Consider the following 48,339-nt stretch of genomic DNA (forward strand, 5'->3'; position numbering starts at 1 on the left):
AAACATGTTCTATAATAATCAACCGCCTTACCCACAACAACCTTTTTCCCCTCAACATAAGGAACAAAGATATGCTGAACAGTACGGGGAGCAAGAGACACAACATCAAGAGCCTCAATACGAACAAAATCCATACGCAACACCGCAAACTCAAGAAACTGAATATCAACAAAATCCATATGACACACGTCCAAATTATGAATATCCTCAAAATCCATACGTAGCACCACCAACTCAAGAACAACAATATCAGCAAAATCCATACACAACTCAGTACACTCAAGAACAACAAAATCCATATGTACCGCAGCGCACCCAAGAACAACAATATCAACAAAATCCATACACAACTCAGCCACAACAACAACCGCAATACCAACAACAAATGTATCAGCCAAACTATGACCCGCGAGTTTCACCACCAGCACCGCCAACTATCGATCCTACGCAACCGCAAATTTTACCGCCTGAGCCAACACTCGATATTACGCAGCCACAAATTTTACCACCAGGACCTATTACAGAACCAACGCAACAACAAATCCAACAAGTTGTCGGTACACAGTTTTTACCTTTAAAGAAACCTGTACTTGATTTCGTAAAACCTTGGGTAGATTACGGTTTAAATGAAGCGAAACATACATCACACAAACATGCTTTAACAGAAGTTGCTGCGATTATGTTCTTAGTTGGTAAAGGATTCAACCCAACGATTGCTCATTATATTGTAGAATCTTGGGAGAAGAATGAGCAGTTTTAAACTTATTCATTTTGTTTAATATAAAAATACAAAAGTGCCATAAATGCCCGTTAAATAAGCATTTATAGCACTTTTTATTTATTTTTATTTATTTCACTATATTTTACTATAAAAATTCATTTCATATTTTTTCACGTGTTTTTATATTATTTGTGAGCAAAATGTGAGCATTTTATTACACAGTTTTAAATAGTTAGTGGTCAATTTTCGAACCACTATCTTATATATATATCATTAATTTTTTGTGATTAATCTTCTTAAATATCATATACAACATGCTTTGGTAACACCCTGTTGTAGAGAAAAAACTAAAAATTATATATTACTCTATTAAGCTTTGAATTATTGGTAAGAAATGCTAAAGTTAAATCGTTAAAAAATATACAAAGTGAGGCGATATTTTTGAAAAAGTTTAGTTTATTACTAACAGCTTTTGTAATGATTATTACATTATTTATTCCTAATCTTGCAAGTGCTAAATCTTTCCCTGATGTTCCAACTAATCATTGGGCAATTAAAGAGATTAACTATTTATCAGAAAAAGGCATTATTAATGGTACTCCTGAAGGATATTTTAATCCTAGTGACAATGTAACTCGTGGACAAATGGCATTAATGCTAGATTTATCGTTAAAATTAGAAAAACCATCTAGCTATGATCATATTTTTTCTGATGTAACCAAAGGTATCTATTACTATGATTCTGTACATAAGTTAGCACATAATAACATTGTACAACGTGAGAAAAACTACTTCCCTGACCGCTCATTATCTCGTGCAGAAATGGCAGTAGTTCTTGTTAAAACTTTTGATTTGAAGCCTACAGGTGCGGACGTTAATTTCCCTGATGTTCCATCTACTCATTGGGGTTACCAATATATCCAAACTCTAGCTCAAAATAATATCACCGCTGGATTTCCTGATGGTACATTTGGTCCAGACGTAAAAGTAACTCGTGAGCAATTCGCTGCATTCTTGGCTCGTGTATTAGAACCAAGCTTCCGTCCGGCTCTTCCTAAGCCTAAGGGTAACTTAGAGGTTCATTATATTGATGTGGGACAAGGTGACGCTACATTTATTAAATCTCCAAGTGGAGAAACAATCCTCATTGATGGAGGAAACAATGGTAAAGGTAAAGTAGTGGCGAATTATCTAAAAGGACTGGGATTCCAAACGATTGATTATATGATTGCTACGCACCCTGATGCCGATCATGTCGGTGGCTTAGATGAAGTTCTTAATTCTATGAATGTAAAAAATGTTTATGCACCTAAAGTAAGTCATACTACCCAAACATTTAAGGACTTTTTAACTGCGGTAGCCAACAAAGGATTAACAATTAAAGAAGCAAAATCCGGCTTAAATTTACCAATCAGTGGTTTAAACTCACAATTCTTAGCTCCTGTTAAAGAATATGGTGACGACTTAAACGAATGGAGTGCTGTATTAAAAGTAACGCACGGCAGCAAATCATTCTTATTTACTGGCGATGCTGAAACAAAAAGCGAAAAAGATATGGTTGCAGCGCATGGTTCAAACTTAAAATCTGATGTATTAAAACCTGGTCACCATGGAAGTAAGACTTCTTCTTCTCAGCCATTTTTAGATGCAGTCAAACCAAACATCGCTGTTATCAGTGCAGGTGCAGGTAACAGATATGGACATCCTACACAAGAAACCTTAGCAAAGTTATCTTCAATGTCTGTTAAGGTCTATAGAACAGATTTAAATGGAACTGTAGTTATTAATAGTGATGGTTCAAATATTTCTGTAAGAACGGAGAGATAATTATGCAAAGAGGTATTATTGACCGTTTTGAAGGAGAATTAGCAGTTATTGAAATTAATAACCTAACAATTGATGTGCCAAGATCCAAACTCCCTTCTACTGCAAAAGAAGGTGATGTTCTTATTATTGAGGATGATAAGTATACAATCGATAAGAATGAAACAGACAAAAGAAGATGTGAAATTCAAAATTTAATGGATAAACTGTTTGAATAGTAAATTTTAAAATTAAACATATCTATGTGAAAAAGCCAGCTCATATAAGCTGGCTTTTTCCATTACTTCACATACACATAGGCTTCATTTGCTGTTACATAATATGTTTTGCCCTTGCTATTGTGTACTTTATATTGTGGCAATCCATTGACACTTACTTTAGCGTCAATCGTAAATCCTAAACCTGCACCTACAGAACCGGCTCCATCTTTATCCTGCCATGATGGAGCATCATAGAAACGTAGGTTATTAACTTTAGAAACAACACGCTTCCCTACAATAGAGGAATCCACTGTGCTTTTCTTATTGAACTTCACATAAGATGGGTCGTTTTTAATCCATTGTTCACCGCCAAGATTTAACCAACCATCCTTTTCGCCCCACACAATATATGATTCTGGTTTATGTAACTGACGAATCTTAGAATAGCTTGTACCTGGTCCTTTACGTAAATTAACGTTGTATCCTTCAATATAAGCGATACCGTCTGTTACAGCTGTTGGTACTTCTTCTGGTTTAGATGGCTTTTCAGGAACTGAAACTTCTACATTAGAATTATTGTATGCACGTTGCACATCAGCACGGAACTGAGCTTCCGAAACACCGTGGCTACGTAAGTAATCAAGTGGATCTTCATGATCTGTACCTCCAAGATGTTTCGTCACATCATAGTGAGTCCACAATCCTTTTTCTACAGATAATCCACGATCACGTAGGATTTTAGCAAGTAATTTTACATATTTATCATAGCTGCGTTTGAATTTCTCGTAATCTCTTGTTTCGCACAATTCAACATGTACAAATCGTTTATTCGCTCCTGGGCCAGCTCCATAAGCAATGTACTTTGTATCAGCGATTTGGATTGTTTCATTCCAATCTACTGCGTAATGTACGAAAGCTGAACGCCATGTACGAGATTCATACTTTTGGATATTGATCGCCGGAGCTTCTGGAGTTGCCGTTGAATGAGCTACAACGCCTTCATAAACACCTATACCATAACGATATGGCTGTTTTGGTAAATCAGGAATAATAAGGGTTCTATCAGCAAAAGCCCTTGTTGTGAAACTTAACAGGAGCACTAGTGTCATAAATACAGAGGAAGCTAGTTTCATTTTCTTTTTCATTTAGCATCAACATCCTTTTTCATAATTTTTGTGTGGTCAAATAATCCACTTGCTGATAGTCCAATGATGATTCCTTGAAATACATTTGTTTTGATATCTCCGCCCAAAAATAAAACGCCTAGCACAATGCCAAGCGTTAAATTTAATAACGGAACGTATTTTGTTTGTAATCCAATTGTTTTTGCAATCTGAGAAAGACCAATTCCAATTCCAATCATTACAGTAATTTCAAACATTACATACCACCTCCTTTCATTAAGAAAGTGAGTGCTGCGCCTATAATCCCACCTACAATAAGCCGTAAGATCCAGGTGGTATTGGCGCTAATTTTATCTAACTGTTTGTTTATATTGATAATATCTTTTTCGTTACCCGTTGTTCGCATCTCTAAACTTTTAATTTCTAAACGAATGTCTTTAATATCTTGCTTTATTTCATGAACATCGTTCCTTACATCTTGTAATCCTTCCACTTTGACCACCCCATTCCAAAATAAAAAGAGAGACATTTATTTGTCCCTCTTTTGCTATAAAAGCCGTATTTTGTTCAAAATAAAAAACAGCTTATAGCTGTTCGGGTAGTATTGTTTCAGTTGTTAGAATTTCTTGCGGTGGATTTTTACCTGTCAGTTTGAAATAATCATCTGCACAAATATTTTTTTTCGCAAATCCCATATCTAACTCATAAAGTCTTGCACCACGTCCACACAATTCACATCTTGTTGCAATTCTGAAACAGATTGTTCCGTCAGACATTTCTCTCCACACTTCGACCTTACTAGCGCCATTAGGAATGCCCGCATTATTTAACATATCAGCAGGTATTTGGACAGAAATTCCTGTATCAGTTCTTTTTGCATCTACCAGCCTCCCCATAAAAGGAAAGCTTTCATCTGCTTGAAGTGGCATTATTTGAATATCATACTTATTCATTCTATATCTCTCCTTTTTTATCCAAGGGCATTAAATTTCCAACCATTCGCAGTGTTCACATAAAATCCTGGGCCGAGATTACCATCTGTAAAACGTATATGTCCCCAACCTTGAAATGCATTCCCACCAAGATTAACCCCTTGTACTGCTCGGATATTGTTATAGAATTTAGCATCTAACTTACCGCCAAAATCAAATGTTTGTCTATCTTGAGCAACCGATATAAAACCATGTTCGTTACCGAATTCCAAACTATCGATTGGCATCATACCGGAGTATATTTCCGCACTTTGTGCTTGCCATTCATACATAGAAGGATATTTACCAGTAACCAGTTGAACACCAGAAGCACAAACGGCAGTTCCTTTTGAGATGTCACCATCCGCTGACTCTACTTTTATAACAATCGCGTGCTCTCCAGGTTTATAATTAGTGGGCACTGTGAATGTAAACGCCCTTCGTTGAATGTCACCATAAAACGTGCTAGGCGAGTCAAATGATAATTTGGATTCTTGCCAGATATCGTAATGAACGTTATCTCGATACGTAACGTAGCAGACATGTAACTGTGGTCTAGCGGTCACCCTTTTACCATTAATCGTAGCGCATCGGAAATGTGTCGATAGGGTATAAACATTACCTGGATGTATACCATTCTTCACAGTTATCTCGGGATAATTAAACATGTCAACACGCGTCGCATTAACCATTCGTTCATAGTCAAAGTTGTACGTATTATTCTCTATAACAACATTGCCATTAGGTCTCCAAAATTTACCCGTCTCAAATTGGCTATACGAAGTGTTACCAACCATTACTTTCTTTGGAGTACTAGAGAAATCGTGATCAATAACTAAGTTCCTTTTAGATAAAACCGTAGTTCTTAGCCCTCTTTCATCTTGATATAAGAAGTCGGCCATACTTACGTCTACGCCATCTTTATTAATTGTAATTTTACTATTTTTAATGGTAATCAAATCAGCGTTGATACCTTTGGCTGTAAGCCACGTGACAATTGTATCGGCGTTAATTTCTAGTTTCTTAGCATCAATTGTAATTTTCCCAGGAGACATATTGATGGCAGTAACAATACCATCCTTTAAAATCTGTGCGATAATTCCTTCATCTAACACTTGTAACTTAGATTCCGTTTTCTTTACATAGGCATTATAGGTCTCATTGATAAAACTTTCCTGTTTTCCGGAAAGGATAGTAACGCCTTCTCCATTTGCTGTGATGCTTCTTTCTAACTCTGTAACTTTCTTATCGTATTTTTCAGTCGCTACTTTATCAGCCAAATCTTCCATGATTTTATCTTTATCAACAATATCATTTGGATTTTCCAAGTAACTAGATGGAGTTGTCCCCTTTTGTAGCATCGGTTGAGCCATCCAAATACGACCATTCTTTTCAAGTTGATACCTCAAAGTAATGCTACGTGTGTTTTCTGGGGCTACTGAGGAAACTAAAACCCTCGTCCATTGCCCCTTTAGTAATTTAACTTCAGTTCCAATTATTTTTATTCTGTTTCTAGTTGAATCAAAGAATTCTATTGCTATATGAACCTTACCATCGATTGAATTTGGATCATCTGTTAAAAGATACGCAGATGCAACAAAAGTCTCTCCTGGGACCGCATCTGTATAATTTGACTTCGCACCATACCAAGATCCTCCAGTAGAACCGGTAACAATTGTTCGAATTGAATTACATCCATTGTATTTAACATTTGTGTCTATTGCAGTAAATGCAGAACCTCCCATGAGTTCCCAATACTTTAAATAAGTCTTGAATAAAGAGTTACGAACTACGTTTATGTTACCAATTCCACCAACATAATCCTCTACTTGCTTTATTTCAACTTTTCCTTCTAAAGCTTTTGCAGTTGTTTCCCATCCTGCCTTAGCCTCTTGCAACTGCTTCCCTTGATTGGTTTGTATTTCTTGTAAACTAGTAACATTTTGTTTAATACCGTCTGCTGTTTTCTCTACAGTAGTAACACGTTTATCAAATCCCGTTTGATTTTGTTCAACCTTTGTTATATTTTCTTTAACACCATCCACACTTTTTTCAATCTCAGTTGTTTTCTTGGTGAATTCATCAGTTGATACTTGGTCTTCTGGTGCTGGCTGATGCGATGAAGGAATAGTCCCAATCTCAATTTGAAGATTTCTAAATTTAACAGTACCTGATGCGCTCCTAAATAAAGCTGTGACTGTTAATTCAGCAATTTCTTTATCCTCAATCATTGGTGATACTTTATGATACCTACGGTATGGATTGGTTCCACCAGGTACTATTTGTTTATAACACGCCTCAAACCAGTTTGTTTTTCCATCTTTGTATACAACCCTAAGCTCTATACCAACACTATTATTACTCGCTGTCCCATGGACTAAACCATTCGTTTCCGCATCAAAACTTAAAACAATTGGTTTCCCTCTAAAATCTGTTTTAGCTAAATCAGAAACAGCGTATGTTTTGCCTTTCGTTTGGGTAACATCGGTATTTACTAATTCAGATTCAACAGCACTTAGTAGAATGTAATTTCGAGTACCAACACTAAGGTTGTTAGTTTTCTTTTCTACACTCTCTAACTTTTCACTAATCTTCCCAGCTTGCTCTTTAATTTCAGTCGTTGTTTTTGTTAACTCTGTAGTTGTTTCTTGTACTTTAGCAATCGTCTTTTTTGTACCTTCGGCAGTTTCTTCAACTGTATTTAATTTTTCAGTAATTTCACCGTCTTTTTTTGTTAATAATTCTATAGATTTTGTAAAACCTTCGTTGGTTTGTTTCATTTCAGAGACAGTTTTATTAATTTCACCTTGAGAGTTTTGTACATTTTTAATCGTTAGAGAAACCTCTTGAAGATTTTCTTTTACTTCCTTGAATTGTCCAGAAGTTTCTTTTTGAGCTTCTTCCACTTTTTTATTTAATTCTTGTTTTGTGGCAGAAATATCTTTATTCACTTGTTCAAGGGTTTCCTTTTTAACGGATTCTACATCAGGGATAAGTAATTCCCATCCTTTTCCGTTCCATACTTTTAAAACACCTGGCTTACCATTACTAATATCTCGCCACAGAGTTTTGCTAATTGTAAGGTTATCAGTTGGTGGATTAGCAGCTTCGATGATGTTAACTGTATTATTTTTTAGGTTTTCTTGAACTTTCTCGGCTAATTCTTTAGCCGCTTGAGATTCTTTTACAGCTTGGCCAGATTCTTTCTTTGCTTCTTCAGCTAACTTTTCTAGTTGTTCTAATAGTTCCTTGTTAGCTTTATTCCCCAGAGAGGCAAGAACTTTGTTATATAACTTTCTTAATTCCTCATTTGGATCAACGATTTCACGATAGTCGCCAAACACATATTTATCTTGTGTAGGATCTGTAAATGATTCATCACCAGCAATAACACGAGCTTCTAGATATAATTTCGGTGTGAACCCTGTATCTTTAATGTAGATTGTGTCACCTTCATTAATCATTTCATGAGCTAGTCCGAAAACTCGACCAATGCTTTGCGCTTGAACATCATACGAATAAGATGTGTTTACACGTTTTTTTAACTCTGTTTTCATAAGAGTCATAAGACGTTGTGGAGTCATATTTTGGTCTTCTGTCTCTGGGGTATAGAAACCGAATTTATGTTGACCACGCTCATTCCAACGTTGAAAAGCATCATTATCTGTTATATATGGAAGCCCGTTATTAATCTTCTCTATCGTAATAATGTTGTCGCCTTCACCCTTCACAAAACCTACTAATGCTGTACAAATATTTTGAGAGTTTTCAATACGTCTAATCCCAACTAGGTCTTTACCAAGTGTTATCTCTTTCCCTGTTTCTCTGCCACGCTTTTTAATCATGTCAACGTATCGGCCAACAACTTGTGATCCAACAACTTCAGCACGATAAACAATTTCCAAATCAAAAAGAGAGGCAATATCTTTTAGAAATTTAAGTGGGTCGATAAATTCATCGATAGTCATTGTATGAAACCCAGAGTATTCTGTACGACCTCGTTTCCACTTTGTCCCTATTAAAGCCATGTCGATAAACTCATTTACCGTTTTCCCTTCAATTCGTTGAGGAGTGATAATACCTGCTTTTGCTAATAAAATCCACTCTCCAGATGCATAAGCAGTAACTGATCTATCATCTGAGTTTTTTTCTATTTCTGTGATGACATAAGGAACGATACGTCCGTCACGAACTTCCTTTAAAACTAAATTTTGTTGCATAAGTGTAGCCGCATTGTCGGTGTTATCAAATACCTTGAATTCCAATGTATCAACATTATTTTTGATTTCCCAATGTCGTTTATCGTCCCAATAATCTTTAGATTGAATGGTTGAAACAATTTGTTCTGTCTTAAAATCAACGACATGGAGGATTCCGCTTGGTGTTCTCATCTGTATCTCTCCCTATATGTAACCTTTGCTTTCCCAATGTTTGCAGGCATAATTTCCAGCGTATTTGAACCTCTGTTTATAGTCGGAAAATCACTGAAAATATCTTTTAGATTAATAGCATTTTTACCGTTTATCGTTACGAGACTTCGTTCTGTATCGATTTGAATTCTATCGCCAACATCAAAAATATAAGGAGGATTACTTTGTGTGTTCATGTTTACTTTCCAAATCTTCAAGTCATCAATGGACATGTTTTGGCAGAACATGTTATTAGAAAATTGGCAGATGCTAATTTGAACTTGTGCCACTCTGTTCATATTCACGTTGTTTTCATCTATCCATACTACAAATCGTTCAGAATCATCAATTTCCGTACCATCTCTAAATCTTGAAATATAAGCTTCCCATCTGTTTCCAGTTCGTGCTAACCATAATCGACCTCTGTATTGATTCCATGTGTTAGGATGATCACCTGTCTCATTGATAAATACTTGACCGCCGGGCTTTTTTCTATTTCCAACAGAGGCAAATCCACTATTCTGCTCCGCTTCCCATTGAACATCACTCATAGATATACGAGCGACATAATCGCTATTTTCATCAAGAAGCCCAATTTCTACGCGCCCCATTTGGTCCCAGTGCAAACTTCTTACTCCAACATAAGCTTGCATAATGAAATCCTGCAATGGACCTTGCGGAATATTCTTTTTGGCTATACAACCGTGCCATCCTTTTACAGTAGGTTCACCGAGATATTCAGGCATAAGTCTAGAACCACCATGTACTTTAAATTTCCCTCCACCTGTCATATCCTCGGTTTGCGCCACATTTGTCCATCCTACAGTTGTGGACATGTCATCCCACATTACACGTTGATTCCTTTCAACAGGAACTTGATCTGCTTTAAGGGGATATCCAATCCGAAAGTAATTCATACCATTCCATACATCTGAAAATGTAGAAGGCTTTTCTACTTCAATCTCGAAAATGGGATTAGATGCTACACTACCTTTGTTTTGAACATTAGCTATAAAACCACGGCTATCTAACTTAAAATCAACTGTTTGGGTAGGCCCTAATTTATAAGGCATAGGGCAAACGAATGTTAATGTACCTTTCCCTCTATTCACTAATTCATCAAGATCAGTTGCACCATCTACAACAGCTAGATAGGTTCGATCAAGTTCATCATCAAAAATGAGTTCAGCTGGTTCTTCGGTAAATAACCAGTCTGCTAAATCCTCTTTAAGCTTTTGCAAATCAGCCATATCTTTTTTTGCTTTAATAACAAAAGGAACGTCAATACGACGCTCCTCTGTTTCTGTATTAAGTAACAATGCCCCTGGACGATGAGGAATTCTTACAAGGTTTCGTTTAACTGGAGCCCATGAGGGGCGTTTTCTTCCTACAAGCATTTGAATGTAATCTTTTCGAATATTATTAAATGTGAAGCTTAATTTCCCCATAATGTATCACCGCCCTTAGAATTGTTTTCGTCTTTCTCTTTCACGCTCTTGAAGCTCTGTAGTATACGTATAAGTTGCACCTGCTAACTCTCTTCCATCTATTGAGTTCGTCATATTTACAGTAAGATTTATTTCTTTCTCTGCGGAATACTTATTCGGGAATACTCTGTTATTAGACGGATTAGCATATTGTTGTGGAATATTTGGTTGCATACCATGAGTAAAGGTATCCAATACATCGCCAGGTATATATGGACTAGATGATTGGAATCCAAAGTCAAATACAGACGGCATATTCCCCATTTGTTTCTTAACAGTTCCAACTACATTTTTTGCTGCATCCACAACAAAACGTTTCCCTTTATCCATCCCCACTCCAACACCTTCTGGAACCGCACTACCGATAGGTATCATTACTTTTGATGGACTGTTTACTTCAAGCGCTCCAGAAATAGTCTTTTTAATATCGTTTGCAATTCCAGCAGCTTTACTAAATAAACCTCCTGAGGCATCATCTATTCCTTTGCCAAGACCTTCTATAATCGATTTTCCAATTGAACGTAAATTTATGGTACTGAAGAATTTTTCAACTGTGTTCCACTTCTCTTCGATATCACTTTTTATCTCGTTCATTTTATCTGTAACGGCTTTTTTCTGTTCCTCAAATTTTCTTGAAACAGTATTTTTTATTTCTTCTACCTTGTTGCTTGCTGATGTTTTCATATCCTCATATTTTTGAGTAACATCTGACCACATTTCTTTCATTTTTTGGACAACATCATCTTTCATTACTTCATACTTAGATTTTACTTGTCCAGTTTCCCAATCCACCTGATTAACATGTTCTCCAGCTTGCGCCTTTGCTTCACTTACAATTTCAGTGTGCTTATCTCTTGCTGTGGAAACGGTGCTGTCATACTGTCGTTTGGCTTCTGCAATAATTGCATTTGCCTCTTCAGCATTAATCGTTTTATTTTCATCTCGTTGTCGAATAGCCTCTGCAATTTTATCGTCACGAGTTTTCTTTGCATCTGCTATAACCTTATCCCTAGTTTCAGCACTATGTTGAACAACCTCAGCTGCTTGTCTTGCTGAAATTTCACTAGCTTGTACACGCATGTTTTCAAGAATAACCTTTTGTTCCATTTGATTTTTAGACATATGTTCTACAGCGACTCTGTCCATCTCATCTTGTAATGCTTGTAAAGAGATGCGTTCAGACGTTGTTAGTTCTCTGTTTTCTCTAGCGGCTGTTTGTAGAATTTCTTTAATTTTGTTTTCTTTCTCTTGTGTTTTTAGTTTTTCTTGTTCGTAATGTTGATTAAGTTGTTCAATCCGCTTATTTTCTTCTTCAGCTGTTAATACATATGAATCACCAAAGAACTTTTTAAGTCCTTCAATTTCTTTCTGCTGTCTTGCATTGGTTTTTTCAATGATTGTGTTAGCTAGTTTGTCATATTGGCCAATTAACTTTTGCGACTGTTCTTCTGTTATTACTTCATGATTTAATCTGATTTCAGTTAACTTTTGCCTAATACCATCAGATAGTTTGAAATACTCACTAAGAACTTTCTTTGTGGAGGAACTAACTTTTCCTTCTGTATTCGTAGCAAAGCGATCTACTGAAGCAATGCTGTCCTCGGTTGCTTTTTGATATGCCTTATATGCGACAACTCCAGTTCCAATAAGAGCGGCTGCTACTAGACCAATTGGCCCTGTTAAAACGGCAAGCGCACTTCCTAAGAACCCAACTGCTCCAGCCGCGATTCCAGCAATCCCACCAACTGATGCTAATGCAAGAGATAGAGAACCAATTCCTGAAGCGATCATTCCAAACGCTGCTAAAACAACCCCTATCGCTGTAGCCACAGCTGTTAACGCAAGAACAATACCACCTGTAATTGCAATAGCCTTTTGTACAGGACCAGGCAAAGCATTAAACCCATCGACAAGCTTTTGTAGTCCAGCAACAAAAGCGCTAACCACAGGGGCAAGTGCATCACCAATTGTCTTTTTCATTGTGGAAAATGCTGAATCTAGTAATGTAAGGCGCCCTTTTAAAGTATCCAGTTTAGTTGCAGCAACTTCAGCCGCTGTAACGTTTGACATGGCATCCCACATACTATTTACACCAGTAGCACCTTCTTTGAAAAGAATAGTCGCACCACGAACAGCATCGGAACCAAACAATGTTTCTAGAGCCATACTACGTTGCTGATCTGTTAAACCTTTCATAGATTCATGAAGGGTTCCTGAAATATTTTCTAGACTTTGAATATGCCCCTGTTGATCGTAGAATTTTGAAGATAAGAAAGCTGAACTTGTGGCTAATTCACGGAATGTTGTATCGCACTTATCATTCCATTTCTTTACACCTTCCGTTTTCATTACATATTTTTCTAGTGCAACTTCAATATCTCCCACACTTCTAGATGCCGGTGTGATGCCGTTTTTAACCAAGAAATCAAATCCAGCCTGCGCATTATAAGTAATAAGTCCCAAATCTGCCATCTTGTTATACGCTTCTTTAGTTGAAGGGTTTAACCTCATAAGCATTGTTTTTAAAGATGTACCTGCATCAGAACCTTTTAACCCGTTCTGTGCAAATACTGCTAAAGCTGTTGCTGTATCTTTAAAAGTCATACCAGCACCTGCTGCAACAGCTGCGGATGCTGACAAACCATATTTCAATTCATGTACATCTGTTGCTGAAGCATTGGCTGCACCACTCAAAATATTTGCTGCATCTGCCACTGAAAGGTGATCAGCTTTAAATGCGTTTAGAGCCGTAGATGCGATTTCCGCCGCTTCTCCTAGTTCTAATTCTCCTGCTGTCGCTAAGTTAAGAGCGCCTTCTAAACCACCGTTAATAATGTCTGTTAAACTAACACCAGCTTTTATTAATTCTTCAACGCCTTTACCTGCTTCCACAGATGAGAATTTTGTTTTTTCACCCATTTCCACCGATAGTTCACTTAACTTCTTCATTTCTTCTCCAGTAGAACCGGAAACCGCTTTTACGTTCGCCATTTGTTGTTCGAAATTCACTGATTCTTCCACAGCTGATTTTAAACCTCGACCTATTGCGTAAGTCATTCCACCAAATACCATACCGATTTGCATTCCAGCATTTTGTAAATGGTTTCCCATTGCCTCCATACGATTACCGAAGTTCAATAGACGATTCCCTTGCTGATCCAATTCATGATTTGCCTGTTGTAATTGTGATTCGAATCGATTTAGTTCAGCTGTTGCTCGATGAATTTGTTCAGCATATCTTTGCGCTGACTGACTTGCTTCCCCTTCTTCCGTCTTAGCTCGGTTATAGGCTGATTGAAGTTCCCTAATCTTTTCTTTTTGTTTATCTACCGTACGAGATAAAACATCAACTTTAGCTCGTGTTTGTTCAGTTGCATTAGAAAAACCGCCCATTCCTGTTGTAATAGACTGAAATTCAGCCTGTAGGGCTTTTAAAGAATTATTTAACTTATCCATCCCTTTTTGTTCAGCTTGCTTATTTACTTGCTTTAATTCATTTTCAAATCTATTTAAATCAGCAACAGCTTTATTAACTTGTGAAGCATACCGCTGAGTTGCTGCATCATTTTCACCTAATTTAGCCTTATTTTGATCATACGCTTGCCGTAACGCTTTAACTTTCTCTTTTTGCGCGTCAATGAGCCTACTTAAAGCATCCATTTTCGCTTGTGTTTGTTGGCTAGCACTAGCGAAACCGCCCATGCCTGTACTTACAGATTTCAATTCATTCTGCAAGGTCCTCACTGCACGTCCTGAATTTGCTATCCCTTGACGAAAATTCACATTATCAAGGGAAAGTCTAACTACTAAATTATTCACTTCATTTGCCAATGTCTCACCTCCTCGTTAGATAATGTTTTCAGCCGGAACTTCTATTTCATTTGAATTCTGATTTTCATTATTTGAATTACCTTGTTCGCGGTGCTTCCGATTTAACCTTAAATAATGCCAAATATCCATTTCATTATCGATATGATGATGTTTGTATCCCTGACGTAATAAAGAGAGGTAAAGCTCGTCCATAAACTCACTGAACGTCAGCCCTCCTCCCTCTACGCGTTTGGGTTTGCTTCTTCTCCAGTTCCAGGTGTACCACTAGCCGCTTCCACAGTTTCATTGATAACGGTGTTAATCACCTCTGAAGTTGTTGATAAAAACTTACGAGCATCCATACCATCCCAATACTGATCTAAAGTAAATTGTTCATCGAAAACATTCACTACAAATTGAACCATTTTATCCATATCCTCTGGACCAGGATTATTTGGAATATCAGCAAGCTCAGGTGCTTGACGGATTAAACGAGCTGGAATGAACCCCGGTAAATTAAAAGTTTTCTTTTCCTTATTAATTCGTAATGTTAGTTTCATAGTTTATTCCTCCTTAGTTAATAAAAAAGAGAGAGCTTTTGCTCCCTCTTACTTGCCTGTTGGTGGTGTTACGTTTTTTTCATATACCTTACTAAACCAATTATCTCCTACAGCTTTTGTAAACGTAGGTTCATCAGCATCAGCTGTGAATTTTGGTCTATCATCAAAATCACGTTCAATAAATGACCCCTTGAGTTTAGTTGTTTGGAAGTTAGGTTTGTCTTTTTTCGTTTCAGCTTCTTCTTCCTCTTGTGAAAGTTTCCCTTTGAGTAACCAAACATAACGATACTTACCATTTGCCTTTAAAAAACGGTATCCAATTGCTAAATATGGTTTTTCTCCCTCGCGTTTCTCGTCTAATACACCATCTTTAACTTCTGGATATCCTTCGATATCTGCTTTCGTGGATAGTGAAAGTCCTCGAACTTCAATTTCAACTTCGACTTCACCGTCAGACTCAGCAATTTCTGATTTCTTGTTATCGCTCCACATAATCTCAGTAGCTACCTTTTTAGATGTTTTAACCTTTACAGCACCTTCCATTTTCTTTACCGTTGCATATTCCACACCTGTCGCATTATCTTTTAATAGTTTTGCATAAACAAGATTATCTACACCGACAGTCGAACTAATTGTAATAATTTCTCCAGCCATCTATAACTCCACTCCTTTTGCGAATCTCATCGCGTAATGATAAATTTGTGTATCATCTTCATATAGATCAGCAATCGCATAACGTGAGAAACCAATACTTTTCATGATTGCATTCACTTTTTTATGAATTGCTGTTGTACTACCCTTTGACCAAACATCGATTTGAAATAAGATTTCACTTTCAATTTCCTCATTATCTGCAAATCCATCTGGCCTATTGTCTAATTCGAAAAATGTAATCCGTGGAAACTCTTCAGCATTCTTGGCTTTACGATAATAAATCCGCTTTCCACCTAACAAAGAAACAAGCTCCTGATTATTTTCAAGAGCTTGCACAATTTCAGGGCGTAAATTTATCACAGATTTATCCTCATTTCATTTTTTAAAATATCTGTCATAGCACGAATTGCGGCTTCCTTTGAAGAATTAAAACCTGGTTCTATAAATGGTTCAGCTGGCATTTTTGACGTTCCCCATTCATGAAACTTTAAATAGAACCACGGGGAACGATCTGCTTTATCGATTCCGATTTTAACTGTTTTAATACCACCTTCAAGTTTAGCTTTCGTAACTTTTATATGATCAGCACCATGTTGGCCAGTACGCCACGGTTCACTTTTAGACGGTTTCTTAGGACTATCACTTCTTGGTGCTCGCTCGGCAATCGCTTTTCGAATAGGTTCGCCGCCTGCTGCAAGGGCTTTATCTTCAATCTTTTCTCCACGTAGGCCCATTTGCTCTAATTCAGAAACTAAACGGTCAAATCCTAAGAAATCAACACCATTAGCCATTCATAACACCGCGCTTCCACATGATTAATAATGTGTGTTTTTCAGTTGGAAGAACTGAAACGATATCATAAAGTGCACTTTTATACTTAATTTTCATATCAGCGGTAACATCTTCTCGATAGCGAATTTCTGTTTTCCCTTGAATTTCACTATTTATCGCTGCCGCCTGAAAATATTCCCTTCCTTTTAGGAAATTAAAAGAACCCCATACAGTGAATTCATCTTTAAATTTATCGATAGGTTCACCGTCAGGTCCTTTTGCATCTTCATCTTTTATTTGAAATGCGAGGCGCTTATTTAACTTTCCTGGATTCATAAAATCACCTCAATTGTAAAATCAAGCTTTGTAAACTATACGAAGCCTTATCAGATACCCTTGAAACACCTCGGTTTTCATACCATTCTGTTACAAGAATCATAACCGCTATCTTATAACGTTCTGCTTTTGTATTTGTGACTCCAGCATCAGCAAGATACTCTTCTGCTGCCATAACAAAAGAAGTGAGGATACCATCTTCCTCACTTCCATCAATTCTTAAATATTGTTTTGCTTCATCAAGACTTATTATCATAGTCCATATCACCTACGATCCTGATGTTGCTGTTTTTACTGTTAATCCATTACTCAAAGTAGAACTTAGTCCGTTATTCCCTACAGATATCACTTGGTATGAATACGTTGTATCACCTGTTAACCCTGTATCCTTGTAGGATGCTGTTGGAGAAGTTCCAACTTGCTTACTATTACGGAACACTTGATACTCTTTAATTCCCCCATCGTACACAGCAGGTGACCAACTAATGTTGGCCGTGGTTACTGTCGTAGAATCTACTTTCAATCCTGTTGGTACTTGGGGTGGATTAGGGTTTAGTAACTTTCGCAATACGGAATGCTGATTTCAATTTGATTTGGTGATCCAACCAAGCCGTCACAACGAATTGTTCAATACCTGTTTTCACATCTTTATCACGATCATAAAGTGCATTTAAGTCATAGTTGAAGTGAGAGTACGTATAATCTCCAACTACTGGGTCAACAGCTGAATCACAAAATTCTACTGGTTTACCTAAAACTTGCTCCGGCTGAGCTGCATATAGAGTCGCGTTTCCATTTGCAAGGACTTCAATAATATCTGAGTAATCAATGTAACGCATATAGATTACCGCATTCTCACGATAGTCTTCATGCAAATCAGCGATAGCTGCTTTAATAGCCTTATATTTATTTTCTGCTGTTACCTCTTTTACTCCAGCCTTATAGAAGGACATATGATCTTCACCAGCTTTTGGAGTAATGGTAAATGCGACTTTCTTTTCTTTGGCTGCTACGCCTGATTGCAATGCATTTTCAACATATGATACAAGGTTTGCTTCCGAACCATTTAAAACCGTTTCTGAAATCCCTGCGAGAACTTTAAATTTATGACGGCCAAATGAAACTACATCTCCTGTAGTTTTCAATTCTTTTGCTGTTTCTGTATCAGCAATAAAATCATCGTCATCTAATGTGAAGTTCAATTTTGGAATTTCTAAATTTGTAATTTGTGTAATTGTTGATCGATTTCTTAGCGGATTTTTAACGGTAGGTTCCACTAAAATATCTGTTGACACAGTTTTAGGTAAAAATTTGTTACCACCAGTTGTATCATTGTCACCTAATGCTTGACATACATCGGTTGGTACAGATTGCTTACGCATCGTTGCACGAATTAATTCTGCTTTCGCTTGAACAATTCGTTGTTTTGGGTCCTGAATAGAGTTAACACCTTGATTCGTTGCAAACTTAGCCCTTTGCTCCGCTTCCATAGAATCATGTTGATCTTTAATTACATCAAAACGCATTTGCAAATCCTTTTTCGATTGCTGTAACGTCTGAAGATCATCTGTCGTTGCTGATGGATCAATCGCTTTTTGAGAGAGTTCTCTTTCTACCTTTTGAAGTTGTTGACCAATCGTAGATAAATTTTGCTTCAGTTCAAACAAAGTATTATCTGAAAAATATTGAAAGTTACCAATTGATAATCGGAATGGATTTGCGTTAGCCTTTACAATTTTCATGAATAAATTCCTCCTAGAATTGTCTGAATATAGTCCGCGTTAGCTTTCGCCTCTTCGGCAATTTGTTGACGTTTTTTCATTTCGTCAGCTGATAATTTTGTTTCTTTGTGTTTTTGTAATTGTTTCGGTACATTTTTGTACTTTGAAAGGACTTCTTTATTAAGTGATGCGGCCATTTGATTTGCCTCTTCTATAACATCGCATAGACCGTATTCAAAGGCTTCGTCTGCTGAAAGCCAAGTTTCCGCATCTAACATTTCTTGAAGCTTTTCGTCTGTAAGTTTATCGCCAGCTTTTTGTAAATAAGTTTGTTTGCTTGAATTACCAATGCGATCAAGATCATCAGCTGCTTTTCGTAATTCTGCGGCGTTTCCTTCCGTCCATGTCCACGGATTATGAATCATCAACATGCTATTTTTAGGCATATAAATAGTGTCACCAGCCATTGCGATGACACTTGCTATTGATGCCGCTAAAGCATCTATATATACATTTACCTTTACCTTATGTCGTTTTAACATGTTGTAAATGGCTATCCCTTCAAATACAGAACCACCTGGAGAATTAACATGTAAATTAAGTGTTGAAACTTCACCTAAAGCATCAAGGTCATCTTTAAAAGTATTTGATGAAACATCTTCAGGAAAATAATCTTCCCATACCCACCTAACAATGTCTCCATAAATAAAAATATCTGCTGAATTCGAACTATCCGCAGACATTTTCATTTCCCAAAACTTATTCTGTTGTTTGTTTACCACTTGTACTCACCCCCTTTCGTTCTGCTGGGTCCATGTCTAACGGATACATATCTCCACTAATCCAAAGCTCATCTGCTTTACCTGGTATTGGTGGTAAGTCTTCCCACCGCCTAACATCATTACGAGTTAGCCAACCATCACGTAAACCGCCATGATAAAGTGTGTTTCTTGCTGCTGTATCCCCTCTTAATAAAGCTCCTACATTGAATTTAAAATAAAAACCAGCCTTTCTTTCAGCTGGAGTGAGTAGCTTTCTATTAAATTCTTGTTCATATTGACGAATAATTGGCATTAAAGTTAGTTGGACAAACTGTTGCATAAGCTGTTCATTACTCCCATAACTTTGCCCCTCATTATCATTCAAGAATGTAACCGGTACATTAAACACATTAGCAACACGAGAACGAGTGATTCTTTCTGAAGTGAAAGTATCTGCTGCAATATATTTTCTTTCAAGCTGATCAATTGTTACTCCCGGCTCTTGAAACAGTATCCCACCATTATCTTGATAAAAACGTTTAAAATCATCAATGACTTCTTTTCTTTTATCCTTATCAATATTTGCGCCATAAGTCACAATGAATGAATTAGGTGCACTTTGCATTTCTTTCAAACTAAATTCTCTAATTGCTTTATCAAAATCAATTGTATTTGTTAACACTTTGATTGGATTAATTCCTTTTAATCCTTGAGATGAAACAATATGTTTTAAGTGTAAGACATCTAAATTATGAAAATAGTATGTCCCACCATCGCCAATAACTTGATACCATAATTCTTTACTTTCTTGCTCCAATACTGGCTCAACGTAAGTCGATATTAATGGTGTAATACGTGAAACCTGACCACGTATATCTCTTTCAATTAAACCATACGTATTTCCAGTCTCATTTCTTGCTGTTTCCATGTTTCGAATCAACTCAAAGGAAGTCATGTTTTGATTAGGTCCATTTATTAAAACGTCTGATGCTGAATTACTTTCCAAATCATAATTTTTATACATTTTAATTGGCAATGAAGCTATGATATTAGATAAACGAGACACGACACTAAATATTGTTTCGTTATTTGCAAGTTTTGAATTATCTACGCCCCAAAAAGTACGTCCTAACCAACTTGAAAAATCATATGTTTGTCCCTTCCAGCCAGCTACTGCGCCGGAAACAGCCCTTTTCATCCTACTAAACCATTGCAATTTACCACCACCTTTCTATATTTTCAGTTGAGTAGGTCTTTCATGGAAATCACACCAATATCAGCATTTCCTTGTACATCCACAAATTTTTTCATAACTTCTGTATGAGCATTTAAAAAAGCCGCAAAACCGTCAATTTTACGGTAGCGACCTTGTTTTTGTGGTAATTTATTACGATTTCTATCTTCAACCATCTTAACGTTATTCACATACCAACGGAAAAGACGATTCATATTAAAAATTACATTTCCATCGATAAAACGCTCTTTGACGTCGTCTACAGCTGGTCCTAGTGTTAAGTACCCTTGCCGAACAACCACTGTTTCAAATCCGTATTTTTGTAAAGAAACGACTAGCCCATAAGCTTTCGCTGGATCATATGTAATTAATTCGATGTTAAAAAGCTTTGATTGTTTAACAAACCAATCAAAAACATCTTCTTTCTTTACATATTCCCCTTTTACTATGGTTAAAAGCCCCATACGTTCATATTCACGATAGGGAATCTTTTCATTGTCCATTAACACCTTTTTCTCTGGTATCCATGAATGAGAAAGTACAAAGACTTCTCCAGTTTCTATAATAGGGAATTCTAAACAAGCACTGGTAAAGTCTTCAGAATCAGATAAATCAAACCCACCAATACATGATTTACCGATAAAATCATTAATATCTCTTACTTTTTTATTCTTTTTAATAATTTCATAATCTAAGAATGATTGTTCATTATTATTAACAAACATATTAAAACGCTTTGTAATAAAGTCGTTTCGTTCTGATGGTGTACGTTTATCCTTTTTCCAATCCTCAATCATGTCACTTAATTTTATAGAAACATCCATATTAGGATTTGCTTTAACCCACATTTCCGGCATTTCAAATTCTTTAGGATCATCTAATTCTGCCAGGAAATAAAAAGTACGTTCATCCTCAAAGACACCGTTCAATACATCTGTACCCTGTTCATAATAGTTAACTAACGGGCCATCTAATTGATATCCGGCTGTAGTGATATAAATTAATAAAGGCTGTTCACGCGCTCCTCTTGAGTTTTTAATTACCGAAATGAGCTTGTAATCCTTGTATTCATGTATTTCATCAAAGATTCCAATATGTGTGTTCAATCCATCAAGCTTTTCACTATCAGATGCTTGTGGCTCAATTTTCGAAAATGTTTTATCGTAGTGTATCGCATCACGTAATGTTCGGAAATGTTTCTTTAATAATGGTGAAGCTTTAATCATAGCTTTTGATTCATCAAACAGTAACCTTGCTTGCTTCATTGAGTTCGCTAATAAAGGAATATCTGCTCCTTTTTCACCGTCTTTACTAACTCCATAATTTGCTACACCTGATATAATAGTCGTTTTCCCATTTTTACGACCAACGAAAATAAGACCCTCTTTAAAACGCCTTAGTCGTGTTTCCTTATGAACCCAGCCAAACAGACTACCTAAAACAAAATGCTGCCATGGTTGTAGTATAAGTTGTTTAAAATTCCCTTTTGATGGTCTACAAAATTTTTCAATAAATTTAATTGGCCTATGCGCGAAATCCTCATCAAAGATGTACGGAAATTCATCAGTTCCTTGTTTCTTCAAATCATTTAAATGACGTTTAGCTGCTAAAACAACTTTTTTACTGGCAATGATGTTTCTTTTAGCAACTTGCTCTGTATACCAAGTTGCTAATATATTAGGTGAAGGTTTAACTAGTATACGAATAATTCCACTAGAACTCTTCGAAGTCATCGCCATTTTCCCCAGTCAATGCTTCTTGTAGCTTCTTTCTGCTGGCTCCCGTTAAACCTAACTCACCTAAGTATTGTCTTATCTGTTGCATATACTTTGGTATTTCTGGTATAAGTGTATGCTTTGTAAGATTGGTAGCATTAGCTTTATTTGTATACTCCATTGTTAATCCATCTTTCTTTATTTGAGCGGCCATATCTTTATACATTTGGTAACTGTAAGCAATCATCTCTACAGCAATTGGATCGTTAAAATTCGCCTTACCTTCAGACTCCAAAATACTCCAAATACGATGCCAAGTATCTTTACCCACCTTTTTAAGATGAGTCGGTGGTTTATGATTAATTTTCAACTCTTCATCCACGTCAACACCTCACTTACATTTTATGGATAAAAAGTGGCGGTTTTTTTTGCAAACCGCCACGATTCCCTGCGTTTCCCCCCTTTAGAAAACCTTCCGCGTGGCGAACGAAGGGGGACGGCGGTCTTTCCGAAGTCAGAAAGTTGATTATTTAGTTAGGGGGGCTATTCGAAAAAATATAATTTTTGTTGAATGATTTGTTTGTGATTTTTTTATTTTTTACAAACGTATTCTTCCCCACATTTAGTACATTTTTTCTTTATTAATAATCCTTCAGAATATATACTTTCAAGCACTTCACCATCGTTCATACAGTAATCATCTTCAACAGTACTTAGCTCATCAGCCAATGCATGAAGATGCTCCGCAACTATCCTCATCTTAGCCACCATATGACCAGTGTTACAGAGTATATCGACCTGTACCTTTTGCCCCATAACAAACTCCTCCTTAAATTATCTCTTTGTTTGCTCTAACTTTTATCACATTAATTTTATTTGAAACTTCTTTCTTCTTCTCTCCACCTGACTTCTCAGGATGTTCCTTGTTATGACAAGTATTACATAAGCTAATCAAGTTTTTTAGAACTAAAGCTTTATCTGGTTTATCTTTGAAGTGTTCAATATGATGAACCATATCCGCCTGGTTAATAATGTTTTGCTTTAAACATTCTTGACATAAATAATGGTCACGCTCTAAAGCTAACTGTCTACAATTTTTCCACGCTATAGAATTATAAAATCGTTTCGCTTCTTGATCTCGTTTATGTTTATCGTAATAACTATCTTGTTCGCTCCTATTACGCATCCATATCAATCCCTTACTTAGTTCCTTCCATCTTCTTTCTCAATCGTTTCATCTCATCCTCAATAGCAAGATTCTTTTTATTAATTCGATCATGGCACTTAGCTATGTCCGCTTGATGCTTACGAATCTTATCATTCACATAAGCAGCAACATGTTCATGATTACAGTGAGGACAAATATAGAAACACTTCTCAATACGATTAGGAAGTTGTACTACTTGTGGTTGCATGTCGTAATCTTTATTACAGTTAGAACAATAGACTTGCATCTATCCTCACTCCTTACCTAGATACATGAGTTGCACTTCTTCTTCCACAATAGGGTGATTATGTTGAATAATTTCAGTATTACAACGCTTATTATCAGATGGTACATGTTCAATATGAATATATGTCCTATTAGTCTTATCAATCGATTGTGTTTCCCAATCAAATGCAACACGTAACTTTCTATCTATCTGTTTACCTTTGTAATGAACTATTGGTACAGCATCTATATCTGTTAATGTAATTGTTAATAAAGGTTCTTCTCTAATTTCACTTGATTGAGGTATCAGATACACACTATCACGTCTACATTTCATACATTGTCCTACACCATCTACTAGGACTTTTGTACTAAACACATGGCCACAGATATGACATTCATAAATATAAAACGCTTCGCTCATCTATCCTCACTCCTTATCTTCCTTAACAACACGCTTACTCATAATTGGTCCATTACATTTAGGACATTTCCAGCCATCACGTATCTTGTGAGAAGTCTCTTCAAATCCACAGTTTTTATCTAAACACCAATGTTTGGTTAATGACATTTTCAAACCTTCTCTCACTCCTTACTCTCTAGTAATGCATCTATCGCTTTATCCAATACATTAATAAGCGCTTCGCGTGTTTGCTTTGGCGTCATATCATCACTTATTTCATTATGCATAGCTATTGCCTTTTCTAATTTCTGTGAATCAATGTGTTGTTTTACTAAATCCAAACCGATAACATTGTTTATTAAATTGCCGATGATAGCTGTTTGTTCTTGTTTGTTTAGTTTCATTTTTTTACTCCTTAATTTTTTGTAGGATTTTCCTACTTTGTGTCGAATTAATTAGATGAAAGGAGGTGATATTATGCCAGATTATAAACACACATACACCGCTACTGCCACTGATGGTGAATTTAAAATAAATACTGATTTTGGGATAGACTTTTCTGAAATTAAACACAATCAAATTGAGCATTCAGACGATCGAATAGTTAGAGAATCTATCTACCCAAATGGTTTTGCAATTAAATTCGAACAAACAGCAGATAAAATTGTATGTCATACAAACAAAGAATTAATTAAAGGCAGTGACGGTAGTTATTCTGTTAAATTAGATTAATTGTATAGCCTATCTTTAATTTCAACACTGCATTTACCCTAAAAAAAGAACCTATTGAGAGTAGGTTCTTTTTTATGTTTTCTCTCACAATCAAGATACTGTAACCTCAAAAACTACCATTTTATTAAAATTGAATCTACATCTTGATTAATTAGAGATTCAATTGACTTTCCATCACCTTTAATATGCTCAACTTTGGTTTCCAAACTGTTATTATTTACTTGAATGATTGATTTATTTTTATTCATTACTTCACCCCCTTTCTCAAAATAAAAGCACCCGAATGGATGCCTTTTTCATTAACTATTAATTTGTACTTCAATTACGGTAAATGAAGTTTTATCCTTCTTCCAATCACCTAATGTCGCTGCATCAATCCGCTTGCACATTATTAAGTAACTGGAAGAAGAGCAAAAGCTCTTTCATTTTATTTTCTCTTTTGTGCCTCAACTATTAGTCGATCTACCAATGTAATTTGTCCTGCTGTTACAGCCTCTTCAATACCAATTACACCGTCTTCTTCGCGCTGTTTAATCAACTTAGCACCAAGTTCACCTTTAAAAGATTGTAGTTCTGATAATTTAATATAAGGTTCTTTTCCCATCATCTTCACCTCCATATAAAAAAAGAGTGGTTATTTACCACTCTTTTCTACATTAAACTCATAAAACTAAATGGGTTGAGGCTATGCACCTCTTTCAGCTAACAACCACGACAGACACTCTTGGCGAACTTATCAGGTCCCCCTCATTCCGTCTACCTAGGATGTTGTTAGCTCAAAGAAGAGCAAAAGCTCTCCTATATCAACGGGTTTCATTCAACCTGCACCATTGATCTGGTTACGGATTTTTTAATGTACCGCCAATACGAACCGTTTAGAATTTTAGAAACAACATAGTGAGTTTTGTTTTCCGCCACTTCTCACAATACAAATATAACATATTAAAAACCAAAACGTGTCCCTAAATAGTTCGCAAATTGTCCGCCAATAGTTCACGTTTTTTATTTCTTTATTTTCTGCTGCTCCTACTTCATCTGCTCCTTAATGTTCATCGTTGTTAAATCTTCAAATTGAATCATTTCATCATAGATCACCACATCACATTTCATTCCATCTAGCTTATCATCGTTTTTTCTCATTGTTTTTCAGCCTCTTTTCGCATAGTTTTGATAACATATGGCCTTTTATCCTTAAAAATGAATTAGCTATAAACTAGATTGTGTTAAATTCACCTATTCCGTTTAACCTTAGAAATATCAATCTCTTTAGCATTTTATAAAAATGAATTTGACACTTTCAGTTTAAAGCTAATTCAATAAGTGATAAAAAAATAAAGGAATTAGATTCTGAACTTCCTTTGATAATCATTTAATGTATCTTGCTCCATTCCGATGTACCTCAATGTTTCTTTCTGATCTGTATGATTTAACATCTTTTGCAAAGCAACTACATCCTTAAATTGTTTGTAATGATGATACCCATATGTTTTTCTAAGTGAATGAGTCCCTATACGTTCTAAACCAAACTCATCTGCAGCTTGATTTAATATTACATAAGCCATTGCACGAGTAATCGGTTTATTCTTTCCATTCCTACTCTTAATCAGATATTCATTCTTCGATTTTCCTTCTGTATAATTCCTGATAGCTCTCTTCAGTTCTGAAGGCATCTTCACGTCTTTGATTTTCCTTGTTTTCTTTTCACGTATTACAATATTCCATCCCTCAACATCTCTAACACGTAAACGCAATATATCTGATATTCTGAACCCTGTATTAATACCAAGAAGAAACAGAATGTAGTTCCTCTCATTCTGCTTCTTATAGAATTCCTTTATTTCTTGTATAATTTCTTTATCTCGAATCGGCTGTACAATGTTCATACACTTTGCCCCTCTTTTTGTCTACGTGTTTTTTGAAATACTTCTTTCTTTAAATTGAAAGCTAAACGCAATATCGCACGACCTTTTAACTTATAATACTTTGTTTTGCCTATACCTAAATCCATCCAGATATCTGGATCATATCCAATGTCATCTTCCATATAAAACTTCACGATTACCTCACGTTCATCATCTCTTAGGCGATTCACAGCATCATACAACCAACTCATAAATTTATTTCTTTCTTGTTCATACTCTATTCTTTCAATTGCAATGTTTTCAGTTGAACTATTAAACTCATTTGTAATTGATGGAGGAACAATAGAATATGATGGCGTCACTTTTGGCAGCATATCACATGGCATTGTTGCTAAGTATGTGCAATACTCATTAAATACTTTTTCAATTTCTTGTTTTGTTCTTTTTCCATCCACAATTGGCATCTTAAATGATAGTTGTTTATTCATATTAAATTCCTCCATTATTATTATTTTTGTCTTAGTGCTCCACGTCTTCTTTCGTAACGTGGTCCACGAACTCACATTAACTCTTCAATTTCACGAGTACTTAATTTCTCTTTTCGTTTTTTCTTATTTATCTTTTTAGCTTGTTTTGATTGCTTTTTCCACTCACGTAGCTGATCCTTTAACACCTTCATTTCCCCATCTCCTTTTTCAAAATAAAAAGGACACCTATTCCTAAAACAGCTTTAATTACTGCTTTAATGAATTGGTGTCCTCTAGTTTTCTAGCCGGACTATATTCTTTTTCTATCTATAAAATGTTGGGCTTACAAATCCACAATACTTTGATATTGCAGGCTTGGCAGTGCTAGTAGAAACTACTCAAAATTTATTAAACTTTTTTCTTAATCGATTCAATAATATAATCGCACACTAACCCGTCCACGCTTTGTTCTAAGTTAAATTCTATATCTAAAGCTCTGCTAATTTCATCAATAAACATTGCTAAATAGCCGATGTCCGTAGAATCTTTCCTGTCTTTTGTATTAAAATATGGAGCGATACGAATGAATAATTTTTCGCCTTCAAGATAATGCTTATTATCAAAATCCGGAGTGAAATCTGAAAAAATCTTCCTTATGTCCAAGTCAGGTAACTCCTCATTAGGGATATCTGCATTCTGATAATCGTCCCAATACTTTGACATAACATTAACGATCCGTTCACAAATTAAATCCCGTGTTTCAGGAGATATATCTAATCGCATTTTTGTATATTCTAGTAATTTTTTTAAGCCAAATCCATCCCAATGCTCAATTCCATTTTCAATGAAATACCCACCTCTTAAATTTTTAGATACTAACTTGGCTATCCTATCAAAGTCAATTTCATTATCTTCTTTGTTTATAAAATATTTGATAGGAGGAAGTTTGGGATCACTTTTATCTTGTTTTACTTGGCCAGCAGCACAATTTATAAAATACTCAATTTGTGCCAAAACAATAGTTCGGGTATCCACTGCATTTAAGTAGATTGTTTGGTCACGATAACTTTCATTTTGTATATGATAATCAACTATCGATAAATTACTTTTTTTAGATTTGTCATGCTTATCACTCGCTATTTCCAGACAGTAATCCATTTTAGCTAAGCCCTCATTGTTGAAATACTTAAGATGAGTAATTGAATTATTTTCTTTGCTACTAGCAATCCTCCAAAGCTGACTATTTTTATAATCTTTCAACTCTAACGATTTAATGTTTGCAAGTTGCTCTCCTGAATGAACAATAAGTGTTCTTATATCTAAAAGAATATTAAACTCATCAAGGATTTGATATTCCCGTTTCCATAATTCACCTAAAAATTCCATTGCATTATGTAATCGATATAAATTGTTAGCAAAATGATCAGCTTTCATATCTGGCATACCTAATTTATTCTCCATACCTAAGAAAACATTGTCTAATTGGTCAAAATAATCAATACCTACTCGAATAATCCAAGCCAAAGAAGCTTCTGAATAATGAAAGGCATCTTCAGTTTGATGATTTTTTTGGTATTCATTAAATTTATCTTTTAACTCTTCTGCCGTGGTATTAAATTCTGTTGAAGGTTTAACAATAATTGGTTCCATCAAATTACTCCATTCATATAAAATAATTAGTAGTTTTATTATACCATTTAGGCTTTGAAAGAGACTTCATCTTTGATAACCTATATGCATTAGAGTTTATATTAAAAGGATTATTTTGTTAAAAAAATTCATTTTAATTTATAACCACTATCTTTTTCTTATATTTTCCATTAAAATTCAATAGAAATATTTCGATAACAAAGGAGCAACCTATGAAGCATAATATGAATCTATGGTCCTTTATTTTTTCATTCGTTTGCATTGCTTTTTTTCTTTTATATCTTGAAGTATGCACACCTGAAATGAATGCATCTTTTATAAACGTCGTTTATTTTCACCCTTTATTTTTTGTACTCATTTTTTCAATAGGAACTTTTTTTGCTGGTATGAAAGGATTCTCTAAAGTAGATAATTGGATTTCAATGCTTAGAAGCATAGTAACAGTTCTACTAACACTTTTATTATCAGTGTTTTTAACACTAACTTTGATTGTGGGCTATGCATTAAGTTAAACGTATTTCTTCACGAATAAAACTCGATATTCCGTCAATACTGTAGATAACCTAGTTGGAACAAGACCTCCATTAGGTGAGCAGTTAGCTTTTGCTAGCTGCTCTTATTTTCTGCAATTGGTTACATTTACCTGCTGTTTTTAACGTAATATTACGTTACGATATAAAAGAATAAAATATATTGAGCTGTTATACCATTACCCTAGGAAACTAGGGTTTTTATTTATACAAAATGAAATTTTTATTAAAACGATAATTCTTTATTTCTCAATATAAAGAGTCTAGAATTTTCACTAATAATCATGTAATATATAAGTAAAGAGTAAGGTAAGAGTTACTCTTTGCCATTTTAGGAGAGGATTTGCTATACATAGCAGGTCCTCTTTTGTTTTTATAAACTCTCACTAAAATAGCGTTTTTATTTAAAATAATAGCTCTAAACCAATTGGACACTTTTACCAGTTCATTCACCACAACATTCATGTTAAAATCCCTTGTGAGTATGACATAACTCAACCTTATGAAGCCCTGTAACATTTCCTGCGGGGCTTCTTTTTTTCAACAAGCCGTTAGTTACTTGCACTGACTACCTTGATGTACAAAATAACGATTTTGTATCTTTTCTGTAACCATTTTAAGCTTATATACATGTTAGAATTTAAAAGGATTTGCAAATTGTCCCTTTGCAACCCCATATATCCTCTGCCCTTGTGACCCCAAAATACAAGGGCAGTTTTTAATAAAAAATAAGGATTTTATTTAAATTTTACAAAACCTATCTTTACCAAAATAGGTTCAAAATTACCCATTTAGCATATATAATACTTTTAAACATTTTAAATTTATAATTAGTAATGGAGGCATTAAAATGGGAAGTATCCCAAAATTACCATCACATCAATCATTCCTAAAAAACCAAATTAATACTAACAATCACCAACAAACGAATAAAAAACTAAGACGTCGTCTTTTACTAGCGCTAGCTTTTATGCTACCTATGGTTATTTCCGTCCAAACCTCCCTTTATAAGCAAGAGCAAATGATTAAGGAAAAACAAATTATACTTAATAATGAAAAACAAAAATTATCTTATTTAAAGAACGTTGGACACTATTTTGAAAATGATATTAAAACTTTAACAGAGAGCGAAGAAGGTATTTTACAGTTCGCAAGAAAGTTGTATGGGTTTTCCAAGGCTGATGAAACTATATTTCTTATAGCTAAATAGCTTTTCGATATATAAGCAATTATCATTAATCATTGAGCAATTTAATGATAATCGCTTATTATCAACATCCCATTAAATAACTATTTTATGAAACTTTTAAGTACCCAACTTCTCTTGCATACTCGCGCATCTTTTTCATTTCTTCATCCGACCAACCCCAATGTGTACAATACAATCCACCGTATCCGTTGTTACCGTTCGAGTTGTAATCACCATAAATGAAGTCGGTAAAATCTCTAATTAGCGCCCACATTGTTCCACCACTTGAGAAGTATCTTTCTTGCTTCTTGTTTTTATATGAGCTTCTTGTCATACGCATAGGAACATTTGAATAGTGGTCTACAAACCATAGGTTTCTACCATCATGTTTAAAATGAGCTGTTCTATTTTCATCTTCATAACGGAAGAAATCTTTTTCGTGATCTGCTAAGTAACTAAGAAGTGAATTCACAATTTCTATGCGTTGATATCTATCTTTCTTCATCTCTCATTTCCCCTTTGTTCATAATTTCGTAACAGATATATACAAGTTTGTGTGTTACACTAAATTCATTCGAAGAAGTCATTCGTTATTAATTCGGCAATTCATGATACCCCGTTCCCAGCCCTTGCTCCCCTTGCAGGGCTTTTTGTTGTTCAAATAACGCTTTTGTTCGCTTCAAACCAATTGACTATTATTTGAAAAAGCGTAAACATTTATTCAATGTTTTTTCTGAATACTCATGTTATTATTTAATCGCTGGTGTTCACCATCCCAAGAACTCAGCACCCTGTACTTTCTATATGATGAGAGTACAGGGTTTATTTATAGGTTTATCCCTCAATCATTTCTGTATATTTGTACAAAATTCAAATTTGATTATAGTAACTGTGTTTTTCGTTCTTCCATACGAATTACTTTTCCACTTTGATATACAAATGATTGTTCCCCGAATCCACCTTGAGGTGGTTTTATTAGTTGGACCTGACCATTTTTAACAACATATATTCCGTTTATTTTCAAATCTATTTCAGCTATCATTTCTACAAGATTTTCTTTTCTGATTCCCACCAAGATCACTCCCATATGTTATAATTACTTTGTCGAAGCAAGTCGGGAGCAATCTCGGCTTTTTTGTTTGTCTACAAATATTGCAAAACGTTTTCTGGAACAAATGATTGTTCAATTGATAAATGCAGCCGTATTGGAACCGGCTCTTTGCTATCCCTTGCTCGCTTACATATCTCTTCAGCTTCTTCCCAATCAAACTGTTTATCCTCCACTCGCTTATAACGCCAAATCCCAATTGTATAATCCTCAAATAATTCGTAACGCTCATCAGGTGCTGTCGTTGGTTTTAATTCATCAATCGCTTTGGCTTGACGTGGTATTTGTACAACCACATCTGCATACCGTAATTTTGAATTCAAACGTTGAATATGAGCTTTCTTAGGATCAAATGATACAACTGGTTCCACGTCAAAAATTGTTAATTGCTTTGGCATTGTTTTTCCCCTCCAATACCTGCAAGCTTGCTATTAAAATTCCTTCAAGCTGCGTTAACGTTAGTTGATCTAATGTTTGTCCGTTAATTTCAGTTAATCCTAATCCCAATAATTTACGAATAATTGCTAGTTTTCTGCGCTCTACTTCCTGCCGTAACAACATGATTAGGCCTCCTGTGGATGATTGAACTTTCTCTCTAAATTTACAAACTTACTAAACTCTTTAATGAATGCTAGTTCAACCACACCAACTGGGCCATTTCTCTGTTTAGCTAAAATAATTTCCGTTATGTTTTTATTTTCTGTTTCACGGTCGTAATAATCTTCGCGATATAAGAATGCGATCAAGTCTGCATCTTGCTCAATTTGACCATTTTCACGTAGATCTGAGAGTAACGGTCTTTTATCTTGTCTGCTTTCAACAGCTCGGCTTAATTGCGATAATGCGACTACACATACATTTAACTCACGTGCCATAAGCTTCAGCTTCCGACTAATCTCCCCAATCTCCTGCATGCGGTTTCCTCTATGCTTCGGATCACCTACAATAAGCTGCAAGTAATCAATTGCGACTAGCACCTTTTTATCAGGATACTTACGCTTTAATTTCCTAGTCTTTGCGTAAATCTCTTGCATCGTTACATTCGCTTTATCGTAAATTTCTAATGGTAAATCATTTATCAAGCCCATAGCCTGACTAATCTTTTCCCAATCCTTTAAATTACATAGCTTTTTAGGGTTCTTTAATTTCGTAGCATCTATATTTCCAGTACTTGAGATCATACGCTTAAGTAACTGTTCTTCGCCCATCTCTAGAGAAAAGACCCCTGTTGCTGTATGAGCGCTTGCTGCATGGAAAGCAACGTTTAATACAAATGCTGTTTTCCCCATTGAAGGACGGGCACCGATAATAATTAAATCACCTTCTTGCAATCCTGCGGTCATTCTGTTTAAGTCGTCATAACCAGTTGGTATACCGGTTAAATCACCTACATCAATTTGCATGTTCTTATACAGATCAACTAGGGTTTCCTTTAAATTAAATTCATCTGAATAACCCGTTTCCTCAATGGCGCTTAACTCGTCAATCGATGTACTAATAACGCTCATATCTCTTTCATGCTGAAGACGATTATATAAGTTACCAGCAACCTCCTGAGCATGTCGCATCTTCCACGCCTCAATTACTAAACCTTCATGATAAGAAAAGTTTTTTGTTGTGGTAACAACTTCTGTCAGGTTTACAAAGAATCCAATTCCGCCAATTTGATTCATAAAGCTTTCATCAAATTTCCCCATGAGAGCGACAAGGTCTATTGGAACCTCAGCATCTTCTAACTCTCTCATCGCTTTAAAAATCACTTGATGTGTTGGTAAAGAAAACTGTTTTGCCTTTAGCTGACAATCTTTAATTAAATCGCCTTCTTGGATAATGCTACCTAAAACACTTTGTTCAGCTTCTGCGTTACGAATCATATCGTTACTCATTGAACCATCCACCCATTCTGTTGATTAAGTGCTGCAAGCTCTTCATCCGTTGGAATGTTTTGTTCCCATGATTGTTGCTGCTGTATTACGTTCTTAGTAGATTCTGATAAGCCTTTTTGTTGATAAGGAGCTTGTGTCGGTTGTTGCGCCTTTGCTAATCGTTGATTACGAAATGCTTTATCAGCCACCTCCACATCTGCTACTGTTTTCAATCCTTTAAGATGCCAATCTCGTAAAATCGTATTTACGTAATTCATGTTTCTCGTATTCTTCTCTAAAGCAATTTCCATAGCTTTCACAACAAGCTCTGCATTTAAATCATCTATCCAAGCGTGAATACCATCTGCGATAAAAGGTGTAATGAATCCGAAGTTCTGCTCGTAAAAAGAAATTGGATTAACCTCAACAACTTCTTCCGCGCCTGCGCGTTCTTCTTGTTGTTGTTCTTTTTCTTTTTCTTCTTCTTTTTCTTCTTCCTTGCTAGGGTCTTGGAAGCCCCTTATAAGCCCCTCCAAACGGACTGATAAATATTCCTTAATACGAGGGACTTTAAAATCTTGCTCTCGTTCTAATTGCAAACAAGTTTCATAGAAATCAACTAAAAAATCCTGGTCCTTTACAGATTGAATCTCTTTTAAAACGCACTTTTCAATATTTACATTTTTAATAGGGTTGAATTTTAACCAATTGATTAAGAACAACTCTTTTGTTTTTTGGTTGTAATTTATTTTCCCGTACTCTGCAAAACGTTCTAATAGCTTCATAACAGTTTCACGATTGTACCCTGTATCAGTTTCAATAATACGAAGTGGAAGTTCGTATATTCCTGATTGAGACGTTTTACTGTTTGTCATCAAATACAAGTAAAAATACTTTTCCTCTGGTGTAAGATCTAAAACAAATGAATCCTGCCAAAATGAAACGTGTACCGGTCTATAAACTGCCATATTATTCATCCTCCATTGTTTTACTTGATTTACTTTGATATAATTTAACTACTTTAATATTTTGAAAGACGCTCTATAAGAGTCTTAAATCTATCACTCTGCCAAGTGATAGATTTTTTATTTTCTACGACTAACTAGTGATGCATTGATTCCCTTACCTCGAAGATTTTTAACAACTACTCGATAACTCTTTAATACATCATGTTCTTCTCTTGCATTACGAATACTCTTGAATTCTTTAGCGCACCTATTTAACTCTTTCTCCCAGCGATCCGCTTCATCAAGCGAAACAGCATTGAACATGTTATGAATACATGTCACCATGCAGTTATGTAATTCATTTGCAAAGGCAAAGTCTCCTGGTAGAACTAAATCAAACAGACGATTACATTCTACTTTCATGTTTCATCCCTCACTTCAAATAATTTGATACTGTACGTATCGTTATGGCCAGAAAGTACAATCTTATAAACTATTAACAACAGGAGAACAAATCTTTCTGGCCATAACGACAAGCGCAGTTGCTTGTCGCATTAAATCGGAATATGTTATAATTCATTTGTTAATATTTTTGGTTATCGCGGGCTATGCGGTAGCCTTTTCTTTTTTCTTTTTATTTTTCAAAACAAATGCAGCTTCTATAATTCGAATTCTTATCTTCGTTAATTTCTTCTCTTGCTTTAAACTTTTAGCTTTTATAAAATCTCCACAAATTGATGCAATTCGGATATCCCCATATAAATTTGCTTCTTTTCTTACCAGTTCTTTATATTGCTTTAAAGTTGGACTCACATAGTCAATTGTCATTACTTTAACCTCCCTAATAATAATCAAATTAACCATCTGTATATTTCCTTGCTCTCAGTGAAACCTTCCAATACTTAAATATATCTGTCATTGAAAAACCGTACTGATCACATAAAACCGCTACTAGGCTCATCATTGAACCCGTAGCATCTAAAATTTCATGCATAGCCTTTTTCATTGATTCTTTCTCCTGTTCAGACCATACTTGTGAAGGTTTAAACCAACATAATGTATCAAGCTGTTTCAAAGCTTCATTTGTTTCTTGCTGAACCATGTACCTCATACTTGTAGGATGCAGATCTATGTATTCTCCATTAAAAAATGGAATGCTTACATGACCAGCTGCTTCACTCCACATTTTAAAAAACAATTGTGGGTCATCTATTCCTTCAGTAATACATTTTCTTAAATCTTTCGGTATTCGACGTTTTTCAGTTTCGTATTTTGCTAGTGACTCACGACTTACAGGAATTTCTGAAGAAAGCTTTTCTTGAGTAATCCCCTTTCGTTTACGCGCTATGGCAACTTCTTTTCCTATAGACATCATCCATTTCCCCCATTCGTACCTAAAATAGTATTTATTTGTGACAATCCGCCATGATAATTTAGTATTAGACGGATTCTTTAAATGGATTGTAATACTCTGTATTGTTTTCTACCCAGTCAGTATGATTTTCCATCCACTTAAAAAGAAGATGTGTAGGAATAAGAACTCCTGCTTCACGACATACTGGAAAATCAGAACGATTTAGTAATTCAGATGCTTTGGTGCGTTTAATATGTAATAGTTTCATTAATTCCGAAATAGTTAAAAATGGTGGTAGTTCGTTCATTGGTTGAAGATGCTCGGTTGCTTTTTGCACTTCTTCCCGGATAATTTGACGGAATGATTCAATATCAAAGTCAATCATTTATATCCTCCTATTTTTCTTATTACTAAAATATCCAATTCGCCATTTCGGCGATTTATTTTTCAAAAAAAAGAGAGTCTATTCTTACCTTTAAAACATCTGCAACCTGCGCAAGTGCCTCGGCGGAAAATTTACTTCTTCCTTTTTCGATATAATGATATCCATTCGGACTATCATATCCTAATATTTTAGACATTTCCTCAAGAGTAATCTTTTGTTCTTTTCGCAAATCCTTTATCTTTTTTAAATTAACCTTTCTAATTGCAATCATTTTAATCCTCCATTTCTTCATTTTGGCAACTTATACCTTAATAATAAATCGCCATTTCGGCAAAGTCAATCAAAAAAAATCACCATATCGGCAATTCGAATGATATACATATCCCCAATATGGTAAAATAATACTAAGTTTTACTAGGAAGGATGAAATTTATGAATATCCTTGGTGATCGAATCAGGTACTTAAGAGAATTGAATAACCTTTCTCAAAAAAGGTTATCTGATGCATTAGGATTAACAAATACTCAACTATCAAGATACGAACGTGGTGAAAGAAATCCTGAGCCTGAAACAATCAAACTAATAGCTGATTATTTTGATGTAACAACAGATTATTTACATGGCAGAACGAATAATATTAATTATACCAACCCTGATTTTAAAATCATTCTTGATGATCCTGAATTAGGTCTTTGGTTTAAAGATATTAAAGATGCTAGTCCTGAAAAGCGTGAAGAATTAAAACGCTTTTGGGAGTTTATTATGCAAAATGAAATAAAACGTAAACCTGGAGATAAAAAGTAGGAAAAACAGCCTTAATAGGCTGTTTTTCCTACATAAATAACCCCATATTATTCCCATACAAGAATAATACAGTGCACGTTGAATTTTAAAATGCCGACTATTAATCTCAAAACATACTATCACTATTTTTTAAACCTTTATTAAGCATATCTATTCCAAATATATTTAGGGGGTTATCTTTAACAATGAAAAGTTTACCAGCAGAATCTAAGGAAAAGCCAGAAGAAACTAAAAATGAAACTTCTTTAGAAAAAAACACATTAGAAAACGAGATAATAGAGGATAATAATAATTTATTGTATAAACAAAGATTGAAAGACTTTATGAAACAGATTGGAAATAATGAAAATTTCGATATTAAATTTTACAAAACAAGTGAACAAACTCTTCAGGAATATTATAAATTTATTACAGCTGCACTTACATATGAAATTATTGATTTACTAAAGAAATATGATAAAAAGATTATTACAGATGATATTATTCGAGAAGCAGTCAGTAATTTCCTAAGTCAAGCTGATGCTTTTAATGTAGCAATAGTAGAACTTCAAGATACAATTTCAAAACTAATTACACATAGTAGTAGTACATCTATTGATAAAGCTAGTCATTACATTAATTATACTCTTCCAAACACTAAAATAAAGGAGGATTGAACAAGCCATTATGCAAGAACAAAAATTATTTTTCACTCGAAGAAACCAATTTAGTTTTTGGGAAAAACTTATGCATTTAAATAGCAATCAATATATCAATCTATATTCACAACTTGTACAAAAAAAGCTTATAACAAATACTGCAGTTGCTCCTGATAATTATCCTAATTTTTTTTATTGTAAATATTTAGAGTTTCAGGGTGAACATAAGGGGCAACTAGAGTGTGTAGTAGATTCATTTTTTCATACCCTTTCACCTCCAAAATCAGACTTTAATGCCATTATGTTTACTTATTCCAAAACAATCTTGAACTTAGTAAACCTAGGGGAGCGCTTTGAGCAGTTATCAACTACACTTACTCAAAAAATAAGTATTGAAAATTTAGAAATAAATTACTTTTTAGAATGTAATAATACTGTTTTAGATATAAGAGTTACAAGTTCTAAAAATACCTACTTTAAAGAAAATAAAAACGAAAAATTAATTCATACCGAATTAAGGTTTTACTTACAGCATAATATCGCACTCGTTACAAATTATTCTGACTACACTCACTCAGAATCGCAAAAAAAAGAATTTATTAGTGGCGTTTTAAATATTATTACTAACAATAGTAGTTTTTCCTTTATGGAATTGAAAGATCATTCTTTACGCAGTATTTTGCTGGCTGATAAAGCAATTCCAACAAAAATAAAGTTTGAAGTAGAAGGGCGCATGGAGGTCGGTATTAATATAAATCAAAATATCAGTACTTACGAAGCATTAGCTCAGGATGAACTTCGATACTTTTATGATAAATACCCTATTTCTCACATTAAAGTCACTATTTCTGAACAAGATGATAAGATATTATTAATTAATGGTGATGAAGGGAAACTTCTATCCCGTTCTAAAAATATTGAAACAGAAGACATCGACTTATTTATTGAACAATTAACGAAACTACTAAAATACGATTACTTAAATCAAGACTACAATAAAGTACTATTATCTTTAGCAAATGAAAAAATAATTTCAACAACACGTTTTATAAAAGTAGAACTTACTAAAGGTTTCAAAGAAATAGAAAAACTAATTGCAAATAAATGTGAAGATGAGACATTAATGTACATAAAAACTATTAAAAATGCTTTCTTTTATAGTTTAATTAACAATTTCATTTTAGAGACAAACGAGAACATAGATACATCAATTTTAAGGATTGAAAATAAAACTTTAGAACTTTTCTCCTCTATCTCAAAAATGGATAAACAAGATATACATAATAATTTATGTTACTTAATAGAATTTCACAAAAAAAGGGATAAAGAAAAGACTTTTGAAGATTTCCTTAGTCAAATTGATAGCAAATTAAAACCTATGGGATGTGCATCAAATGTTATTGGGGCATGAATATGAAATTTTGTCTAGAATACCAGAGCATTTCACGTTACACAACAGTAATTATTTTATATTCAATCAAAAAAAACTAACAGATGAGTTTCACTCAACAGAAATAGACTCTCTTATGGGTTTAACTGATCAAGGAATCTTATCAAAGAAAGGCGAACTTATCTATATTGACATTAACAATTGGATTAACTTATTTATAAAAGAGTTAGAAAAAACAATGATTAACTTAGGTTATTCATTCATTTGTAAATATAATAAAGATGAGAGTTTAATTCAGTTTCAAAGTAAAGAGTCTGAAAATATATCCAAAGAATTCCAATTGAACTTCAATCCAAATGCAGAAGAAATTTATAATTTAAATAACGTAATTCATTTTTGTATACCTATGTCATTTGAATTTTCTCTGTTTTGGCTAGATCTTATAAATAATCACAATATCCTAATAATGTTCTGTGAATTTTTAAATAATGAATTTGAACGTTTCCAATATGATAAGAGAATTAGATTTAACTTTTTTGATGGGTTAGAGTTAGGAGATATAAATCATATTTACCATAAGAGTATTAGTAATTACTTTACAAAAAAACAATTCAACAAGAATATTATTTCAGAAGAATTAAATCAAAAAATAAAAATGTTTATTTTTAAAGAAGATTACGAAGCTTATCAGATTACAATAAACAAATCCAATATTGCTGTTGTTAAATTAAAAAATGAAATTATATTCTTTTCATTTTTAGAAGATAAATTATATTTTTCACAAGAAACCCTTCAAGAACTGGAAAGTTTAAAGGAATTACTGCTAAATAAAGTAAGTGAATATAATCAAATAATGTTGATCAATCGAACTAAGCTAATTGATTCGAAACATAAATCCTCAATTATTATCTTTAATATATTCTCGTACTTAGCAATCTCACTTAATTTTTTCATATATACTTTAAATTTAAATAATCAATACTTAAAATTTGCTACGGCTTCAATATCTATTATTAGCTTGCTAGCTATTATTTGGTGGATTATTATTCCTGTAATAAAAATAAGTAGGTTTTCATGGGAAATTTAGTTACAAAAGGAAAATAATATTTAAGACACATAAAAAAAGCGTAAGAAATAAATTTCTTACGCTTTTTTCTTTTTATCAATTTATCGCACCGATAACCTAATATTTAAATTTACTTTCAACTTCATGATTCTAAAACATATAATTCATAATTATTTCTTTGCATGTCTTTCTTGCTCTTCCAAGTTTTACATTTTTGTTATATTATAAGAACATACGTTCTTATAAATGAATGGAGTGAAAATATGTTTCAATCGCAACCCTACAACACTACACTACTTGAAGATTATATCCAGCACTTGTACCAATCCTTATCTATTCTTGTTCCAGAGCAAATTGATATGATGGAGATTGCGAAAAAGTTAAACATTTGGCTGTATTTTGCTCCGTTCGGAAGCCATGCAATGGAAAAGAATCAAATAGCTAACTTAATAATTGACAATCGTCTCTCTCAAGCAGAACAATGGGAAGACTTTGGCCATGAGCTATGTCACCTTCTATTGCATTCTGGTAATCAATTATTAATGCATAAAATGTTTCTAGATTACCAAGAAACAAAGGCTAGAAACTTCGCACTTCAATTTTGTGTACCTACTTTTATGTTAAGAAATCTTCCTCCCCTACAATTAAAAACATATATAATCGCTGAAAAATTCAACGTAACACTACAATTCGCTGAAAGAAGGCTTTTACATTATGAAAATCAGCTACTAGCTAGTAAATTACAGAAACAAATATCCCAATACTGTAATTTATTCAAGTAACAATAAAGGAGGCGTTAAATATGAAAGGAAGTTTTCGTAAGCGTGGAAATTCATGGTCATTTACAATTGATGTTGGCATAGATCCAATGACAGGAAAAAGAAAACAAAAAAATAAAAGTGGATTTAGAACCAAAAAAGAAGCACAAAATGCTGCTGCAGCTATGATTACAGAGATAGAAAAAGGAATGTATTTTGATGATAAACAATTAAGTGTATTAGATATCTGGGAAAAATTAAAGCCTATTCGAAAAGCTGAGTTAAAAATAACTTCATATGAAAAAGACATGAGCCTAGTTAGACTTTATATTCTTCCCACATTTGGTTATAAAAAAATTAAAAGTATTAAGCCTGTAATGATTCAAAGCTATTATGCTGAACTTAAAGAAAAAGGTCTATCAAATGGCACAATCAGCAATATACATCGTTGCTTCAGATGCATATTCAAACATGCTGTAGAATGGGAAATCATACATGGTAATATAATGAATTTAGTAAAAAGGCCGCGTGAAGAGCAAGGTGAGATGAAAACATGGTCTAGCGAGGAATGTAATCGATTTCTCCAGTATCTAAAAGAAAAAAATATTAAGTACCATATGTTCTTTTTACTTGCAATCTATACAGGTATGAGACGCGGAGAATTACTTGCACTAACATGGAAAGATATTGACTTTGATAATAAACGTATTTTGGTTAATAAATCGCTGGTAAAAACAGAAAAAGGACTATTTAAAGCTGCTACAAAAACTAAGTCTTCAAATAGAAGCATTAGTATCTCTTCTTTTGTTATAGAGAAGTTACAATCCTACTACTCCTATAAAAAGAAAGAATTTTTCCGCTGGGGTATACACTTGAATGAAGAAGCCTTTATTTTCACCGGCAATACGATACATTCGCCCTTACATATAGATGCTCCTCATCGCTTTTTGAATGATCACTATAAAAAAGCTTGTGTTCCTCGGATTCGTATACACGACTTACGACATACTCACGCTACACTCATGCTTCAGGCTGGGGAACACCCTAAAATCGTACAAGATCGCTTAGGACACTCTTCTATTCAAATGACTTTAGATAAATATAGCCATATCACACAAAACATGCAGCAACAAGCCGCAGAAAATTTTGAGAATGTAATAAAATCTTATGAAAATATCAAATAAAAACTGAAAAAATTTTAATGTGAGCAAAATGTGAGCATTGAGGAAAGACAGAGCTTATAAACCTTTATATAACAAGGTTTATAAGCCTATCTCGTAGAATCTTGGGAGAAGAATGAGCAGTTTTAGGATTGTTTATTAAAAAAAACATAAAAACTTCAAAAATACCAAATCCCTTATGTCACAAAGGATTTGGCATTTTTAAACTTCTAGAAGAACTCGCTAAATCAAAGGGGAAATTAAAAGTCATGAGTCCGGTACAATACCGTGTCCAAGGAACTACCAAATGAAATAACGTGTCTAACTTTTTGGAGTCTATTGGCCTTTTTCCCCTTATATTAGTGTTCGCTATTAAGACCTTCTCCTTCTAGGACCTACAATTAATTTGATTGCTGTTCTTTCTTGATTATCGATAGTAACCTCTTGAAACGCTGGAACAAGAACCAAGTCAATTCCACTTGGAGCGACAAAACCTCTTGCAATCGCAATTGCTTTAATCGCTTGATTTAAAGAACCAGCTCCAATTACTTGGATTTCTACATTGCCACGTTCTCTTAGTACACCCGCTATTGCACCTGCCACTGAATTTGGACTTGATTTTGAGGATACCTTTAATATATTTTCCATGTAAGTTGCTCCCTCTATTATTTAATCTCTCTTTTCTTACGGTTTGAAGTATAACTAACGTATCTTTAACTACTATTCAACCAAAAGCAAACAATTCTGTATAATTACATTCATTCGATATCTTTTGTCTTCTTCCTGCTCAATTGCATAAATAAAAGGCGATGACTAAGTTGGAAACTTAGTCATCGCTTTTTCCATTTCTCTGTTTCACTAAAATGCTTACCTTTAAATACTTCTCTTCTTTACTTTGGCGATATACTATCTTAAAGTTTACATACTTCAATATTTTAAAACCTCGGATAGAGTTTCCTTACTAAATCCGACTACTATACAATTTAGTAAAGTTGGTGATTATCGAATTTCTTTCATCTCAAGTATTAACACTACTGTGAACTACCCACCACTTAGTATCTCTTACAAGCTTACTTGAAGTGGGGGCTTCTCGGTTAACCGTTACTTTTGATAGCTAACGAATTTGTCTTAGGACAGCCGAGCTAACTCCCTTGTTCCAAAGGTTATTTTGTTACTATTTATGCCAACGTTAATAAGCGTATGGCTTCCCTTTTGATATTGATAGCTACATTATAATCACGACTTATTGTTAGTCCACACGAACACTCCTATGTGCGTTCAGATAATGACATTTCTTTTCTGTTTCCACAACGACTACACATCTTTGTAGAAGGAAACCATTTATCTATTTTTACAAGCTGTTTGCCTTGTTCTTGTAGCTTATATGCTAAAAATGTCGTGAACATCCTCCAACCGTTATCAAGGGCACTTTTACCAAAGCGAAGTAATCGTGACATTCCTTTTATATGTAAGTCCTCTATTGCTACAACGTCAAAATGAGTAGCCAATTCTTTCGATTTATGATGAAGGAAATTTTTACGTTGATTGGCGACCTTTTCATGCAACTTCGCTACACGGATCCGTTGTTTATTCCAACGTGCTGAATCTTTCACACGTCTTGCTAATACTCGTTGCGCTTTTGCTAATCGATCCATCATCTGACGATAAAAGCGAGGATAATTGGCTTTCTCATCTTCGCTACTCACGTACAATTCAGCCATTGCGAAGTCTAATCCAACTACACTTTCTACTTCTTTTTGAATGATTTCCTTTTCATATTCGGTCAAGACAGATACGTAATACTTACCGGTTGGTGTCATCGAAATCGTGCATGATTTGATGATTTGGTTTTGCGGTATCTCTCTATGTTGCTTCAGTCGTACTAATTTCAGCTTCGGTAATTTGATATAACCATGAAATAACATAATATTTCCGTTTACTCGATTCGTTGTATAGGATTTTCTACTCTTTCTACTTTTGAATGTAGGAAAATCACTTTGATCACTAAAAAAATTCTTATACGCAGTTTGCAAGTTTAATTGAGCGTTGGCCAGTGCTAATGAATCGACTTCTTTCAACCATTCATACTCTACTTTGTATTTCGCAGGAGTAGGGAATTTTTGTTTCTTCAGCTCTTCCTTGTTCTCTTTGTACTTTTCGTATATTTCTTTCCGTTCAGCTAGCATTTTGTTATATACAAAGCGTACACACCCAAAAGTTTTACGTATCAGATAGGCTTGTTCTTCTGTTGGATACAGACGAAATTTGTACGCCTTATTATGCTTTGTCATATCAGTTCATCTCCCACCTACCGTTGGACTATCGTCCTTCACACGCTTGAGGAAGGAGACTTTTTTTCGGATAATGCGTTAAATCCTGTATTTCCCCATATTCCAGTCATAACTATATTTTTAAATAACAATCCACTTGATAATAGTCAAGGTGATTTCGCTTTTCAAATGAATACTTCATCAAATAACGAATGCCTTCAACTAGTTGGCGAAACTATTGTTACGGTTCCGGCTAATTCAGCATCTTTTTTTATTGCATAACGTTTTTTTGATTCCTATCATCCTCTTATAGAACATAAACTCCCATTTCACTTTTCTATTCATCTAATAAACATGAAAAAGTACCGAAATCCTTCTACCACAAGAATTCGGCACTTTTTTTATTAAAACCGATTCATTCTTTCCTACTTCTCCACATAAACCGACTTAACTATCGTACGATTATACGGTTGTCCTTCCTTATTCATCCCTTTTATATCAATTGTAACGTTATATACACCCGGCTGTTCTATATTTTTCAAAGCACCTGTAAATGTATTTGCATTAATATTTTGCGATTCATTTGATTCAGAAACTAACTTTCCATCTTTATTAATTACTCTTACTGTTACTGAAAGATCGCCTTTCATTTCTGGAGCTGCAGGTGATTTTTTGAGTTTATACTCTGCTTTATTTACTTTAACTTTTGCTGGCATTTGAAGGACGAACGGAGCATCTTTTTTGTAATCGGTTACGATTAAATATGCATCTTTCGGCTGCTTCGCCATCATTTTAACTTGCCATTCTCCTGCTTCCATTTTATCAAATTTAAATGTTCTTATAGTCGCGCCTTTAAAGAGAGATTCACCTTCACCAGTAGATACAGCACTATCTTTATTTGTATAAACTTTTCCTTTTGGAGATATTAGTTGTATTTCTACATCCGAAGAAGCTGTTAAAACAGAGACTACCCCTTCTGCTTTTTTATCAACTGCGATAGTTTGCCCTACCCACTGATTTTGTGACAACTCCCCTCCTAAAATAGCTTGATTAGAAGTTGTGTTTAATTGTTCTACCTTTTCTTCTGAACTATTACTCGGGGCTAATAAAACCGGTACTGGTACATTTGCTGTCCGTAAATATGGCTCAATTCGTGCGAAAACAGCTGAACCTTTTCGTATATTATCATGATCAAATCGTGCATCCGTAAATAAATGTGTTCCATATGGTAACTTAGCACTCCATTCGTTCACTAATCCATCATTAGAACCGTATGATGACAAATACAACCCGCCCATAGATAATGCTGAAAAAACAGGTCCCCAGCTTGTCCCAGTAGCCGTATAGTAACGGTTTAATTTAGCTGCAGGATTATTATCTATTGTAGAACGAAACTTTGCCATTTCACCTATTTGCAATGAATATGTCCCATCATCTTTTTGACCTAATATAGAGGCAAGCCATCCTGCCCACCAACTATATGATAAATCCGCTAAATTTGATCCGTAATGCGGAGTGGCAAGCGTAATAACATTTCCAACAAATCGATTCGCTCCATATCCAACTAACGCAGCTTGTGTATCGATACCACCTTTACTATGAGCTACAACATTTACTTTTTTACCAAAATGATTATAAATTTCTTCAAGCTTTTGTGCTAACAATTTTCCATTGTCCCATTGGCTAGCTGATCCTTTCCCAGCAGCATCGTATAATTGAATAAATACAGTTTGATAACCTGCTTTCAAAGCATAGTCGTACATATCATTCATATCATGATATACTGTCTTTCCATACCAACTATCCGCATTACCATTTCTTCCTTGCACAAAGAGAATTGGTGGTTTATTTTCATCATAATTAGCAGGTTTCTGACCTAAAAACCATTCTCCAGGAGTAAATACTTCTTTATCTGGAAAACCAGTCTTAAGCTCTGTTACAACCTCCGCGTGTACATTTGTACTAAAAACCATCGGACTCATAAAACAAAGTACAATAAATAATGCGATACTCCTTTTCATAATTCCCATTAACATCCCCCTTTTCCGCCTGAAAGAAAGCGCTACCATTCTGTTGAACACCAATTGTTTTAAATTCCATTTAATCAATTACTTTTAAGATACATTAGAATAAGAAATTAATAGCCGCATTCCTTTCTTATCAAACGTTATTCTCTCAACATTCCTTCATTCCTTTTTACAATAAGCGTTTTGAATATTTCTCAATAAAGCTTTCTCTTTACAAAAAAAGCTGCGTATAAAAGGTCTCTTTAATAACCTTTTATACGCAGCTTCTTTGTTTAAAATCCGATGATATACTCATCATCATATTTATCGTATTGCAAACCAGCTCCTATTCTCAATTCTGTAACTTGATCTCTAAGAAATGGTGCATCTTCTATTTTACTAGTTGCAATTTCAATCCCATATTTCTTTGTTAAATGCGCTAACTCTATTAAAAACCATTCTCTTCGCAACGCGACTGGAATGTCATACGTTCGTCTTTTCATATATACTAGCACCTCATCTATTTTCATAATTAAAAAGAGTATCCCTTCTACTTTCGATATACTTTTTAAAAACTATGTTTCATCACCAAAGGCTACTGAAACATTATAGTATATGCATGTCCGTTTTAAACGTGCTATTGTAAAAATAATATAAAATAACTAGCATAACTATTTTAGTTTACATAACAAAATTATGTAATAGTAAAAGGATAAGGCTTGTCCCTCATCCTTTTACTATAGAAATCTAAATTAAGAACATCTTGGTACACCTAAAGCTAAAAATAAGCCTGCTACTCCTGCTGTAATTGGCACCTTCAACGTAATAGCATCATCTACTTTTGTTACTAAAAAGTAAGCATTCCCTTCTTGCAACACACAATTAACTAACAATTGGAATTCCATTCAAATCCCCTCCTTTCAAATGAGATACTATAATCTATGAAAATCTTTTCAAAAGGTAATAGGAATCAAATCCATTTTTCTTTATATACAAAATGATTGTTTGTTCATCTATTAAAAATAATATAAATCTTTTTATTTTATTAAAAACCCTGTAATTCCCAATGAATTTTTATATAATCAATAGAGAAAATCTTGCAAATGGAGGTATTTAAATGGAAGTTTTGAGTAATATTGGTGCAGCTTTATTTTTTATTGCTTTTATCCTTTTAATTCTTTGCATCGTCTCGTTCTTTAAGAAAAATGGTAAAGCAATAAAATATGGTCGTTCTACCGCTATTCTTTTTATGATTTCAATTGTCTTAATGGTGACCGGCACAACAGAATCTGAACACCCAGTCGTCGAATTTTTTTCTATTTTAAGTTTCATTCTATTTATATTCTTCCTTGTTCTTGCAATATTATCTGTTATTAAGAAAACAGGTGTAGCAAAAAAACAATTTATTATTACAGCTATTTTATTTGTCATTTTTGCTGCGCTATCAGGTATTTCAAATCCTTCTTCTGAAAAAACGACAGCAACGAATAAACAAGTCGCTTCTAATAGTGAAGAGAAAAAAGATGACGAAAAGAAAAAGGAATTAGAAAAGAAAGAAGCGGACGAAAAAACTCGTAAGCAAGAAGATGAGAAACGTCAAGATGAAGAACTAGCTCGTAAGCAAGAGGATGAGAAACGCCAAGCTGAGGAACTAGCTCGTAAGCAACAAGAAGAACAGCAACGTCAAGCTGCTGAGCAAGCTCGCGTACAACAGGAACAACAAAAAGCACAGCAAGCTCAAGCACAACCGGCTGCTGGAAACAATAGTAATACATATTTCAAAAATTGTACTGAAGTTAAAAATGCTGGGAAAGCTCCATTATATAGAGACCAACCAGGATATAGCTCTAAACTTGATCGTGATGGCGATGGAGTTGCATGTGAAAAATAGTAATAAAAAAAAGAAGCTTCTACTAATCTGTACCCTTTGTAAAGGACATTTTGAAAAAAGTTAGGCAACATCAAGAAGATGATTTCTGTATCCAACAGGAGTCATCTTTTTTAAATTCCATTGATATCTATAAT

Annotated in this window: 59 protein-coding genes and 3 pseudogenes; 15 read left to right on the top strand and 47 right to left on the bottom strand. The window is 34.5% G+C overall.

The window, feature by feature from the left end; translation table 11 throughout:
• Window positions 1–4 precede the first annotated feature (4 nt).
• From MR071_RS21725 to MR071_RS21735, 3 genes are all read left to right on the top strand, one after another.
• Window positions 5–760 carry a hypothetical protein gene (locus MR071_RS21725; protein WP_242238021.1) on the top strand — a complete coding sequence of 252 codons (756 nt, stop codon included), beginning with the start codon at window positions 5–7 and terminating at the stop codon, window positions 758–760.
• A 402-nt stretch (window positions 761–1,162) separates the two neighbouring features.
• Window positions 1,163–2,548: an S-layer homology domain-containing protein gene (locus MR071_RS21730; RefSeq protein WP_242237946.1), complete on the top strand. Its 1,386-nt coding sequence runs from the start codon at window positions 1,163–1,165 to the stop codon at window positions 2,546–2,548.
• A 2-nt stretch (window positions 2,549–2,550) separates the two neighbouring features.
• Complete coding sequence (locus MR071_RS21735) at window positions 2,551–2,763, top strand: DUF3006 domain-containing protein (RefSeq protein WP_242237948.1); 213 nt, start codon at window positions 2,551–2,553, stop codon at window positions 2,761–2,763.
• Between the two features lie 62 nt (window positions 2,764–2,825).
• Here MR071_RS21735 and MR071_RS21740 read toward each other — a convergent pair whose 3' ends face one another.
• The 25 genes from MR071_RS21740 to MR071_RS21860 all read right to left on the bottom strand — a co-directional run bounded on the left by MR071_RS21740 (window position 2,826) and on the right by MR071_RS21860 (window position 24,537).
• Window positions 2,826–3,890 (bottom strand): N-acetylmuramoyl-L-alanine amidase, encoded by a 1,065-nt coding sequence (locus MR071_RS21740; protein WP_242237950.1) that lies wholly within the window; start codon window positions 3,888–3,890, stop codon window positions 2,826–2,828.
• Window positions 3,887–4,126, bottom strand: a complete 240-nt coding sequence (locus tag MR071_RS21745; RefSeq protein ID WP_242237952.1) for a holin — start codon at window positions 4,124–4,126, stop codon at window positions 3,887–3,889. Before MR071_RS21745 ends, MR071_RS21740 begins: the two co-directional genes overlap by 4 nt.
• On the bottom strand, window positions 4,126–4,362 hold the full coding sequence (locus tag MR071_RS21750; protein ID WP_097832037.1) for a hemolysin XhlA family protein: 237 nt from the start codon (window positions 4,360–4,362) through the stop codon (window positions 4,126–4,128). Before MR071_RS21750 ends, MR071_RS21745 begins: the two co-directional genes overlap by 1 nt.
• Before the next feature lie 91 nt (window positions 4,363–4,453).
• Window positions 4,454–4,822 (bottom strand): hypothetical protein, encoded by a 369-nt coding sequence (locus MR071_RS21755; protein ID WP_242237954.1) that lies wholly within the window; start codon window positions 4,820–4,822, stop codon window positions 4,454–4,456.
• Window positions 4,823–4,839: 17 nt separating this feature from the next.
• Complete coding sequence (locus MR071_RS21760; protein WP_242237956.1) at window positions 4,840–9,231, bottom strand: phage tail spike protein; 4,392 nt, start codon at window positions 9,229–9,231, stop codon at window positions 4,840–4,842.
• The gene (locus MR071_RS21765) at window positions 9,228–10,697 is read right to left on the bottom strand and encodes a distal tail protein Dit (protein ID WP_242237958.1); all 1,470 of its coding nucleotides are present in this window, start codon (window positions 10,695–10,697) and stop codon (window positions 9,228–9,230) included. Before MR071_RS21765 ends, MR071_RS21760 begins: the two co-directional genes overlap by 4 nt.
• A 15-nt stretch (window positions 10,698–10,712) precedes the next feature.
• Entirely contained in the window at window positions 10,713–14,567 is a 3,855-nt protein-coding gene (locus MR071_RS21770; protein WP_242237960.1) for a phage tail tape measure protein, read from the bottom strand.
• Between the two features lie 221 nt (window positions 14,568–14,788).
• Window positions 14,789–15,106: a phage tail assembly chaperone G gene (gpG, locus tag MR071_RS21775; RefSeq protein ID WP_242237962.1), complete on the bottom strand. Its 318-nt coding sequence runs from the start codon at window positions 15,104–15,106 to the stop codon at window positions 14,789–14,791.
• Window positions 15,107–15,154: 48 nt separating this feature from the next.
• Complete coding sequence (locus tag MR071_RS21780; RefSeq protein ID WP_242237963.1) at window positions 15,155–15,760, bottom strand: major tail protein; 606 nt, start codon at window positions 15,758–15,760, stop codon at window positions 15,155–15,157.
• Window positions 15,761–16,120: a tail completion protein gp17 gene (gene gp17 / locus MR071_RS21785; protein WP_242237965.1), complete on the bottom strand. Its 360-nt coding sequence runs from the start codon at window positions 16,118–16,120 to the stop codon at window positions 15,761–15,763.
• Window positions 16,117–16,551 carry an HK97-gp10 family putative phage morphogenesis protein gene (locus tag MR071_RS21790; RefSeq protein ID WP_215559946.1) on the bottom strand — a complete coding sequence of 145 codons (435 nt, stop codon included), beginning with the start codon at window positions 16,549–16,551 and terminating at the stop codon, window positions 16,117–16,119. The genes gp17 and MR071_RS21790 overlap by 4 nt, the downstream gene beginning before the upstream one ends.
• Window positions 16,544–16,867 carry a phage head closure protein gene (locus MR071_RS21795; protein WP_242237967.1) on the bottom strand — a complete coding sequence of 108 codons (324 nt, stop codon included), beginning with the start codon at window positions 16,865–16,867 and terminating at the stop codon, window positions 16,544–16,546. Before MR071_RS21795 ends, MR071_RS21790 begins: the two co-directional genes overlap by 8 nt.
• 4 nt (window positions 16,868–16,871) lie before the next feature.
• Entirely contained in the window at window positions 16,872–17,123 is a 252-nt protein-coding gene (locus MR071_RS21800; RefSeq protein ID WP_242237969.1) for a head-tail connector protein, read from the bottom strand.
• A 12-nt stretch (window positions 17,124–17,135) separates the two neighbouring features.
• Window positions 17,136–17,390: a fibronectin type III domain-containing protein gene (locus MR071_RS21805; protein WP_309243142.1), complete on the bottom strand. Its 255-nt coding sequence runs from the start codon at window positions 17,388–17,390 to the stop codon at window positions 17,136–17,138.
• Window positions 17,391–17,412: 22 nt separating this feature from the next.
• A complete protein-coding gene (locus tag MR071_RS21810) occupies window positions 17,413–18,609 on the bottom strand; it encodes a phage major capsid protein (protein ID WP_242237972.1) in 1,197 nt (398 codons plus the stop codon).
• The gene (locus MR071_RS21815; RefSeq protein WP_242237974.1) at window positions 18,606–19,370 is read right to left on the bottom strand and encodes a head maturation protease, ClpP-related; all 765 of its coding nucleotides are present in this window, start codon (window positions 19,368–19,370) and stop codon (window positions 18,606–18,608) included. The genes MR071_RS21810 and MR071_RS21815 overlap by 4 nt, the downstream gene beginning before the upstream one ends.
• A complete protein-coding gene (locus MR071_RS21820) occupies window positions 19,348–20,565 on the bottom strand; it encodes a phage portal protein (RefSeq protein WP_242237975.1) in 1,218 nt (405 codons plus the stop codon). The genes MR071_RS21815 and MR071_RS21820 overlap by 23 nt, the downstream gene beginning before the upstream one ends.
• A 23-nt stretch (window positions 20,566–20,588) precedes the next feature.
• Window positions 20,589–22,316, bottom strand: coding sequence for a terminase large subunit (locus MR071_RS21825; protein WP_242237977.1), 1,728 nt, complete (start codon window positions 22,314–22,316; stop codon window positions 20,589–20,591).
• Complete coding sequence (locus tag MR071_RS21830) at window positions 22,297–22,680, bottom strand: phage terminase small subunit P27 family (RefSeq protein ID WP_242237978.1); 384 nt, start codon at window positions 22,678–22,680, stop codon at window positions 22,297–22,299. The genes MR071_RS21825 and MR071_RS21830 overlap by 20 nt, the downstream gene beginning before the upstream one ends.
• Window positions 22,681–22,889: 209 nt before the next feature.
• On the bottom strand, window positions 22,890–23,114 hold the full coding sequence (locus tag MR071_RS21835; RefSeq protein WP_242237979.1) for a hypothetical protein: 225 nt from the start codon (window positions 23,112–23,114) through the stop codon (window positions 22,890–22,892).
• Window positions 23,115–23,127: 13 nt separating this feature from the next.
• Window positions 23,128–23,484 carry an HNH endonuclease gene (locus MR071_RS21840; protein ID WP_242237980.1) on the bottom strand — a complete coding sequence of 119 codons (357 nt, stop codon included), beginning with the start codon at window positions 23,482–23,484 and terminating at the stop codon, window positions 23,128–23,130.
• Window positions 23,485–23,497: 13 nt separating this feature from the next.
• A complete protein-coding gene (locus tag MR071_RS21845; protein ID WP_242237981.1) occupies window positions 23,498–23,752 on the bottom strand; it encodes a hypothetical protein in 255 nt (84 codons plus the stop codon).
• 6 nt (window positions 23,753–23,758) lie between these two features.
• On the bottom strand, window positions 23,759–24,067 hold the full coding sequence (locus tag MR071_RS21850; protein ID WP_242237982.1) for a hypothetical protein: 309 nt from the start codon (window positions 24,065–24,067) through the stop codon (window positions 23,759–23,761).
• A 93-nt stretch (window positions 24,068–24,160) separates the two neighbouring features.
• Window positions 24,161–24,301 carry a hypothetical protein gene (locus MR071_RS21855; RefSeq protein WP_242237983.1) on the bottom strand — a complete coding sequence of 47 codons (141 nt, stop codon included), beginning with the start codon at window positions 24,299–24,301 and terminating at the stop codon, window positions 24,161–24,163.
• A gap of 14 nt (window positions 24,302–24,315) precedes the next feature.
• Window positions 24,316–24,537, bottom strand: coding sequence for a hypothetical protein (locus MR071_RS21860; RefSeq protein ID WP_242237984.1), 222 nt, complete (start codon window positions 24,535–24,537; stop codon window positions 24,316–24,318).
• A gap of 73 nt (window positions 24,538–24,610) precedes the next feature.
• Between MR071_RS21860 and MR071_RS21865 the strand changes: the two genes are divergently transcribed.
• Window positions 24,611–24,865, top strand: coding sequence for a hypothetical protein (locus MR071_RS21865; protein ID WP_242237986.1), 255 nt, complete (start codon window positions 24,611–24,613; stop codon window positions 24,863–24,865).
• Between the two features lie 113 nt (window positions 24,866–24,978).
• Here MR071_RS21865 and MR071_RS25510 read toward each other — a convergent pair whose 3' ends face one another.
• From MR071_RS25510 to MR071_RS21885, 5 genes are all read right to left on the bottom strand, one after another.
• On the bottom strand, window positions 24,979–25,113 hold the full coding sequence (locus MR071_RS25510; RefSeq protein WP_255835622.1) for a hypothetical protein: 135 nt from the start codon (window positions 25,111–25,113) through the stop codon (window positions 24,979–24,981).
• 179 nt (window positions 25,114–25,292) lie between these two features.
• The gene (locus MR071_RS21870) at window positions 25,293–25,469 is read right to left on the bottom strand and encodes a hypothetical protein (RefSeq protein ID WP_242237987.1); all 177 of its coding nucleotides are present in this window, start codon (window positions 25,467–25,469) and stop codon (window positions 25,293–25,295) included.
• A 736-nt stretch (window positions 25,470–26,205) separates the two neighbouring features.
• The gene (locus tag MR071_RS21875; protein WP_088074263.1) at window positions 26,206–26,748 is read right to left on the bottom strand and encodes a tyrosine-type recombinase/integrase; all 543 of its coding nucleotides are present in this window, start codon (window positions 26,746–26,748) and stop codon (window positions 26,206–26,208) included.
• Complete coding sequence (locus tag MR071_RS21880) at window positions 26,745–27,215, bottom strand: ArpU family phage packaging/lysis transcriptional regulator (protein ID WP_242237989.1); 471 nt, start codon at window positions 27,213–27,215, stop codon at window positions 26,745–26,747. The genes MR071_RS21875 and MR071_RS21880 overlap by 4 nt, the downstream gene beginning before the upstream one ends.
• A 387-nt stretch (window positions 27,216–27,602) precedes the next feature.
• Window positions 27,603–28,844: a hypothetical protein gene (locus tag MR071_RS21885; RefSeq protein WP_242237991.1), complete on the bottom strand. Its 1,242-nt coding sequence runs from the start codon at window positions 28,842–28,844 to the stop codon at window positions 27,603–27,605.
• 212 nt (window positions 28,845–29,056) lie between these two features.
• On the opposite strand from MR071_RS21885, the gene MR071_RS21890 reads away from it, so the two are divergent.
• Window positions 29,057–29,356, top strand: coding sequence for a hypothetical protein (locus MR071_RS21890; protein WP_242237993.1), 300 nt, complete (start codon window positions 29,057–29,059; stop codon window positions 29,354–29,356).
• 868 nt (window positions 29,357–30,224) lie between these two features.
• The gene (locus tag MR071_RS21895; RefSeq protein WP_242237995.1) at window positions 30,225–30,584 is read left to right on the top strand and encodes a septum formation initiator family protein; all 360 of its coding nucleotides are present in this window, start codon (window positions 30,225–30,227) and stop codon (window positions 30,582–30,584) included.
• A gap of 85 nt (window positions 30,585–30,669) precedes the next feature.
• Here MR071_RS21895 and MR071_RS21900 read toward each other — a convergent pair whose 3' ends face one another.
• The 11 genes from MR071_RS21900 to MR071_RS21950 all read right to left on the bottom strand — a co-directional run bounded on the left by MR071_RS21900 (window position 30,670) and on the right by MR071_RS21950 (window position 36,493).
• The gene (locus MR071_RS21900) at window positions 30,670–31,068 is read right to left on the bottom strand and encodes a hypothetical protein (RefSeq protein ID WP_063225959.1); all 399 of its coding nucleotides are present in this window, start codon (window positions 31,066–31,068) and stop codon (window positions 30,670–30,672) included.
• Window positions 31,069–31,443: 375 nt separating this feature from the next.
• Window positions 31,444–31,635, bottom strand: coding sequence for a DUF3954 domain-containing protein (locus MR071_RS21905; protein ID WP_063225958.1), 192 nt, complete (start codon window positions 31,633–31,635; stop codon window positions 31,444–31,446).
• Between the two features lie 71 nt (window positions 31,636–31,706).
• Window positions 31,707–32,069, bottom strand: coding sequence for a hypothetical protein (locus MR071_RS21910; RefSeq protein WP_063225957.1), 363 nt, complete (start codon window positions 32,067–32,069; stop codon window positions 31,707–31,709).
• Window positions 32,044–32,232, bottom strand: a complete 189-nt coding sequence (locus MR071_RS21915; protein WP_063225956.1) for a hypothetical protein — start codon at window positions 32,230–32,232, stop codon at window positions 32,044–32,046. The genes MR071_RS21910 and MR071_RS21915 overlap by 26 nt, the downstream gene beginning before the upstream one ends.
• Before the next feature lie 2 nt (window positions 32,233–32,234).
• On the bottom strand, window positions 32,235–33,557 hold the full coding sequence (dnaB, locus tag MR071_RS21920; RefSeq protein WP_002165172.1) for a replicative DNA helicase: 1,323 nt from the start codon (window positions 33,555–33,557) through the stop codon (window positions 32,235–32,237).
• The gene (locus MR071_RS21925) at window positions 33,554–34,504 is read right to left on the bottom strand and encodes a DnaD domain-containing protein (protein WP_242237996.1); all 951 of its coding nucleotides are present in this window, start codon (window positions 34,502–34,504) and stop codon (window positions 33,554–33,556) included. The genes dnaB and MR071_RS21925 overlap by 4 nt, the downstream gene beginning before the upstream one ends.
• Window positions 34,505–34,621: 117 nt before the next feature.
• On the bottom strand, window positions 34,622–34,906 hold the full coding sequence (locus tag MR071_RS21930) for a hypothetical protein (protein ID WP_242237999.1): 285 nt from the start codon (window positions 34,904–34,906) through the stop codon (window positions 34,622–34,624).
• A 183-nt stretch (window positions 34,907–35,089) separates the two neighbouring features.
• On the bottom strand, window positions 35,090–35,311 hold the full coding sequence (locus MR071_RS21935) for an RNA polymerase subunit sigma (protein WP_242238001.1): 222 nt from the start codon (window positions 35,309–35,311) through the stop codon (window positions 35,090–35,092).
• Window positions 35,312–35,339: 28 nt separating this feature from the next.
• Window positions 35,340–35,855 (bottom strand): helix-turn-helix domain-containing protein, encoded by a 516-nt coding sequence (locus MR071_RS21940; RefSeq protein ID WP_242238002.1) that lies wholly within the window; start codon window positions 35,853–35,855, stop codon window positions 35,340–35,342.
• Window positions 35,856–35,922: 67 nt separating this feature from the next.
• On the bottom strand, window positions 35,923–36,222 hold the full coding sequence (locus MR071_RS21945; RefSeq protein WP_242238003.1) for a helix-turn-helix domain-containing protein: 300 nt from the start codon (window positions 36,220–36,222) through the stop codon (window positions 35,923–35,925).
• A gap of 55 nt (window positions 36,223–36,277) precedes the next feature.
• Window positions 36,278–36,493 carry a helix-turn-helix domain-containing protein gene (locus MR071_RS21950; RefSeq protein WP_242238004.1) on the bottom strand — a complete coding sequence of 72 codons (216 nt, stop codon included), beginning with the start codon at window positions 36,491–36,493 and terminating at the stop codon, window positions 36,278–36,280.
• Between the two features lie 161 nt (window positions 36,494–36,654).
• Here MR071_RS21950 and MR071_RS21955 point away from each other — a divergent pair, with 161 nt between their 5' ends.
• The 6 genes from MR071_RS21955 to MR071_RS21980 all read left to right on the top strand — a co-directional run bounded on the left by MR071_RS21955 (window position 36,655) and on the right by MR071_RS21980 (window position 42,062).
• Window positions 36,655–37,026, top strand: coding sequence for a helix-turn-helix domain-containing protein (locus tag MR071_RS21955; RefSeq protein ID WP_242238005.1), 372 nt, complete (start codon window positions 36,655–36,657; stop codon window positions 37,024–37,026).
• A 185-nt stretch (window positions 37,027–37,211) separates the two neighbouring features.
• Window positions 37,212–37,682 (top strand): hypothetical protein, encoded by a 471-nt coding sequence (locus tag MR071_RS21960; protein ID WP_242238006.1) that lies wholly within the window; start codon window positions 37,212–37,214, stop codon window positions 37,680–37,682.
• Window positions 37,683–37,692: 10 nt separating this feature from the next.
• Window positions 37,693–39,075 carry a chromosome partitioning protein ParB gene (locus MR071_RS21965; RefSeq protein WP_242238007.1) on the top strand — a complete coding sequence of 461 codons (1,383 nt, stop codon included), beginning with the start codon at window positions 37,693–37,695 and terminating at the stop codon, window positions 39,073–39,075.
• Complete coding sequence (locus tag MR071_RS21970) at window positions 39,059–40,141, top strand: hypothetical protein (protein ID WP_242238008.1); 1,083 nt, start codon at window positions 39,059–39,061, stop codon at window positions 40,139–40,141. The genes MR071_RS21965 and MR071_RS21970 overlap by 17 nt, the downstream gene beginning before the upstream one ends.
• Window positions 40,142–40,383: 242 nt before the next feature.
• Entirely contained in the window at window positions 40,384–40,902 is a 519-nt protein-coding gene (locus MR071_RS21975; RefSeq protein WP_242238012.1) for an ImmA/IrrE family metallo-endopeptidase, read from the top strand.
• Window positions 40,903–40,922: 20 nt separating this feature from the next.
• On the top strand, window positions 40,923–42,062 hold the full coding sequence (locus MR071_RS21980; protein ID WP_242238014.1) for a site-specific integrase: 1,140 nt from the start codon (window positions 40,923–40,925) through the stop codon (window positions 42,060–42,062).
• Window positions 42,063–42,410: 348 nt separating this feature from the next.
• Here MR071_RS21980 and MR071_RS21985 read toward each other — a convergent pair whose 3' ends face one another.
• On the bottom strand, window positions 42,411–42,686 hold the full coding sequence (locus MR071_RS21985) for a stage V sporulation protein S (RefSeq protein ID WP_105586405.1): 276 nt from the start codon (window positions 42,684–42,686) through the stop codon (window positions 42,411–42,413).
• 304 nt (window positions 42,687–42,990) lie between these two features.
• On the opposite strand from MR071_RS21985, the pseudogene MR071_RS21990 reads away from it, so the two are divergent.
• Window positions 42,991–43,080, top strand: a pseudogene (locus MR071_RS21990) (preprotein translocase); the annotation flags it as partial.
• A 136-nt stretch (window positions 43,081–43,216) separates the two neighbouring features.
• On the opposite strand, the pseudogene MR071_RS21995 reads toward MR071_RS21990, so the two are convergent.
• Window positions 43,217–44,329 (bottom strand): annotated as a pseudogene (locus tag MR071_RS21995) (RNA-guided endonuclease TnpB family protein).
• A 69-nt stretch (window positions 44,330–44,398) separates the two neighbouring features.
• Between MR071_RS21995 and MR071_RS22000 the strand changes: the two are divergent.
• A pseudogene (locus tag MR071_RS22000) lies at window positions 44,399–44,569 on the top strand (preprotein translocase); the annotation flags it as partial.
• A gap of 164 nt (window positions 44,570–44,733) precedes the next feature.
• Here the strand turns inward: MR071_RS22000 and MR071_RS22005 are convergent.
• The 3 genes from MR071_RS22005 to exsG all read right to left on the bottom strand — a co-directional run bounded on the left by MR071_RS22005 (window position 44,734) and on the right by exsG (window position 47,219).
• Window positions 44,734–46,344, bottom strand: coding sequence for a lipase family alpha/beta hydrolase (locus MR071_RS22005; protein ID WP_374954549.1), 1,611 nt, complete (start codon window positions 46,342–46,344; stop codon window positions 44,734–44,736).
• Between the two features lie 263 nt (window positions 46,345–46,607).
• Window positions 46,608–46,817, bottom strand: coding sequence for a hypothetical protein (locus tag MR071_RS22010; RefSeq protein ID WP_142395861.1), 210 nt, complete (start codon window positions 46,815–46,817; stop codon window positions 46,608–46,610).
• Between the two features lie 249 nt (window positions 46,818–47,066).
• Window positions 47,067–47,219 (bottom strand): exosporium protein ExsG, encoded by a 153-nt coding sequence (exsG, locus tag MR071_RS22015; protein WP_242238017.1) that lies wholly within the window; start codon window positions 47,217–47,219, stop codon window positions 47,067–47,069.
• Between the two features lie 212 nt (window positions 47,220–47,431).
• On the opposite strand from exsG, the gene MR071_RS22020 reads away from it, so the two are divergent.
• The gene (locus MR071_RS22020; protein ID WP_242238019.1) at window positions 47,432–48,205 is read left to right on the top strand and encodes an excalibur calcium-binding domain-containing protein; all 774 of its coding nucleotides are present in this window, start codon (window positions 47,432–47,434) and stop codon (window positions 48,203–48,205) included.
• Between the two features lie 60 nt (window positions 48,206–48,265).
• On the opposite strand, the gene MR071_RS25855 is transcribed toward MR071_RS22020, so the two are convergent.
• On the bottom strand, window positions 48,266–48,339 hold a 74-nt coding region (locus MR071_RS25855; RefSeq protein WP_325782561.1), incomplete at its 5' end, for an IS3 family transposase.

The sequence above is a fragment of the Bacillus cereus group sp. BfR-BA-01316 genome (assembly GCF_022664195.1).
Taxonomy (GTDB): domain Bacteria; phylum Bacillota; class Bacilli; order Bacillales; family Bacillaceae_G; genus Bacillus_A.

What these genes read in the sequence shown, in the direction of transcription:
- MR071_RS21950 (WP_242238004.1), bottom strand. Translation starts at nt 36,493, where the DNA reads ATGATTGCAATTAGAAAGGTTAATTTAAAAAAGATAAAGGATTTGCGA.
- MR071_RS21910 (WP_063225957.1), bottom strand. Translation starts at nt 32,069, where the DNA reads ATGCCAAAGCAATTAACAATTTTTGACGTGGAACCAGTTGTATCATTT.
- MR071_RS21945 (WP_242238003.1), bottom strand. Translation starts at nt 36,222, where the DNA reads ATGATTGACTTTGATATTGAATCATTCCGTCAAATTATCCGGGAAGAA.
- MR071_RS21755 (WP_242237954.1), bottom strand. Translation starts at nt 4,822, where the DNA reads ATGAATAAGTATGATATTCAAATAATGCCACTTCAAGCAGATGAAAGC.
- gpG (WP_242237962.1), bottom strand. Translation starts at nt 15,106, where the DNA reads ATGAAACTAACATTACGAATTAATAAGGAAAAGAAAACTTTTAATTTA.
- MR071_RS21960 (WP_242238006.1), top strand. Translation starts at nt 37,212, where the DNA reads ATGAAAAGTTTACCAGCAGAATCTAAGGAAAAGCCAGAAGAAACTAAA.
- MR071_RS22020 (WP_242238019.1), top strand. Translation starts at nt 47,432, where the DNA reads ATGGAAGTTTTGAGTAATATTGGTGCAGCTTTATTTTTTATTGCTTTT.
- MR071_RS21725 (WP_242238021.1), top strand. Translation starts at nt 5, where the DNA reads ATGTTCTATAATAATCAACCGCCTTACCCACAACAACCTTTTTCCCCT.
- MR071_RS22010 (WP_142395861.1), bottom strand. Translation starts at nt 46,817, where the DNA reads ATGAAAAGACGAACGTATGACATTCCAGTCGCGTTGCGAAGAGAATGG.
- dnaB (WP_002165172.1), bottom strand. Translation starts at nt 33,557, where the DNA reads ATGAGTAACGATATGATTCGTAACGCAGAAGCTGAACAAAGTGTTTTA.
- MR071_RS25510 (WP_255835622.1), bottom strand. Translation starts at nt 25,113, where the DNA reads ATGAATAAAAATAAATCAATCATTCAAGTAAATAATAACAGTTTGGAA.
- MR071_RS21800 (WP_242237969.1), bottom strand. Translation starts at nt 17,123, where the DNA reads ATGATAATAAGTCTTGATGAAGCAAAACAATATTTAAGAATTGATGGA.
- MR071_RS21855 (WP_242237983.1), bottom strand. Translation starts at nt 24,301, where the DNA reads ATGTCATTAACCAAACATTGGTGTTTAGATAAAAACTGTGGATTTGAA.
- MR071_RS22005 (WP_374954549.1), bottom strand. Translation starts at nt 46,344, where the DNA reads ATGTTAATGGGAATTATGAAAAGGAGTATCGCATTATTTATTGTACTT.
- exsG (WP_242238017.1), bottom strand. Translation starts at nt 47,219, where the DNA reads ATGGAATTCCAATTGTTAGTTAATTGTGTGTTGCAAGAAGGGAATGCT.
- MR071_RS21940 (WP_242238002.1), bottom strand. Translation starts at nt 35,855, where the DNA reads ATGTCTATAGGAAAAGAAGTTGCCATAGCGCGTAAACGAAAGGGGATT.
- MR071_RS21860 (WP_242237984.1), bottom strand. Translation starts at nt 24,537, where the DNA reads ATGAAACTAAACAAACAAGAACAAACAGCTATCATCGGCAATTTAATA.
- MR071_RS21760 (WP_242237956.1), bottom strand. Translation starts at nt 9,231, where the DNA reads ATGAGAACACCAAGCGGAATCCTCCATGTCGTTGATTTTAAGACAGAA.
- MR071_RS21745 (WP_242237952.1), bottom strand. Translation starts at nt 4,126, where the DNA reads ATGTTTGAAATTACTGTAATGATTGGAATTGGAATTGGTCTTTCTCAG.
- MR071_RS21850 (WP_242237982.1), bottom strand. Translation starts at nt 24,067, where the DNA reads ATGAAATGTAGACGTGATAGTGTGTATCTGATACCTCAATCAAGTGAA.
- MR071_RS21890 (WP_242237993.1), top strand. Translation starts at nt 29,057, where the DNA reads ATGAAGCATAATATGAATCTATGGTCCTTTATTTTTTCATTCGTTTGC.
- MR071_RS21825 (WP_242237977.1), bottom strand. Translation starts at nt 22,316, where the DNA reads ATGACTTCGAAGAGTTCTAGTGGAATTATTCGTATACTAGTTAAACCT.
- MR071_RS21955 (WP_242238005.1), top strand. Translation starts at nt 36,655, where the DNA reads ATGAATATCCTTGGTGATCGAATCAGGTACTTAAGAGAATTGAATAAC.
- MR071_RS21870 (WP_242237987.1), bottom strand. Translation starts at nt 25,469, where the DNA reads ATGGGAAAAGAACCTTATATTAAATTATCAGAACTACAATCTTTTAAA.
- MR071_RS21900 (WP_063225959.1), bottom strand. Translation starts at nt 31,068, where the DNA reads ATGAAGAAAGATAGATATCAACGCATAGAAATTGTGAATTCACTTCTT.
- MR071_RS21765 (WP_242237958.1), bottom strand. Translation starts at nt 10,697, where the DNA reads ATGGGGAAATTAAGCTTCACATTTAATAATATTCGAAAAGATTACATT.
- MR071_RS21970 (WP_242238008.1), top strand. Translation starts at nt 39,059, where the DNA reads ATGTTATTGGGGCATGAATATGAAATTTTGTCTAGAATACCAGAGCAT.
- MR071_RS21915 (WP_063225956.1), bottom strand. Translation starts at nt 32,232, where the DNA reads ATGTTGTTACGGCAGGAAGTAGAGCGCAGAAAACTAGCAATTATTCGT.
- MR071_RS21980 (WP_242238014.1), top strand. Translation starts at nt 40,923, where the DNA reads ATGAAAGGAAGTTTTCGTAAGCGTGGAAATTCATGGTCATTTACAATT.
- MR071_RS21810 (WP_242237972.1), bottom strand. Translation starts at nt 18,609, where the DNA reads ATGAAAATTGTAAAGGCTAACGCAAATCCATTCCGATTATCAATTGGT.
- MR071_RS21875 (WP_088074263.1), bottom strand. Translation starts at nt 26,748, where the DNA reads ATGAACATTGTACAGCCGATTCGAGATAAAGAAATTATACAAGAAATA.
- MR071_RS21790 (WP_215559946.1), bottom strand. Translation starts at nt 16,551, where the DNA reads ATGGCTAATGGTGTTGATTTCTTAGGATTTGACCGTTTAGTTTCTGAA.
- MR071_RS21865 (WP_242237986.1), top strand. Translation starts at nt 24,611, where the DNA reads ATGCCAGATTATAAACACACATACACCGCTACTGCCACTGATGGTGAA.
- MR071_RS21925 (WP_242237996.1), bottom strand. Translation starts at nt 34,504, where the DNA reads ATGGCAGTTTATAGACCGGTACACGTTTCATTTTGGCAGGATTCATTT.
- MR071_RS21985 (WP_105586405.1), bottom strand. Translation starts at nt 42,686, where the DNA reads ATGGAAAATATATTAAAGGTATCCTCAAAATCAAGTCCAAATTCAGTG.
- MR071_RS21845 (WP_242237981.1), bottom strand. Translation starts at nt 23,752, where the DNA reads ATGCAAGTCTATTGTTCTAACTGTAATAAAGATTACGACATGCAACCA.
- MR071_RS21895 (WP_242237995.1), top strand. Translation starts at nt 30,225, where the DNA reads ATGGGAAGTATCCCAAAATTACCATCACATCAATCATTCCTAAAAAAC.
- MR071_RS21780 (WP_242237963.1), bottom strand. Translation starts at nt 15,760, where the DNA reads ATGGCTGGAGAAATTATTACAATTAGTTCGACTGTCGGTGTAGATAAT.
- MR071_RS21935 (WP_242238001.1), bottom strand. Translation starts at nt 35,311, where the DNA reads ATGACAATTGACTATGTGAGTCCAACTTTAAAGCAATATAAAGAACTG.
- MR071_RS21740 (WP_242237950.1), bottom strand. Translation starts at nt 3,890, where the DNA reads ATGAAAAAGAAAATGAAACTAGCTTCCTCTGTATTTATGACACTAGTG.
- MR071_RS21880 (WP_242237989.1), bottom strand. Translation starts at nt 27,215, where the DNA reads ATGAATAAACAACTATCATTTAAGATGCCAATTGTGGATGGAAAAAGA.
- MR071_RS21795 (WP_242237967.1), bottom strand. Translation starts at nt 16,867, where the DNA reads ATGAATCCAGGAAAGTTAAATAAGCGCCTCGCATTTCAAATAAAAGAT.
- MR071_RS21930 (WP_242237999.1), bottom strand. Translation starts at nt 34,906, where the DNA reads ATGAAAGTAGAATGTAATCGTCTGTTTGATTTAGTTCTACCAGGAGAC.
- MR071_RS21885 (WP_242237991.1), bottom strand. Translation starts at nt 28,844, where the DNA reads ATGGAACCAATTATTGTTAAACCTTCAACAGAATTTAATACCACGGCA.
- MR071_RS21975 (WP_242238012.1), top strand. Translation starts at nt 40,384, where the DNA reads ATGTTTCAATCGCAACCCTACAACACTACACTACTTGAAGATTATATC.
- MR071_RS21840 (WP_242237980.1), bottom strand. Translation starts at nt 23,484, where the DNA reads ATGCGTAATAGGAGCGAACAAGATAGTTATTACGATAAACATAAACGA.
- MR071_RS21835 (WP_242237979.1), bottom strand. Translation starts at nt 23,114, where the DNA reads ATGGGGCAAAAGGTACAGGTCGATATACTCTGTAACACTGGTCATATG.
- MR071_RS21735 (WP_242237948.1), top strand. Translation starts at nt 2,551, where the DNA reads ATGCAAAGAGGTATTATTGACCGTTTTGAAGGAGAATTAGCAGTTATT.
- MR071_RS21965 (WP_242238007.1), top strand. Translation starts at nt 37,693, where the DNA reads ATGCAAGAACAAAAATTATTTTTCACTCGAAGAAACCAATTTAGTTTT.